The following is a 57,671-nucleotide window of genomic DNA, read 5'->3' as shown; positions in this document are numbered from 1 at the left end:
TATGAAGGAACGTATTCAGTTAATGAAGGGGTCGTTTCAAATTATAACAGAGCTGAGAAAGGGTACAAAAATAGAAATTCAATTGCCGATTTGAAGGGGAGAATAAGATTGAAGATTAAATTGCTACTAGTTGAGGATCATCATATCGTTCGGAGAGGACTTGTATTCTTTTTGAAAACGAGAGAAGAATTTGAAATTATTGGGGAAGCGGATAATGGCGAAGAGGCATTACATTTCGTGCAAAAAGAAAGACCGGATGTCGTACTAATGGATGTATCGATGCCGAAAATGGATGGAATTGAGGCAACAAAACGTCTAAAGCAATACGATGAGACGATAAAGGTACTTATATTAAGTAGTTTTTCAGAGCAAGATTATGTTATACCAGCACTTGAAGCTGGAGCAGATGGTTATCAATTAAAAGAAGTACAACCTGAGCAACTTGTCGCTTCTATTATTGCAGTACATCAAGGAAATGCGAATTTTCACCCGAAAGTAACACCTGCATTAATGGGGCGTACCGCAGTAAAGAAGGAAATAGAAAATCCTTTTTCAATGTTAACGAAAAGAGAGCAAGAGGTACTTCGCGAAATTGCGAAAGGAAGAAGCAACAAGGAGATTGCAGCAGAACTTCATATTACAGAACAAACTGTGAAAACACACGTTTCAAACGTTTTAGCTAAATTGGAAGTGGATGATCGTACGCAAGCCGCATTATACGCAGTGAAACATGGGGAGGATTATTCATAAGCATGAATAATTCTGTTATATCGTATGACAGAATACATAGGAGCAATTAAAATTTATAGTAATCCCTAATATAGGTTTTTCTTCTTTCAATAATTAGGTACAATAAAGTTAAACTAATCGGTTTTTACAGGATAAAGCTACGATAGAAGAGGAGGATATGCTATGCCTGGTACAAGGAGTGGGATTGGAAAGATTCAGGCTTCGTTAAATGGTTTATCACCGAAATTGCGAAGTATTGCCGAACATATTTTGAAACATCCACAAGATGTTGTACATAAATCTATTACAGAATTAGCTGAAGTTACGAGTAGTTCCGAAGCGACGATATTCCGCTTATGTAAACACCTTGGTTTGCAAGGTTTTCAAGATTTAAAGATTACATTAGCTCGTGAAATTGTACATACACCGATGCAAAATATTCATGAAGAGGTATCAGCAGAAGATAGTATGGTAACTGTTGCTAAAAAAGTTTTTCATTCGCATATTACAGGACTGCAAGATACTTTACATTTGCTAAATGAAACAGCACTTGAGCAGGCTGTACGAGCTTTGCAAGAAGCAAGTCGAATTGAGTTTTATGGAAATGGTGGCTCTGGTATTATTGCGATGGATGCGTATCATAAGTTTATGAGAACGGGTATTTCTTGTATCGCTCATACTGATTCGCATTTTCAAATTATGGGAGCAGGTTTACTCTCGGAAAATTCAGTTGTTATTGGCATTTCTCATTCTGGTAGCAATAAAGGATTACTTGAAGCGTTAGAAGTAGCGAAAGCAAGAGGGGCCAAAATTATTGCGATTACGAGCTATAAGAAATCAGCATTAAGTCAACTTGCTGATATTACGTTATATACATCAACACGTGAGACTGAGTTCCGCACAGAAGCAAGTTCATCACGATTAGCACAGTTAAGCTTATTAGATACTTTGTATGTAGGGTTGTCGTTGCAGCGACAAGAGGAAACGCTAAAAAATTTACAAAGTATACGTGAAACGATTTCGATGAAGCGAATATAAAAAAAGCTCTTCAAATGAAGTGCTTTCAGACTGTAGACAAACTATTTTTGGAGAGTTCAAATGCTAAAAAAAATAGTTTGTCTCTTGTTTTATTGATAATTTATCCAATTATATTTATATATAGTGATTATTATATTGAAATTTACTATAGGCGAGGAAGGTGTCTTATGAAAATATCTGTTTATGTTGCAAGTGCATTTAGCAAGGATCATAAAGGCGGAAATAAAGCGGGAGTGGTATTTATTGAGAATACATTGACCACTACTCAAAAAATGGAAATAGCCAAACAACTGGGCTATGCGGAAACCGCATTTATATCAGAATCTGAAATTGCTGATTATAAATTTGAGTATTTTACACCAAAAGAAGAAGTTGATTTATGTGGTCATGCCACAATCGGATCTTTCACGATACTGATGCATTTAAATGAAAATTTCAAGAATCGCTATACGATTGAAACGAACAGCGGTGTTCTTACTATTACTATAAAAGAAGACATCATATTCATGGAACAAAACAAACCGATATTCTATGATGTTGTATCTCCAAACGAGTTCATCGACTGTTTTGACATTAAAGATATAGACAATAATTACCCAATTCAAATTGTCTCCACGGGCTTAAAAGATATTTTAATTCCTATAAAAAGCGAAACACAATTACATGCGCTACAACCTAATTTTGAAAAAATTAAAGAAATCAGCAAGTATTATAATGTTGTCGGGATGCATCTATATACTTTTAATGACAATCGAATTATATGCAGAAATTTTGCTCCACTATACGACATTAATGAAGAAGCAGCGACTGGAACTTCAAACGGTGCATTAGCTTGCTACCTTTATGAACAGCACTACTTGCAAAAAGAAGTCTATGTATTTGAACAAGGTTATTCATTACACTTGCCTTCTGAAATATTAGTTAAATTAGCAACCAATAGCAAAAATAAAATAGAAAAAGTTTATGTTGGCGGTAAAGGCTATTACTGTGAAACTAAGTGTTTAAATATAGAAAATATTGAGTGAAGAGCTTTTTTATCGATGAGAAGTTTGTTACTTTATTTTCTTTTAGAAATGTATGACTTACTTATAGTCAGTGATAAACTCTCATTTTTAAAAATTTAAAATAAAGACCGATTTGTGTAATAATTCAAATATTGTTCATAATTTCACAAGCTGTTTATGAAGTGTCATGTTATGATGAAGATGTAATGATGATTGAACACTTAAATTTGGTACAATAACTAGCCAAAGTAGTGAGGAAAGTAGTTGTGAGATAAACTCATTAAAACGCTAAAACACTAAAGGGGAGATCACATATGAAAGCAGTAGTGGTTAATAAAAACAGCAAAGCAAACATCGAAGTGATTGAAAAAGAATTACGTCCGTTACGCTCAGGCGAAGCGTTAGTAGATGTAGAGTATTGTGGAGTTTGCCACACTGATTTACACGTTGCGAATCATGATTTTGGTAACACTGATGGCCGTATTCTTGGTCATGAGGGTGTAGGTATTGTTACGAAAATAGCTGATGATGTTAATTCGCTAAAGATAGGTGACCGTGTAAGTATTGCATGGATGTTCCAATCTTGTGGACGTTGTGAATATTGCGTAACTGGTAGAGAAACATTTTGCCGTGAAGTTAAAAACGCAGGTTATTCAGTAGATGGTGGTATGGCTGAACAATGTATCGTTACTGCTGATTATGCGGTAAAAGTACCAGAAGGATTAGATCCTGCTCAAGCATCATCAATTACATGTGCTGGTGTAACTACATATAAAGCTATTAAAGTATCAGATATTAAACCTGGTCAACCTATTGTAATCTATGGCTGCGGTGGATTAGGTAACTTAGCTATCCAATATGCTAAAAATGTATTTGGTGCAAAGGTAATCGCAGTAGACATTAATGACGACAAATTAGCCTTAGCGAAAGAAGTTGGTGCTGATATGACTATCAATCCAATTTCTCAAGGTCCTGCTGATAAAATTGTTCAAGAGGAGCTTGGTGGCGCTTATGCTGCGGTAGTAACAGCAGTCTCTAAAGTAGCCTTTAACTCAGCAGTTGATGCAGTACGTGCTTGCGGTAAAGTAGTTGCAGTAGGGCTACCAGTAGAAACAATGGACTTAAACATCCCGCGACTTGTACTGGATGGAATTGAAGTAGTTGGTTCTCTAGTGGGTACTCGTAAAGATTTGGAAGAGGCGTTTATGTTTGGGGCAGAAGGAAAAGTAGTGCCGGTTGTTCAAACTTGTTCGCTAGATAAAGTACAAAATGTATTCGAAGAAATGGAACAAGGTAGAATTCAAGGGCGTATGGTAATTGATTTTAAAAAACATAATTGTGATTGCAAATAATTCACTTTAAATATAAAAAGCATGAGTCTAGCAAAGGACATGTAAAAAAGTTAGACAGCATAAGAAGATGATCCCTGTATTTAATAGGGATCATCTTCTTTATTTTCTACTAATATCGATGCCAATTAATACTTGATTAATGAGAAATGATTAAAGGTTTACTTTATTTGCAAACGAAAAGGAATCTTTATGTTTAACAAATTTTTTATGATCTGGAACGTTTTGAATTGCTACAATTTGCGAATCTCTTGCTTTCAGTGCATCTTGAATCCCGATGGTCATAAGCTTAATAAATAGAATCGTAATAAAGAATGAAGCGAGAGTATAAAAAATAATCCACCATGAAAGATTCATTTCATTACGATTTAATCCAATAAGACCTGCCCAATCATTAGATAGAGAAACAGGTTTGAGCACTCCGTCATAGAGTTCACGCATTTGTATGCCGCCAATTACAATGTTAAGCAACGCTAAATGGATAACGAGTATGAGTGTTTGGACGATATGTTCCATAAATAATACAAATAAGCGGTCAAGTAATAAGACTCGTAAGTGTTTTTTAATAATATGAAAACGACTAGCCCCCAGTAATTGTGAACTTAAGATGTAATCTTGTTTCATAAATTCATCAACCTCTGAGGATATGTATAAAGAAAGTGTAGGCAGAGCGACGAAAATAAGTACGAGTACTTGATAAAACGTAAATGAAATATTTGGATCTACCCCATCAGCATTTGATGTGATTATAATATTAACGGGCGTGATGAGTATGAATGCGATAAATAGAGTTGGAATATAATAAAAAACTTCTGAGCATGACTGGAAAAATCTCTTGAGTTTTGGAGCATATAAACTTAAGAGGATTCCTATACATGTTCCGCATAAAATTCGAAAGAAGCTAATTGCTACGGCTAATAAAATAGTGAATTTTGCTCCTTCTACAATTTGTAAGAAAACAGACTCTCCAAAACGATCAGATCCAAAAGGTGGAATTAACGATGGCGGAAAGGGGGCCTTTCCAAGTAATTCGTTATTGTCATTGTAAAGTAACTGAGGAGGTTTTGGGATGTTATCTTTAAAGAACCAACTATAAATAAAACTAGCTGAAATAAGTATGAATAGATAAGTAAAGCCGATTAAAAAGCGTTTTGATTTCCAAATAGATTTCATAATGATACTCCTTTCAATTGCTTTTTCCATCTATTCATCATGAATGAGACTATTTGGAAAATGGCATAAAACGGTAAAATAATCATAACAAGTATGATAAATGCAGCGGGAGGTGAAACAAACGCCTTATTAAATAGAAATTGAATAATGCCTTCCATATTAAAAACAAATTCTAAAATGAATAAATTAGAAAGTAAGAAAACAAAAATCGTTTTTAAATGGTGAAAGAAGTGGATAGATATATTTTTGAATAAATGAATGCAGAGTATATAACTTGATGAAAGGCCTTTTCCATATGCAACCTCTACGTAATGTTTTCCTTCTTCTTCTTTTATGTATAACACCATCATCCGAAACATTTGTAATGTAGGTAAGACAGCTAATGATAAAATAGGGAGTAAATAAGCTCGATTTTCATTAAAAGAAATAATAGTGACAGGAGATTCCCCGAATTTTTGAAGTACCCATATGAAGAATATTTGCAAACAAATCATCAGCATCATATCAGGGACAGCTTCTAATATGAAAACAATTCGGTTTATCCATTTTTTTATATAATCTTTCGCTAAAAAATAAAAAAATGCCATGCTAGATGATAGAAAGAGAGCAAGAAAAAAGGCTAAAAATAATATAGTAAATGAATATAGGTAAGGTTCTAAAACAGTTGGAAATAATGGTGTTTTTTTGAAATGGCCAAACTTCGGGTCTGATCCTATAATCACTAATGATTCAGGGGAGAAGACCTGTTTTAACATGGTAACGATCTGATTAAAAAAATAAATTGGTTGAAAGGTAAACCCTTGTTGAGTGATAAATAAATAAGGTAAATTTAATAATAGTAAGAGTGATAAAAGAATTGATGAAAGCTTAATTGTGAATTGAGATATTTTATTTAACATTAAATCCCTCCGACATCTTTTTACAACATTATACAATAAATTCTATATTATTGTTTTATTTTTCTGAAAAATAAAAATACTATTAAATTTTATAGTATGTAAGATATATTTACAAGATAAAAAAGTGATAGCAGGGGGGCCGCGCTCTATGTTTATCAAGATAAAAGGACTAGTGAATCTAAAACAATAAACAAGAGCAAAATGCACAGAATTCTCATTCTGCGGGTAGTTACTTTTCTTGGCTTGATGGTTATGTAACGTGATCCCTAAAAATGAATATTGCTTTTCAACGCTTTTTCATGCAAATGAGTAAAACGTATGGAGGACTATGTATGTGTTGTTAATGAGAGGAAAGAGTGTATTGCGTAAAGAATATAACGTAATTTTACCGCACGGAAAAGCTAAATTTAGTATATAAGTGAAATGGAATGAGGGGATTTACTTTTTGTTGTGAAAAAAATTTTCTTTTTATAACTTGATAAATGAAAAAATATTTTATATGCTAATTCATGTAAACGGTTTACTAAATCGTATTTTGCTAGAAATGAAGGGAAGATTCGCATGGAAACAAGGGGGAGAGTAATCGGGATTGATATCGGTACCACAAGTACAAAAACGGTTGTGTTCACAGAAAAAGGAAAAGTCATTGCATCACATGCAATCGATTACCCAATTATTCAACCGAATGTAGGATGGGCTGAGCAAGATCCTGATGTAATATGTGCCGCTGTATACAAAAGTGTAAGCGTTGCCATTGAAAAAGGTAATGTATTACCAGAAGATATTTCTTCAATCGGTATTAGTACAGCTATGCACGCATTAATTGCAGTAGATGAAAATGGTGCGCCATTAACGCGTTCTATCATTTGGGCAGATAATCGAAGTACGAAGCAATCAGAAAAATTATTACAACAAATGAATGGGCATGAAATTTATAGACGTACAGGTACACCGATTCATCCGATGTCACCACTTTCTAAATTGTTATGGATGAAAGAAGAGGAACCAGAGTTATATACAAGTGCCTATAAATTCATTTCCATTAAAGAGTATGTGATTTACCAATTATTTTCACGCTACGTAGTTGATTATTCGATTGCTTCTGCAACAGGGTTATTTAATTTAGAAACATTAAACTGGGATGAAGATGTTTTGACTATGTTACATATGTCACCAGAACAATTATCAACCCCTGTACCCACTACATATATTTTATCAGGTATGAAGCCAGAATTAGCACAGAAGATGGGGATAAGTGCAGAAACACCAATTGTCATCGGAGCAAGTGATGGGGTTCTTGCAAATGTAGGAGTTGGTGCGATATCACCGGGTGCGGCTGCAATTACGATTGGAACGAGTGGTGCGGTTCGAACAATCTCATCAAATATAAATACAGATGAGAAAGGGAGAACGTTTTGTTACGCATTAACAGATGAGCACTGGGTAATCGGTGGTCCAACGAATAACGGCGGAATATTACTGAGATGGTTACGTGATGAATTTGGTAGTCCAGAGCAAGAAGTAGCAAGAAAGCTCGGCATTGATCCTTATGATTTATTAATTAAATATGCAGAAAGCGTACCAGCTGGAGCGGATGGGCTATTGTTCTTACCTTTCTTATCTGGAGAACGCGCACCTTACTGGAATGCAAACGCTCGTGGTACATTCTTTGGAATCAATCTTCAACATAAACGAGAACATTTTATACGTGCAGTGATGGAAGGTGTTTGTATGAGTGTATATTCAGTAGCACTCGCAATCAGGGATTGTACAGGGCCACTTACTGAAATACGAGTTTCAGGAGGGTTTGCAAAATCTGCATTTTGGAGACAAATGTTGTCCGATATGATGGGAAAAGAATTGTTTGTACCTGAAAGTCATGAAGCATCTGCGCTTGGGGCAGCGGCAGTTGCTTTATATGCTGTAGGAAAAATTGATTCTCTTGAAGAGGTAAAGGATTGGATTGATATTGTCCATCACCATGTACCGAATAAAGAAAATACGGCTATATATTTAGAAATGTTTTATATGTATGAACGACTTTACAATCGCTTGAAAGAAGAATTTGATTGTATAGCTGCTTTCCAACGTAAACAATAGGGGGATTGGGAGAAATGGTAGTTGGGATCGTACTAGCGGCAGTTGTCATACTACTTTTACTTATTACGGTAGTAAAATGGCATCCATTTGTCGCATTAATTTTAACAGCAATTGGTGTAGGTTTAGCAATGGGAATGCCTTTAATTGGAACTTCACCAAAAGATCCAGGGATTATTGATTCTATTAAACTAGGGCTTGGTAATACGTTAGGCTTTTTAGCGATAGTTTTAGCACTAGGAACGATGCTTGGAAAAATGATGGCCGAATCTGGCGGTGCTGAACGTATCGCTAACACATTAATTAATCGTTTTGGGAAGAAACGAGTTCACTGGGCGATGATGTTCGTTGCATTTTTAGTAGGGATTCCGGTATTTTTCCAAGTTGGATTCGTCCTATTAATTCCGTTAGTATTTACAATTGCGTTAGAAACTGGGGTATCACTTATTACAATCGGTATTCCGCTAGTAGCAGGACTGTCAGTCGTACACGGACTTGTCCCACCGCATCCAGCGGCAATGGCGGCAGTGGGTATTTTTAAAGCAGATGTAGGGAAGACAATTTTATATGCGTTAATTGTCGGACTTCCAACTGCAATTATTTCAGGTCCACTTTACGGGAAATGGATTGGTGCTCGTATACATAAGGAAGTACCATTAGATATAGCGGAGCAATTTATTGAAAGAGATAAGAAGAAAGAACTTCCTAGCTTCGGAAATACATTGTTTACTATTTTACTTCCAGTATTTCTTATGCTTGGTGCATCCATTGCTGAAGTAGCGTTACATAAAACGAGTCAACTTGCACAAGTGTTACACTTTATTGGAGATCCAATAGTCGCTTTATTAATTGCAACGATTTATTCTTTCTTTAGCCTTGGTTATGCAAAAGGATTTTCTAAAGATAAAGTATTACAATTTACAAATGATTGCCTTGGGCCAATTGCAAACATACTGTTAGTAATTGGTGCTGGTGGTGCATTTAATAAGGTATTATTAGATTCTGGAATTGGTACTACAATTGCTGAAATGGCGAAAGAATCACATATTTCACCAATATTACTTGGATGGGGAATTGCTGCACTTATCCGAGTTGCGACAGGATCGGCAACTGTTTCTATGATGACAGCAGCTGGTATTGTTGCGCCGATTGCAGCAAGTACACCAGGTGTAAATGTTGAATTATTAGCACTTGCAACAGGTGCAGGGTCATTAATTTTATCACACGTGAATGATTCAGGATTTTGGATGATTAAAGAGTATTTCGGAATGACTGTGAAAGAAACGTTATTAACATGGACTGCAATGGAGACTATATTATCTGTAGTAGCACTTGGGCTAATTTCGATATTAAATATATTTGTATAGAATAGGAGATTGATTAATATGAAACTAGGATTAATTGGATTAGGAAAAATGGGATTCCCATTAGCTGAACACTTACATGAAGACAAGCATGAAGTAGTTGTATACGATGTAAATAAAGAGCTTGTAGAAAAGGCAGGAAAACTAGGAATTACTGCACGTCATACATTAAAAGAAATGATCGCTGAATTAGAAGCTCCTCGTACGATCTGGGTAATGGTGCCTGCAGGAGAAGTTGTAGAGTCAGTATTAAAAGATGTGTATCCGTTATTAGATGAAGGTGATATCGTTATTGAAGGTGGAAATTCATTCTATAAAGATACGTTACGCCGTGCTGAAGAAGCAAAAAGCTTCGGATTACATTATGTAGATATCGGTACATCTGGCGGTGTAGAAGGAGCTAGATACGGTGCTTGTTTAATGGTTGGTGGAGAAAAAGAAATTTACGACCAATTAGAACCTTTATTTAAAGATTTAGCAGTAGAAAATGGCTATTCTTATGCTGGCCGCGTTGGTAGTGGTCATTTCTTAAAAATGGTTCATAACGGTATTGAATACGGCATGATGCAAGCAATTGCTGAAGGATTTGAAGTACTAGATAAGAGTGACTTTGATTTCAATTATGAAGATGTTGCAAAAGTATGGGCGAACGGATCAGTAATCCGCGGTTGGTTAATGGACTTAACTGAAAAAGCATTTGCAGATGATCCTAAACTTGATGGCATTAAAGGTGTAATGAACTCTTCAGGAGAAGGGAAATGGACTGTTGAAACTGCGCTTGAGTTACAAGCAGCGGCACCAGTAATCGCGATGTCATTATTTATGCGCTATCGTTCTCAGGAAGATGATACATTCCATGGAAAAGTAGTTTCAGCACTACGTAATCAGTTCGGTGGACATGAAGTTGTAAAAAAATAAGGATGTTTTTGAAAAGAAACTTGTGCATAAGCGCAAGTTTCTTTTTTATAGTTTAAGAAATTACTAATTTAAAAATACCAATCAATCATCGTTTTTTTGTCACAAATGACAGCTTCAACATTCATTGATTGAACAATATATTCTATATTTTCTTCTTTAGCTAATAATAAGGTTGTAAAGGAATCGTATATACTCATAAACGCATACTCATTGTCTTCTCCAGTAATAATTAACTCATTATTGCTAATGTCCCAAATATCTAATGGAGTAGTATTATTTACCTGTAATAATCCGTTTGTATCAAGAAGTGGTTCAGAGAAATATAGATTTTTTGCACCTTTAGAACCGAGGAGTTTAAGTAATTTGTGTAATAAAAATATAGACGTATAATCTTCTGTTGGATAATAAAGATTTTTTTTAAAGTTTGAATGTAGCTTTTCAGCTAAATCCTCTCTTTTATATTCTTCTGAAAAGGCACTAATGGAAGTCAAAATGGCCATTGCTAGGTCTGCGTATGAATGTAATCCACTACAAGACATCATTTCCTTCCAAGAAACGGATTTCCCATTGTGAATGATTTCTTCAGCGCTAGGATAGATGTGCTCATATGGTCTTTTTCTCACAGACTTTTCCCATCCTAAAGGCATTTGGACAAATGGATGTAGCAATATAGCTGCAGATTTAAAATTACTTGGTAGTTGTTCTAAAATTGGTGATTTGTCATCTAGCCAAATGTAATCCAACAAAATATAACCTCCTCTTAGACTTTGAAATGTACGGATTCCCGTATTATGTTTTTTTGTATTGATTGTATCAAATATAAAGCGAAGTATGAAATATGTCCCAACATAAAAGTAAGAATAAATAAAATGAAGTTTTCATAAATAGTAAAAGGGTGCTTATGTCATCAGTATAGCTAAAAAATGTTGTTACATATGAGAAGAGCGTGTTAATAAAATATGAGGTGGTTAAATGGGAAATGAGCAAGTGAAGTCTGTAAAGGAAGAAAAAAAGTTATGTCTTTGTATGATTGTCAAAAATGAGTCTAGAATTATGGAAAGATGTTTAAATGCAACAAAATCAATTGTAGATTATGTTTCTATTTGTGATACTGGATCGACGGATAATACGCCTGAAATTATTGAAAATTGGTGTAAGGAAAATGAGATACCTGGGACGGTTCATCATGAGCCGTTTAAAAACTTTGGTTATAACAGAAGTTTAGCTGTTTCATTAGCGCAAAAAACATATCCAGAAGCAGATTATTTATTAATATTAGATGCGGATATGATTTTAGAGGTTGATCCGAATTTCGATAAAACGAGCTTAACGGAAGATCATTATCTTACATTGCAATATGATGTTCATATTAAATATTGGCTTACACGTCTTTTGAAAGCTTCTTTACCATGGAAATCTGTCGGTGTTACTCATGAGTATTGGGATATAGATCGCTCAAAAGTTGGAGCGAATTACAATACGAAGGTAGATCGGTTAGAGACTCTTGTCGTGAATGATCCCGGAGATGGCGGGAGTAAAGCTGATAAATTTGAAAGAGATGAGAGGTTGTTGTTACAAGGAATAAACGACCCAGAAACAACGCCAGATTTGCATATAAGATATTTATTTTATTTAGCTCAGACTTATTTTCATTTAAGTCAATTTGAAGATTCGATTAAATGGTATAAAAAACGAGTGGAAGCAGGGGGTTGGGTTGAAGAGGTATTCTATTCGTTATTGCGAATAGGATTTTGTTATGAGCAGTTAGCAAATCGTTCAGCAAATAAACAAAATGAAGTGACAGATGCTGATGAAATAGAAAATGTTAAAGGGCAAGAAGAGAAATATTTAGCATTAGCTGTTTTTTATTTTCAAAAAGCGTGGGAATATAGACCAACTCGGGCTGAACCATTATACCAACTTGCAAGGTTGTATCGATTACGATCTCAAAACAATATTGCTTTGATGTATGCTCGGCAAGGAAAGGAAATTCCTTTTCCAAAGGATGATCTTTTATTTGTAGATTATCATGTGTATGATTACTTATTTGACTATGAAATTTCTATTAGTGCTTTCTATATACCGCATAAAAAACATTTAGGGGCCGTGTCGCAAAAGTATTTGGAATCGATTAAAGAAAAGATTCCATTTCATATAGCAAATGTAGTAGAGAATAATGCGAAATTTTATTAAATACATTTTCGGTTAAAGGAGTAGTGGAGTAATCATGAAATTAATGCGATGGGCGATTGAACTAGGAGAATCGGTGCATGGAAATACGTATGAAGAATTGATGCCACTACTAGACTATTATTATGATCGTGATCATTTAAAAGCGTATTGTATCGCAAATCTTCTTTTAAACATGGATGTATTAGATGAACATCGTGAAAGAATCGAATTAAGAAGATGCATCGCTGCTTATTATGCTGGATTATATAAAGTAGCAAGAAAACATGCAAATGAGTTAGTACTTAAACATCCGGATGTAGATTTATATAAAAATAATTTAAAATTAATGGAAGCTTATTTGAATAAAGAATATGATTATTGTCTTTTTATATGCCCAAAGACATATGGTAGTTTCATAGATGTTGCGCGAGCTTTAAAGTGGCGGTTGGAGCAGGAGGGAAATACAGTAATTATATCAGAAACAATACTGGAAAATGTAAAGAATACAGTTGTTTTTGGAGCACATACATACGCATATAACCCGAACCTTCTTCCGAAAGATGCAATTGTTTATAATTTAGAACAGCTATACGAAGGAAGTCCATATGCGCACCCCCTTTATTTAATATTATTAAAAGATAGAGTGATTTGGGATTATAGTAAACAAAATATAGAATGGCTTAAACAAAAAGGGGTAGGAAAAGAAATAAAACATGTAGAAATGAACTACGCTCCAACTTTGGAAATAAAAAAAGATGCGTTTGAAGATGAGATTATTGAAGATATTGATATTCTGTTTATAGGTGCCCTTAATCCGAGGCGACAAGCTATTTTTGATCATCTAAAAGCGATTGCCCCGAATTTAAATATAGTTTTTAAAAATAATGCGTGGGGAATTGTTAGAAATGAATTGATTGCTAGAGCTAAAATTATATTAAATATTCATTTTTATTTATCAGGAATTCTTGAAACACCTCGCGTGTCTTATGCAGTCGCAAATAAGAAATTTATTATTTCCGAAAATAGTAATCCAGAAGATGAGGTAGAGTGGCCAGGAATTGTGTTTACTTCGTACGAAAAAATAATTGAAAACGTAATGAAATATATAGAATTACCAGAAGAACGGAAAAGATTAGCGGAAAAAGCATATAATCATTTTGAAGCAAATGAAAGTTTAGGTACATTGAGCATGAGAGATGAAACGAAGTAATTGTGCGAAACTCATACGAAAGTATGAGTTCTTTTTTGTTTATCATACTATTTTATGAAACAAGTTAACTCTTTATATTGTGTTTTGTATAGAAATTTCTGATAATATATAAGTAGAACTTGAAAACAAAGGGGAGAAAGAATCATGAAACTAGTCGTTATTAACGGTACACCAAGAAAATTTGGTAGAACTCGCGTGGTGGCAAAATATATTGCGGATCAATTTGAAGGGGAATTATATGATTTAGCAATTGAGGAGTTACCTTTATACAATGGAGAAGAGTCACAACGTGATTTAGAGGCAGTAAAAAAATTGAAAACGTTAGTGAAAGCTGCGGATGGGGTTGTATTATGTACACCAGAATATCATAATGCGATGAGCGGTGCGCTGAAAAACTCTTTAGATTACTTAAGTAGTAGTGAATTTATTCATAAACCAGTTGCGTTGTTAGCGGTTGCTGGTGGCGGTAAAGGTGGAATAAATGCATTAAACAGCATGCGAACGGTCGCTAGAGGTGTTTATGCAAATGCCATTCCAAAACAAGTTGTGCTTGATGGATTACATGTGCAAGATGGTGAACTTGGGGAAGATGCCAAACCATTAATTCATGATGTAGTTAAAGAATTAAAAGCATATATGAGCGTATATAAAGAGGTGAAAAAGCAACTAGGAGTGGAGTGATATGTCCTCACTTTATCATGATTCTCGCTTGTATTACATTCTAGGGGCCAATAGTCTATCTGCTATTGGTTCCGGAATTGTTATGATAACGATTCCGTGGCTGTTAATTAAAGAGAGTGGAGGAGAGACAACATTTGGTTATGTTTCTATCATTGCAACCCTCATTATGTTTTTATTAACACCATTCATTGGGCAAAGTATTAATCGTTTTTCAAGAAAATCTTTATTGCTATGTAACGAAGGAATCGGAATTGCCGTAATTGGAATAATGGTTATATGGGGATTTGCGGGGCAACCTTATCATTCTATTCACTATATTCTTATTTATATAGCCGGATCATTCTACTATTTATTATTTTATCCTACAATATTTGCGTTCAACCAAGAGATATTTCAAGCGGAACATTATAAAAGTTTAAGTGGAACGATGGAAATACAAGGACAGTTAACACAAGTTATTTCTGGAGCGGCCGCGAGCTTCTTAATTGAAATTGTATCTTTGAAGTGGATTTTGTTAGTAGACATGTTAACTTTTGCTGGAGCATTTTTTCTTTTCTTATGTATACCGTACGTAAAGAAAAAAGAAGTGAAAAGAAAAATAACATTTAAGAAGCAATTGTTTGAAGGAATTCACTTTATGAAAAAACGTCCTAAGCTCTTTTGGTTCTTACTGGCCACTTATATGCCGTTTATAGGTGTTATGATGGCAAATTATTTAATACCAGTTTATATTTCGGATATACTTAAAGCCAATGCCTCTGTATACGCAATAGAGGGGATGATGTACGGTGTTGGAGCGGTTGTTGCAGGAATCTGTATTCCACTCATAATGAAATATGTAAAAACAGAAGTTTCAATCGTTATAACGATGTTCATTTATGTAATTTCAATTACCGCAATGAGTATTGAACCTTCCGTAATTTTCTTATATGGACTTGCAATTTTTCATGCAGTTGGAAATGCGGGTACAAGAGTGGCGAGAAATGTATTGATGATGGAGGAAATTCCAAACGAAGTAATGGGAAGAGTGGATAGCTTATTTCGATTAATTGGTACAGGAATACGAATTGTATTATTAATGCTGTTTACAGTTGGTGTATCTAAAGTCGGAGTCATGCTGCAGTTTTACGTATTAAGCTGCATATTGATCTTCTCATTAGGAATCGCTATTTATTATGTACTATCACAACGTAAAGTAGCGGCGCATGTTTCTAATAAATCAATCGTTTGAAAAAACACTTCTGCCTCCCTTTCTTTTTCTATATAATAACAAGAAAGGGAGTGAATACTTATTTATGAACAAATGGATCTTTCTTATGATTTTATTATTACCGCCACTATACATCATTTATATGACGTTTCGAATGAACAAAGTTGCTCGTGAAAAGTTGAGCTATCACTCTCCGTACGTTCTTATACTGGGTGCAAAGTTATTTGGAGATAGACCGTCTTTATCTCTTCAAAATCGTTTGGATGTAGCGTTGGAGTATTTATTTTCCCATCCTGAAGCGAAAGTAATTGTTTCAGGTGGTCAAGGAGAAGATGAAGATATACCGGAAGCTCATAGCATGAGAAATTATTTAATGGTACACGGTATAGATGAGAGTCGTATTTTAATAGAAGATCAATCTACAAATACGTATGAAAACTTAAAATTTAGTATGGATTTATATAATGTGAAACATGCGGTAGTTGTAAGTAATACATATCATTTATATCGAACGAAAATAATTGCAAAGCGTTTAGGTATGAAGATGGAGGCGCTAGCTGCTGAAACACCAATTCGTTCTAAGAGAAAAATGTATGTTCGCGAATATGCTGCTATTATGAAAACAATATTGTTCGACCGTTAGAGCTCAAATGCGAGCTCTTTTTTAATTTAAAAGCGTATCATTTGAAATGAATGCCATATTCCATCAAAATAAAGGAAACAACAGTAAAGGAGTTGTGTTTGTGATTCAATTTAATCATGTGTCAAAATCGTATGAAGATGGCACGAAAGCAGTGGATTCATTGCATTTAGAAATTAAAAAGGGAGAATTTTTCGTTCTCATCGGTCCGAGTGGTTGCGGGAAAACAACGACAATGAAGATGATTAATCGTTTAATCGAAACGACTGAAGGATCGATTTTAATCGATGGAAAAGATATTCAACAATATAATATAAACGAATTACGTTGGGATATAGGATATGTGTTGCAACAGATTGCATTGTTTCCTCATATGACAATCGCTGAAAATATTGCAGTTGTTCCTGAAATGAGGCAATGGAGCAAAAAGGAAATAAAAGCACGCGTCGATGACTTGTTACATATGGTTGGATTAGATCCGGATATATATCGAGATCGTATGCCTGATGAATTGTCAGGAGGACAAAAACAACGTGTCGGTGTCGTGCGAGCATTAGCCGCAAACCCGAAAATCGTTCTTATGGATGAACCATTTAGTGCGTTAGATCCATTAAGTAGGGAACAGCTTCAGAAGGATATTGTACAGTTGCAAAAAAAGATTCAAAAAACAATCGTGTTCGTAACACATGATATGCAAGAAGCATTATCACTTGGAGATCGCATTTGTATTATGAAAGATGGAAAAGTTGTTCAACTAGATACACCAGAAGGAATTATACATAATCCGAAAAATGAATTTGTAGAGGAGTTCATTGGAAATCGTGGACGAACTTGGTATGAGGAGAAAAGTGTAGCAGATGTATTGCCGCTTGATCAAAGTGTGCAATTAGAAGGGCAGGCACTATCATTACATTCTTCTTTACAAGAAGCGTTAGTTCGTGTGCGTGATGAGGAGATCGTTCCAGTTGAAGAAAACGGTCAATATATTGGAGCGTTAACAAGTCGTCATATCGTCAATTACATTGTTGAACAAATGAAGGAGAGAGGCTAAACAGTGACTAATTTTATACAAACGTTCCAAGAACGAAAAATAGAATTACTAACTGCATTAAGTGAGCACTTACAAATATCGCTTATTTCATTATTTTTTGCAGTAATTATAGCGGTGCCACTTGGCATTTTATTAACAAGAAAAGAACGAATGGCTGAATTTATAATAGGAACTTCTGCAGTAATGCAGACAGTGCCGTCACTTGCATTACTCGGACTATTAATTCCGTTAGTAGGAATCGGAAAACTTCCAGCGATTATTGCATTAGTTGTGTATGCACTATTACCTATTTTACGAAATACATATACAGGAATAAGGGAATTAGATGAATCACTAATAGAAGCCGCGAGAGCTATGGGGATGAATAGTTGGAGAAGGCTGTGGAAGGTAGAGCTTCCGCTTGCATTGCCTATCATTATGGCCGGTATTCGTACAGCGATGGTATTAATTGTTGGAACGGCTACATTAGCAGCTCTCATTGGTGCTGGTGGGCTCGGTAAGCTTATATTATTAGGCATAGATCGAAATGATCATGCACTTATCATTTTAGGGGCCGTACCAGCCGCGTTACTCGCTTTATTCTTTGATATAGTACTTCGCATACTTGAACGACCGAAACGCTCTTCTAAGCATGTTATATTGACGATATGTATAGTTGTAGTAATGATTGCTTCTCCATTTCTTTGGAGTACAGAAAAGAAAGATATTGTTATTGCGGGCAAACTTGGATCAGAACCTGAAATTTTAATTCAAATGTATAAGCAGCTTATTGAACAAGATACCGATTTAAACGTACAATTAAAACCAGGTCTTGGAAAAACAGCATTTGTATTTGAAGCGTTGAAATCCGGGGAAGTAGATATATACCCAGAATTTTCAGGAACAGCTTTATCTACTTTCGTGAAAGAAGAACCAAAGAGCACAAATCGTGATGAAGTATATGATCAGGCTCGCATTGGAATGGAAAAGAAATATAATATGGTTATGTTGAAGCCAATGGAGTATAACAATACATATGCACTAGCCATGCCGAAAAAAATAGCAGATCAAAAGAATATAAATACAATTTCTGATTTAGGGAATGTTGCGCAGGAAGCCAAAGTAGGGTTTACATTGGAATTTGCTGATCGTGAAGATGGTTATAAAGGAATGCAAAAATTATATAACTATAAGTTCTCGAATGTTAAAACGATGGAGCCGAAGCTGCGTTATAGCGCAATTCAATCTGGAGATGTTAACGTAATTGATGCATATTCAACAGATAGTGAATTGGAGCAATACGGACTGAAAGTGCTAAAAGATGATAAAGGGTTATTCCCACCTTATCAAGGAGCACCATTATTAAGAAAAGAAACGTTACAGAAATATCCTGAACTTGAAAAGGTATTAAATAAATTATCTGGAAAGATTACAGATGGAGAAATGCGAAAAATGAATTTTGAAGTTAACGTAAATGGTAAAAGTAGTGAAGAAGTCGCAAAACAATTTTTAGAAAAAGAGAATTTACTTCGTTAAATTTACAAGAAATATACAAATTTATATGTTTGAAATGACCGTTCATTACAAAATGAGCGGTTTTTTTTGTGCATACTTATACATTTTTTCAAAAAAGTATTCCATTTTTGTTCATTTTCTTTTAGAATAAGTAATGTTTTCCTGAAAAAATATAAGAGAAACGTCTATTAGAGAAAAAGGTGACTTTAATAGTTGAACGAACATAACACCTAGAATGACAGATGGGGTGGTACAAATAGAAAAGAAGTTAGGATTTTTTCCATTAATCGCATTAGTAGTTGGAACAATGGTTGGTGGCGGTGTTTTTAGTTTACCGCATGATTTAGCAGTAGGAGCAAACAGTGGTGCAATAATAATTGGCTGGTGTATTACAGCGATGGGAATGATTCCACTTGCGCTCGTATATCAAACGTTAGCAAGACAAAAACCGGAACTTGAAGGTGGAATTTATAGTTATGCACGTGCTGGTTTCGGTGAATATATTGGATTTAATAGTGCTTGGGGATATTGGCTAGCAGGAATCTTAGGTAATGTCGCAACAATTATGTTACTGTTTAGTACATTAGGTTATTTCTTTCCAATTTTCAAAGGAGGAAATAATGTTGCATCTATCGTTGGGGCATCACTTTTATTATGGACACTTCATTTTCTAATTTTATTTGGAATCCGTGAAGCTTCTATTATGAATGTTATCGCAACAATAGGGAAGTTAGTTCCAATCGTTTTATTTATTGTTGTAATGGTAACAGCCTTTCGCTGGGACACATTTACACATGATTTTTGGGGAGAAGGAACCTTCTCACTTTCCGCTATACTTGGTCAAGTGAAAAATACAATGCTTGTAACACTTTGGGTTTTCATTGGAGTTGAAGGAGCGGTTGTATTATCCGGAAGAGCGAAGAATAGCCGAGATGTTGGTAAGGCAACAGTAATGGGACTTATTTTAGTAATGTCCATATATATTTTAATTTCTGTTCTGTCAATGGGAGCGATGACAAGAAGCGAACTTTCTGTGCTAGAAACTCCGTCAATGGGACATGTATTAGAGCATGTTGTTGGTCCATGGGGTGCAGTTGCGATTAACATTGGGTTAGTTGCTTCACTTGTCGGTACATTAATTGGCTGGTTTTTACTTGTTTCTGAAATTTCTCATGTAGCCGGAAAAGATGGCGTATTTCCGAAAGTCTTTACGAAAACAAATAAAAAGCAAACACCGCACATGGCATTATGGATTTCAAATGGTGTTGCCCAAATTATATTTATCATCGTTCTGTTTTCAGAATCAACATATCAAATTATGTATTTCATTGCATCAACATCAATTTTATTACCATATTTATTATCAGCGTTATTCCAATTTAAATTAGTCATTACAAACGAGCTAAAAGACGCTAAATTAAAAAATGGAGCGTTAGCTTTAATTGCTTCTATTTACTCTGTATGGCTTCTTTATGCAGCTGGTTTAAAGAATTTACTACTCGTTTCAATTGTGTATGGAATTGGAATTATTGTTTACACGTTTGCAAGAAAAGAACAAGGGAACCGTTGCTTTGCAGGTGCAGAGAAATATGTGATGTGGGCAATTATTATTGCGGCTATCACATCACTGTATATGTTATTAACTGGAAATATAAAAATGTAAAAAGTCCTTTTCATTTAAAGGGCTTTTTTCTTTGTTTAGAGAATATTTACTACATAAGATATTCAGGAGGGATGAGAATGGAAGAAAAAGAACAGCTGTCTAGAATAATTGATTTAGCTAGTGAGTTAAGGAAAGTATTAGTGCAAGAATCTTTTTTTAATCATCATCCTGAGCTGAGAGGAGTCATTGAGAATTTAGCAAGTTCTGTTGAAAATTTGGCGGAATTGCAAAAAAGTAAAGATGAAAATGCTGAAGATCGATTACGTTACGTACTTGCTAAAATGAAAATTGCTCATAATGCAATTTTACAAGAGAAAAAAGCATTTCCTTCTCATTAATATACGTTTTAATTTTGAACCTGGCGGATAACGTCAGGTTTTTTATTTCTAGTTTTTCGTTTCTTTCATACACTAAGAATAGTATGAAAAAAGAAGGTGACTAAGGTGAAATTACATAAAGCTCTTCAGCCAAGTTTTATAAAACGAATGTACTATATGAGATTTTTAGGGAAATTTACAAAAGCTGAAAAAGAGAAGAGTGGAGAGAATTTCTTTGTACAATGCTTATCGCCAATACCATTCACTTTACAGGAACAATTTGCAAATGAACCCTATGTATTTGAAGGATTATGTAGTAATAAAAAGAATGAAAAAATCTTTTTGGAATTAAAGAAGAGGAAATTAGAAAAGCAATTAGTGATGTTTCGTCTTTATTATGAAAGAGGAAATGTATACGTGGAGTTAATATGTACAGAAGAACCGAAAGAAATAGCAAGCAGCTATAAAATGATTCCGGCACCTAAAGTTACAAATAATAAAAAAAGAGAATCTTTAGAACGAAAACTTAGCAACGGTTATTTATCATTTCTTATGCCAAAATTTCCGAAAGACTTTGAGCCTCCCGAATTATTGTGGCACGATGGAAGACTGTATGGAAACATATCCTTAAAGTCATCAATTAGCTCAATCGCATATTTTGAACAGAAACGTGAATGTAAATATATAAACTGCAGTGACTGGACGAAGTATGTAGAAATAGCGGTAGAAGATCAATTATATTTTGTAAGTGATCATGTGTATGAGCAATTAAAAAAACGAATGCATGAAGAAGGTAAGCTAGTTGAAGTAGAGGATATAAAAGTGCAAAAAGATGAATGGGAATGGGATGAGCGTGAATCGTCCTTTTTACAGTATGTACAAAGTATGGTGCATAATAAAGGGCTATATTTGGATGCAACGGATATATATAATTTCCATATAAGTGTAAAAACAAATATGTTAACGATTCTTGGTGGTATACCGGGCGTTGGGAAATCACGTTTTGTGCAAACTTATGCAGAAGCATTAGGATTACAGTATGGGGAAGAATTGGTTTGGATTCCAATTTCACCATCGTATCAAGAACCACATGATTTACTTGGTTACCTTCATCCAAATGGTACTTTTATTGAAAGTGAAACGAAGTTAGTTAGGACGTTAATGAAGGCGAAAGAAAATCCCAATCAACTGTATATAATCGTTTTTGATGAAATGAACATGTCACATATTGAGCATTGGTTTACTCCATTTTTATCTGTTCTTCAACTTGAAACAAAAAATCGTATTTTAAACTTGTATGAGGGTGTTCAGGACATTGAGAATTCAATTCCATCAACAATTGAAATTGGAGAAAATATTATATTTGTAGGTACTGTGAATTTTGATGAAACAACGAAAGAGCTCTCCGATCGATTATTAGACCGAACGAACTTAATAACGTTACAAAAAATTCCGTTTTGTGAGATGGGCATGGAACTGGGGAAAGTCGTATTACACCCACCTTTGAAAGTAACAGCGGGAGAATTTCGGATAAATTGGATGAGAAATAAAGCGATGATTGAAGTGTTTTCTGAAGAAGAATTAGAGCTATTAGATAAGTTGCATGTCGTATTGTCATCACATGATGCGTCTAAGGGAATTTCTTTCCGATGTGCAAACGCAATTGCGACTTATTTGCAAAATATACCGTTCCAAAATAACCATACCTATATGATCAGTAGAGAAGAAGGGTTTGATTTACAAATAAAGCAGCGTGTATTGACGAAAATCAGAGGGACCGAAATGATGGTTGGTTCTTTACTTTCTGAAGAAGCAAAAAGGGGAGCGACCTTAGTACCTCTTTTGCAATCTGCACTTGCAAACAGAGTATCTACATTTGAACACTCTTTAGCATATATACGAGAAAAACGTAGGGAACTGGAGTTGTATGGATATGCAAAATGAAGGGCGTTACGAAACAAAAATCGTTGATACGAATGAAACGCTCCCTTTTGTATTAAAGTTAATCATTGGAAATGAGGGGAAAGGAGATTATATTTTATTAAATCGTCTTTGTACATCTACTACAGCATTAGTTCAATGCATTTATAAAGTACAAGAATTAAAACCGATTAGATTGCAGTACAATTATGAAATCCCAATGAATATTACTTTTATATGGAATAAAGTATATGAGGGACAGAAAAATATAAAAGAGGCTCAATATGAAATAAATGAAAAAAAACAAAGAGTATTAATATATGAACATGGGAAAACAGAATTCTTTTATCCATGGCGCTGTGGTTTATACCATTTTGAAGTGCGTATAGAAGATACAACGTATTATGGTGCTTTTCAAATCGTACCGAAAAATTTTTTTGATGATCAATTTGAAATGATTCAAGACTATGTGAAGTCAATTTTAAATGAGTTGATTTTGGATAGAGGTTATTATAAAAAGACTTTCTCTGCACTTAGCGATATTGAGGATTCTTCTTATTTAGTTTTGCTTAGAAAGTTACCCCAAAAAATGAAGATGATAAAGCAAATCTTTAAGAAAATAGAATCAAGCTCAAAATTTATAAATGCATATAAATGGGAAGGAAAAGAGAGAAAGCCAACAAGAAAAGGAACCATAGTGGCAGAAAGAAAACCTTATGCAAAACATTATAATCGTAAGTTTATGGAACAAAAAAATAGTAAGGAAAATGCATTTCTTAAATATAAATCGATGCAATTTTATCATTATTTAATTGAAGCTAAAAGTTTTTTACGTCAAACAATTGAAATATTAGAAAGAGAAAAAAAGAAAAAATCAGAAGAGTTTCAAGCCGTAAAAACGATTATACAAACAATTGAGCGTAATGGATCAGTAACCGATAGAGAGAAGCAAAAATATAAAAATATACATTTACTAAAAGAAGCCGATTTACGAAAGAGCTCAATGAAAATACAAGAATATAAAATATTGGCGCACATTGTTCATGAAAATGTACAATACTTTCAAATGTTAATGCACTCCTCGTTTTGGAGGGAAGTTACTGAAACAAGTAACATGAACTTACATGATTTACCGATACCACATCAACAATTACTACATCATTTAGAAGTACTCCCGCAATATACGGATCAATCTCCATCGTTATTATTTGTTTATAAGCCAACGTTTTTAGTGTATGAATATTACGCTTTTTTTATCGTTATTTCAATTTTAGAGCAAATTGGTTTTGAGGCTAGAAATTCCATTCGTGAACAAATACAAGAACATTTTTATGTAGATGGATTACAAGATGGAACGACAGTAGTTTTACAACGAGATGATTTAAAGGTACATGTCGCATTTAATGACTTAATTGAAACACATCCTCTTATTGCATTAAGTAAAGGGAGTAATTTTTACAATGGTGAGGATACGAAGAAGCCAGATATTCGCTTAGACTGTTATGTAAAAGAAGATGGGAAATACGTATATAAATCTTCTATTATTATTGAAGTGAAGTATAGTCCAATGTACAATATTTTTCAGCACGTCGGAAATACGAAAGCAACTGAGCAAATGTATAAGTATTGGTCTATAAAGTATGTAGAAGAACAGGATGGAAAGCGAGTCTATTATCGAAGGTCAATTTATGAAGTCATTTGTGTATATCCAGGAAGCCATATGCATAGTAAAAAAATTGAGTCTGGATGCGGTGTTTTCTTGCAGTTATATCCATATAAGACGAAACAAGGGGAAGAGAAATTAGCTGGAAAACATGGGATGGTACAAATTTTTGAAAAGTGGTTAAAAAGCATTGAGAAGTAAAAGAAATCCTTTTTCATAAAGGATTTTTTTAGATTAAGAAGAATTATATGCTGTATGGAAAGAAACATATTGTAAGTTAGATTTGAAAAGTGATACAAATGTGTTATTAAAAGGAATGTGAGCGCGGGATAAAAGTCGATTAAATTGGAATCTAATTCATTTTGCAGAATATAATAAGTAATAAATATTTTTAGTTGCATACGAAGATTTGTTCTTATATGATAGATAGTGAAAGCGTTATCAAAAACAGAGCGACGATGGGAAAGGCGGTTAAATATGTTCCAGCGTGTTCAAACAAAGGAAGAACATTTTGGGTTCGAGCAACTATGGGGAGATTTTTGTGAAGAAAGAAACTTAATGTTCGTAGAACGTAATTTAAATCCATCACGATTTTTATTAATAGAAGATGAACATCCTATTGGTACAGTAGAATGTATTAAGTATACGGTACCTGAACAATCAAATTCTGAGTTTTTCTATCCGTTTTCTAAAAATGATTTAGTAAAAGATTTGAAGAATGTGTATGAAATAGGCAAGTTAAGTATTTCGAAAACGTCTCGTGGGAGAGGACATTTCAAAAGGCTAACAGCTATTTTATTTATACATGCGTTAGAAACAAAAGCTGAATGGTACATTGCAGCAGTAACAAAAAGAATGTATATGTATTTACTTACACTCGGTTTTCCAATTGAACCGATAGATAATCCATTTCAGTTTCATGATACTTTACAAGGTGTACCAGTAAGAATTCATGCTCGAAAAGGGGTTACGCATTTGTATTCTTTAAAAGAATTTCGCGATGTGATTCAAGGGAATGCTCATGCACAGGCATTAATTGCAGAATACAGTAAAAATATTATGTTAACGAAATAAAACGAAGTGAATATGTATAATAAAGAGAATAATATTTTTATAAGATATAACTCTTCATTAAAAAAGACCCTTATTATTTTAATAAGGGTCTAAAAATTATAATCCAAATATACTAAAAATCATTTTGCGGCGCTTTGGTTTCTTTTCTCGTTCGTATGTTGGTTTTGAATCAGGAGTAATATAAATGGGTTCTTCTTTCGTTAGGGCAGCTTCTAATTTTTGAATTCGTTCTAACATTTCCTCCATTTCACGACGGTGTTGTAAAAGTTGGTACGTGACGACATCATTTGCCTTATCTTGCATTTGTTCTTCCATTCGATCGAGTCTTCTCGTCATAGTGTTTAATTGATCAGCTAATTGTTCAAAATCATTCGATGATATGTTTTGAACAATTGTATTGACTTGAGTTTTTAATTCTTCAACCTCATTTGAGGAAGTCTTTTGAGTAGGTTGAGGATTTTGAGACTGCTCTATTTGAAATAGATGGTGTTCTAACATTTGATCGACATCATCTTGTGTGAAAATAAAGTGGCCATATTTGTTTTTTTCTATCGTAAGATTTAATTGTTGCGCGATCCGGACAACAGCCTTTGGGCTAACACCTAATTTTTTTGCGATAAATGGTGTTTTATATTCCAAAATAATCCCTCCTATATATATCCTGTTGAATGATTTCGAGCTATGAAGTAAGTTCCCTTCTAGTGCGACAAAAGAAGTGTGGAATCGGCAAAGAAAGTGTTTTTTCACGAAATTGAGTTGAGAAGAATAGTTCGTTTAAATAAAAATGTTTTATCGTAACATTTAGAATAATTTGACGAGTGTAAATGAATTAGATTATCATAATGATAAATATCTTTTTTATGTATGCATATAATATATAAAAAGGTGGTTGCTAATGTAGAATTTTGTTAGAGTATTAGAATGCTTACTTCACTTGAATAAAATTAAGTAGGAGGTGGCTTCCTTGCTTACAATGTAAGTAAGGAAAAGTATTTGGACATATATAGTATAAGTATAGTGATTGTTTTAATTGCCTTAACGGCATTTTTCGTTGCAGCAGAATTTGCAATTGTTAAAGTGAGAAGTTCACGAATTGACTATTTAATTGCAGAAGGAAATAATCGTGCAACATCGGTCAAAACAGTCATTACAAACTTAGACGAATATTTATCTGCTTGTCAGTTAGGAATTACTGTTACAGCTTTAGGAATTGGGTGGTTTGGTAAACCTGCGTTAAAGCAAATGTTTGATACGCTTTTTGCAAATTGGAATATCTCTACTCAACTAGCAGACATTTTTGCTGTAACTTTAGTATTTTTGTTAATTACTTTTTTACATGTTGTAATAGGGGAATTGGCCCCAAAAACATTTGCAATTCAAAAATCTGAACAAGTGAGTTTGCTTGTTTCTAAGCCGTTAATTTTCTTTTATCGTATTGCATTCCCATTCATTTGGCTATTAAATGGTTCAGCTCGAATCATTACGAAGCTGCTAGGGCTGAAACCGCCGAAGGGGCATGATGAGGTTCATTCAGAAGAAGAATTACGGTTGTTAGTTTCAGAAAGTTATAAAAATGGTGAGATTAATCAATCTGAATATAAATATGTAAATAAAATTTTTGAATTTGATGATCGGATTGCAAAAGAAATAATGGTACCTCGAACTGAAATGAATATTATAAGTAAAGAAATGCCCGCTGAAGAAGCTTTGCAAAAAATGTCTCGCGAAAAATATACAAGGTATCCAGTTGTTGATGGAGACAAAGACCACGTAATAGGTTTTGTGAATTTTAAAGATATTTTTACTGAGTTTGTACAACATAAAGCTGTTAATAAGAAGACAGTAGAGCAATATATGAGACCAATTATTTTAGTTATCGATTCTATTCCAATTCATGATTTGTTTTTAAAAATGCAAAAAGAAAGAACACATATTGCTATATTGATAGATGAATATGGTGGGACATCTGGACTTGTTACTGTTGAAGATATTTTGGAAGAAATTGTTGGAGATATTCAGGATGAGTTTGATACGGATGAGCAGCCAGAAATTCAAAAGGTTAGTGAAACGAAGACGATACTAGAGGGAAAAGTACTTGTTAGTGAAGTGAATACGTTATTTGGTTTAGGGATTGATGATGATGGTGTTGATACAATCGGTGGTTGGATTTTAACGAAGAATATAGAGATTGCTGAAGAGGATTCCATTGAAATTGAAAATTATAAGTTTTGTGTGAAACAATTAGATGGACATTATATAAAAAGATTAGAAGTTACAAAGATAGTAGAATCGATTGTTATTTTAGAAGATGAAAAACAAATTCCGTTACAAGAGCAAATTAGCTCGTAAACTCTGCTATATAGCAGAGTTTTTTTGAGCATAATGTTTTTTTGAGGGATAAGGGCTATGATACAATGACATAAGTTGAACCTTTCACTAGGTGAAGTATTGTTGTATACATATATTTGGAAGGAGAAGAAGTATGAAAAAGCATTTATATATAAACGGAAATTGGAAATCTGTAAACACGTATAAACCATTATACGCACCATATTCTGAAGAAACATTAGCGGAAATTGCACAAGGAACGGAAGAAGATGTAAAAGAGGCTGTTACTGCTGCAAAAAATGCAATGATAAAAATGAATAAATTATCTGCATATGATCGTGCGACTATTTTAGAGAAAGTTGCACAAAAAATGGATGAAAGAAGAGAAGAATTTGCAGAGATTATTGCAAAAGAAGCTGCAAAACCAATACGTGCTGCAAGGGGAGAAGTAGATCGTACTGTTCAAACGTACAAATTTGCAGCTGAAGAAGCGAAGCGTATATATGGTGAGACATTGCCATTAGACGCCGCACCTGGTGCGGATGGGCGTATTGCATATACAATCCGAAAGCCGATTGGGGTTATAGGGGCTATTACACCATTTAATTTCCCGTTAAATTTAGTAGCGCATAAAGTTGGACCAGCAATTGCTGCTGGAAATACAGTTGTATTAAAGCCAGCTGATCAAACGCCATTATCATCTTATGCATTAGTTGAGTTATTTGAAGAGGCAGGATTGCCAAATGGAGCTTTAAATATCATTTCTGGCCCTGGCGCCACGGTTGGTGAGGCAATCGTCAAAAATGATTACGTTGCTTCTATTACTTTTACCGGAAGTCCAAAAGTTGGAATCGGAATAAAACAAAAGGCTGGGCTAAAACGAGTTACGTTAGAACTAGGTTCAAATGCTGCTGTTATTATTGATGAAGATGTAGAGTTAACAGATGAAATAATTGAACGTGTAAAATGGGGAGCATTTGTTAATAATGGGCAAGTTTGTATTTCCGTACAACGTGTTTTTGTACATGAAACGAAAATGCATGAATTTCTCTCGAAGCTAAAGAAAGCGATGGAATCAGTTGTTGTTGGTGATCCACTGCTTGAGGAAACGGATGTATCAGCTTTAATTTCAAAAAAAGATGTAGAGCGAATTGATATGTGGGTTCAAGAAGCAATCAAGGAAGGAGCAACTGTTTTATGCGGTGGTAAGAAGCGGGATGCAAGAATTTTTGAACCGACTGTATTAACAAATGTTCCAGATCATGTATCTGTGCAGTGCCAAGAAGTATTCGGTCCACTCATGACAGTAAATACATTTAAAGAATTTGATGAAGCGATTGAGCAAGTAAATAATTCGCGTTACGGCTTACAGGCAGGAGTATTTACAAATAATTTATTTAAAGCAATGCGTGCAATTGATGAGCTAGAGGTTGGTGGTGTCATGATTAATGATATTCCAACGTTCAGAGTAGATCATATGCCTTATGGTGGTGTGAAAGAAAGTGGCACGGGGCGCGAAGGAATTAAATATGCAATAGAAGAAATGACAGAAATGAAATTAGTATGTATTAAAAAATAAAATAGAAAACTTAAAATTTGCGCTAAAAAACGAGTAGAGAATGTTTACGATTCCATACTCGTTTTTTTACGCTTTTAGTAACTATTTAATTAAGTGTAACTTTTACTTCATTTCTTGTTTGAAAATAGTATCTTCTACATAAATTTGTTCTTTATCTACAGCAGTAGCATGAGTTAATACTAAACCGATTGGTGTTTCTGTATCTTTATTTTGAACAATTGTAAAAGGAACATTTTTTTCGTTTGCTAATTTAATGTATTTTGATAAATGTGGGTAAGCAATGCTACCATTTAGGAGGAGTTGTAATGATTGAGAAGAGCGCATGCTACCTGCCACTTCAGAGTATACATTACTTTGCATTACTTGACCGATCGTTAAAGCGATTTCTACACGCTCACGTAATGTAGTTAAATACATATTACGTTCTTCTGGTTTGTTTTGCTTTTGGCCGTAAATGCCTTCTTGGAGATAATCTTCCACATTTTTATTTACCATATTTTTCACACCTTTCATTTTCTATTGTACGCAAGAATTAAAAATGATGCAAAAAAAAGTCGTTTTGACTACGGAAATAATGAAAATATGTGAAGGAAAAAGGGAATTTGCATACAATTAGTTAAATAAGAAAGAAAAAATAATTTTATCAACAGAAATTAACAAAATGTGACAAAAATCTATTAACGAATCGTATTTTTTGTGTTAATATTCAAAATATAAAGGGTATTCGTCGTATGGAAATGGAGGGAATGGAGGTTTTTCCAATCGATAAGGATATTAAAGAAATATTTTGTTCACACTTGAAAAACAATAGGCACCAATTCGTAGAGAACTGGAAAAACAAAATGATAATTTCCGAAAAAGATCCATTTAAACTAGAAGTAGTTCAAAATGGAGAGGATTTACTAGAGTTAATTATCGAACTTACTATGGAAGATAAAGATATAAATTATCTTCAACCGTTATGCGAGAAAATTGCTATTGAACGTGCTGGAGCAGATGCGAATATTGGAGATTTTGTTTATAACGCAAACGTGGGAAGAAATGAACTTTTCGAAGCGATGTGTGAATTAGATGTTAGCGCTCGTGAATTGAAACCAATTATGGCAAAAATACATACTTGTTTTGACAAATTAATTTATTATACTGTTTTAAAATACTCGGAAATTATATCGAAGAATTTAGAGGAAAAACAGCAATATATTAACGAAACACATAAAGAAAGACTGACGATTTTAGGACAAATGTCAGCTAGTTTTGTACATGAATTTCGTAATCCGCTTACTTCCATTATGGGGTTTGTCAAATTATTAAAGGCAGATCATCCGAGTTTATCGTATTTAGATATTATTTCGCATGAATTAGATCAATTAAATTTTCGTATTTCGCAATTTTTACTCGTATCGAAAAAAGAAATGTGGAATGAATCGGAACGGTTTTGGCTTAATGACTTGTTTCAAGACATTATACAATTCTTATATCCGAGTTTGGTCAATGCGAATGTTTTGATTGAAAAGAATTTACCGTATCCAATTCCGCTTGTTGGTTATCGAAGTGAAGTGAGACAAGTATTTTTAAACATATTAATGAATTCAATTGATGCTCTTGAATCAATGAAAGAAGAACGAAAAATTATCATTGATGTATTTGAAGAAGATCAAGCTATTCGAATTGTGATAAAAAATAATGGACCAATGATTCCAGCTGAAAATGTAGAAACGATTTTTGAACCATTTGTAACTACTAAAAAGTTAGGAACTGGTATTGGATTATTTGTATGTAAACAAATTGTGGAAAAACATAATGGATCCATTATGTGTCGATCAGATAACGATTGGACAGAATTTCAAATTGCATTTCAAAAATAAACAGTCTACACCAAATGAATGGTGTAGACTGTTTTAATTTGTAAGTATAACGGCTTCTAATTTAGGATCTTTAGTTGAATAACCTACTATTGAAATTGTATAAATAACATTTGGTTCAACATTGAATTTCGGTATAGTCAATAAAACGTTTTTATTATCTGCGAGTGAAATTTCAATATCTGCTGTACCAGGGCTAACTTGTAAAAAATCTGTTATTTGTTTAAAGAGTACATTTTCAAATAAATGATCTCCATCTTTTAAATCTACATTTACAACAGGGGTATCTGGAGAGAAATGTGCAAAGCGTATTTTAGCTTGACCAGCTGGTAAATGTGTATTATCAAGTATAGGTTGTAATTGTAGGTGATTATCACTATTTATTGCAGCAAGAGTATAAGTATGATTTCCCATTATTGGTACCAATGCTGAAAAGATTGGAGTTTCATTTCCGACAGGGACAATATCTATACGGTATTTACCTTGCACTAATGATAAATAAGGGCTGAATTGCTTAAATGAAATACTTTTAATAACCTTTTGTCCGTTTACTAAAATATCAACCGCTGATATATTTGGATCGGCATGAAAAATTCTTATATGTGACGGTAAAGCAGCTTCTTGTGAATCCCTTTTCTCATGCGCCTGTACAAGTTTTGAAAGTGCATCGCAATATTTCATATATAATTCTATATATTTTTTAGGATTACGAAACTGATAGTAACGTGCGAGCTGTTCGTATTGCGTAACTTCTTGTCCATATTTTTCAATTTCAGATTGAGACATGAACATTCCTCCTTTGTCATCATTAAAACTATATGCGAAGCAAGAAAGCGGTTATGCGAAAAAAATAATTTTATAAAGGGAATATTAAAAATTGACAACTAATATGTCGTCATAAAGAGCTGCTGGTGCTTACGAGTATTTGGCAGAGTAAAGCAGTACATATGACTGCACGAAAGTAAAATAAATGCCAAATTGAAACTGCATTTCAATTAACATATTGAGTACATGTCCAGCAATCGCTAGAAAACTAGAGTTTTTTTTAATTATAGGCAAATACACATACAAAGTGATAATTGTCCTACATAAATTATAAAGGAAAGGTAGTTTGAATCTGAGGAAAGGGGTGCCACTTCGGGATAGGGATATCCCGATAGTAATTGTGAATGAAGTTATGAAAAGGTTTTGTCTTATAGGCTGTAGGATGAATTTGTAAACATGATTTTTCTATTTATTTTAGCAATTGACAGTATTAACCCATAAGAGAGCGTCATGACGAACTGATTAGTGTGGTTAATCGGTTCTTTTTTTATAGTTTAAAAATGAAAAGTTTACATATTAAATATGAATCTGAATTGGTTAGTAAGGTGGGGTGTCGAAATTTGTTTTAAAATATGCAATTTAAAGTAGGATATTAGGAAGGAGTTTAACGGGAGTTCCGTCGAAGTGTACAGAATGTCGGCATTTAAGGGCAGCTGGCATTATGCTATAAAAACATTTGGTGATGTAGTCATTTCATATAAAAGGGAGGGTTATTTGGGCGTATAGAAAAGGATTGGTCTTCGCTTTGAGTTCTGAATTTTCTGTTTTATAAATATTTTTAAGCACTCATTTGTATATTTTATAATAGTTTTTTGATAAATTCACTGCTTTTGCAGAGGATTCTTTTTTATGAAAGAAACGTCAATTTTCTTCATATATATATACAAATTGGAGAAATGGGGGAGCGCTATGCGCGATTACTTAATTAAACCACTTGTTGGTCAGCCGTATCCAATGATTTCACATGGAAAAGGTGTTTATTTGTATGATCAAAATGGTAATAAATATTTTGATGGTTCGTCAGGAGCAATTACGGCAGGTATTGGGCATGGCGTAAAGGAGATTGCAGACGTTATTAAAAAGCAAGCTGAGGAGATTGCTTTTGTTTATAGATCACAGTTTACGAGTGAACCAGCTGAAAAATTAGCAAAGAAGTTAAGTGATTTAAGTATAGGAGATTTGAACTGGAGTTTCTTTGTAAATAGTGGTACGGAAGCAAATGAAACAGCTATGAAAATTGCAATTCAGCATTTTCAAGAGCGAGGTATTCAAGGGAAACATAAAATATTATCAAGATGGATGAGTTATCACGGTATTACGATGGGTGCGTTATCGATGTCTGGTCACCCACTACGTAGACAACGTTTCGTATCTATTTTGGAAGATTATCCGACTATACCAGCTCCATATTGTTTCAGATGCCCTGTTCAAAAGGTATATCCAACTTGTCAGCTGGCATGTGCGACTGAACTAGAAAGATCAATTGAAAGAATTGGTGCAGAGCATATTGCTGCTTTTATTGCTGAGCCGATTATCGGAGCAGCTGGAGGTGCGGTTGTTCCGCCGAAAGACTATTATAAAGTCATTAAAGATATTTGCGACCATTACGATATTTTATTTATTGCGGATGAAGTGATGACTGGGCTTGGTCGTACTGGAGCATGGTTTGCAATGGAGCATTGGGGTGTAGAACCGGATATCATGACACTTGGTAAAGGGTTAGGAGCGGGATATACACCGATGGCAGCGACAGTTGTAAGTGATCGTGTTATGGAACCAATATTACGTGGGTCACGTTCAGTAATGAGCGGTCATACGTTAAGTGCCAATCCATTGTCTGCAGCAACGGCTTTAGCTGTTATTGAATATATGGAGAAACATAATCTCCCTGAAAAAACAGCAGAAAAGGGAGAGTATTTAATAAAAGGCTTACAGAAAGTTCAGCAACAATCGACAATCATTGCTGATGTGCGCGGAAAAGGGTTGCTAATCGGAGTAGAATTGCAACCGTTTACAAAAGCGTCGGAGCTTATTTCAGTTGCAGCTAAAAATGGCCTACTTTTATACCAAGCAGTTTCAGGGCAAGCAGGAAAAGAAGATAGTGCACTGCTTGTAGCACCGCCAATGACAACTACATATTCCGAGTTAGATGAATTACTTTCAATTTTCTCTAAAAGTGTGGAAGAGATGATGCAAAAAGGAGGGCATAGTATCGCATGACAACTATTACAAATACATTCGGTAAATTAAAAGAAATTGAGGAAGTAATTTCTTTGTTCCATGATGATATGACATTAATGTTTGGGGGATTTGGAGGGATTGGATCCCCTCCATCTTTAATACAGGCAATTTTAGAAAAAGGCGTTACAAATTTAAATTTGATTGGAAATGACACTGGATTCCCTGATGTAGGTATCGGTCGTCTTGTTACAAATGAAAGAGTTAAATCACTAATTACTTCTCATATTGGCTCCAACCCAAATGCAGGAAGGCAACTAAACGAGGGAAGATTACAAATTGAGTTTTCTCCGCAGGGAACATTAGCAGAGCGCATTCGCGCTGGTGGCGTTGGTCTTGGTGGTGTTTTAGTTGATGTTGGTGTTGATACGATTGTGGAAGAGGGAAAACGAACAGTTGAAATGAATGGTAAGACCTACTTAGTTGAAACAGCATTAACTGCTGAAGTTTCAATTGTATATGCGAAAAAGGCAGATCCGTTTGGGAACCTTGTATTTGACAAAAGTGCACGAAATATGAATCCTCACGTAGCGATGGCTGGGGATATAACAATTGTAGAAGCAGAAGAAATAGTCCCGCTTGGAAGTTTAGATCCAGAGGAAATTGTCGTTCCAGGTGTTTTCGTAAATTATATTGTACCGTCGGAAGGAGTGAACTGGAAATGGGTATGGGCGTAGAAGTGAGGGATAAGATTGCTAGGCGAGCGGCGAAAGAAATACAAAATGGCATGATTGTAAATTTAGGTATTGGCATACCATCGCTTGTACCAAATCATTTGCCTAACGATATAAATGTTATGTTTCATGCGGAAAATGGAATCGTCGGTATGGGACCAACGCCAAGTAAAGGGAATGAAGACGAAAACTTGTGTAACGCGGCAGGTTTACCAACTTCTCTTATAACAGGAGCGAGTTATTTCGATAGTTGTACAGCGTTTGGTATGATTCGAAAAGGTTTGCTAGACATAACGATTCTTGGTTCATTACAAGTAAGTGAAAACGGTGATTTAGCAAACTGGATTGTACCTGGAAAACGTGTTCCAGGTATTGGTGGAGCAATGGATTTAGCACAAAAAGCGAAGCGGGTCGTTGTTGTGATGAATCATGTTGATAAGTACGGAAGTGCAAAAATTATTTCAGAGTGTACATTGCCATTAACTTCAAAGAAATGTGTAGATTTAATTATTACTGATATGGCGGTCATGGAGGTAACTCCGAGTGGACTTATATTACAAGAATTAATGAGCCCATACACAGTAGAAGATATAAAAAGACATACAGAAGCTGATTTTCAAATTAGTTCTAACTTACTAGTAATTGAATGAAGGGAGATGTAATATATGGAGCAATTAAAAAAGCAAGTTTGTGATTATATTGAGAGCCATGAAGAGGAAAGTGTGAAATTTTTAAAACGATTAATTCAAGAAAAGAGCGTATCTGGTGATGAAAGCGGTGCGCAGGCGATTGTGATTGAAAAATTACGTGAATTAGGTTTAGACCTCGATATATGGGAGCCTTCTTTTTCTAAAATGAAAGATCATCCTTATTTTGTATCACCCCGTACAAGTTTTTCAGATAGCCCAAATATTGTAGCAACTTTAAAAGGAAGTGGCGACGGGAAATCTATGATATTAAATGGGCATATTGATGTAGTTCCAGAAGGGGATGTGAATCAGTGGGAACATCATCCTTATAGCGGTGAGAAAATAGGAAATCGTATATATGGCCGTGGAACGACGGATATGAAAGGTGGAAATGTCGCACTCATGCTTGCAATGGAAGCGATTATTGAATCTAGCATTGAATTAAAAGGAGACATCTATTTTCAAAGTGTAATAGAAGAGGAAAGTGGCGGAGCAGGGACATTAGCAACTATATTACGAGGATATAAGGCAGATGGTGTCATTATTCCAGAGCCTACTAATATGAAGTTTTTCCCGAAACAACAAGGTTCCATGTGGTTTCGTTTACGTGTAAAAGGGAAAGCTGCACACGGTGGAACACGTTATGAAGGGGTTAGTGCAATTGAAAAAAGTATGTTTGTTATAGAACATGTAAGAAAGCTAGAGGAGAAAAGAAATAGTCGAATTACAGATCCGTTATTTAAAGGGATTCCGATTCCAATTCCAATTAACATTGGGAAAATTGAAGGAGGGAGTTGGCCAAGTTCTGTTCCAGATGAATTAATTTTAGAAGGAAGATGCGGTGTTGCGCCGAATGAGACTATAGAGGCGGCAAAAGAAGAGTTTGAGAATTGGATTGTTGAATTAAATGATGTGGACAATTGGTTTGTTGAAAATCCAGTAGAAGTAGAGTGGTTTGGAGCGAGATGGGTTCCTGGTGAATTAGAAGAGAATCATGAACTCATTACAACACTTCATCACAACTTTGTTGAAATCGAAGGGAACGAACCAATTATTGAAGCATCTCCGTGGGGGACTGATGGAGGTTTATTTACACAAATTGCAAACGTACCAACAATAGTATTTGGTCCAGGAGAGACGAAAGTAGCACACTATCCAAACGAATATATAGAAGTTGATAAAATGATAGCTGCCGCAAAAATTATTGCATGTACATTACTAGATTGGTGTGAGGTGAGAAAATGAAATACTATGAATCTTTTAGAGAACAGACGAATTGTTATACAGTAGAAGGCGTTTTAGATTATTTTAATAAGCGTATTCGGGTAGATCACTATACAGGAAATGTTGAAAGTATTATACAAACAATTGACGAACTAGCAGAGGAACATTCTTTCACTAAATGTATTATTAAAGGAAAGGGAGAGCATGTTTCAACATGGCTCTCTTTCGGTTTTTTGTTGGAAGCAACGATACCTCATTATTTTCAAGGACACGATGCATACTTTTTTGTGAAATATAATAATGATGAAAGACGAAATAGTATGCATTGGACTGAGGAAGATACTATATTAAGCGGTGTAAAAGGAAAAGAAATAAAAGAAAAAGTAGTTCCAGAGAAATTTTTGCTGAGAAAAGCGACTGAAGAAGATGCAGAAGAATTAGCAACTGTATTCGGAAAAGTATTTGAAGTGTATCCGACACCTTTAAATGAAGCGAGTTATGTATTACAGACGATGAAAGAAGATGATACAATTTACTACGTATATGAATATGAGGGAAAAATTATTAGTACAGCATCTGCAGAAATGAATATAAAAGAAGGGAATGCAGAATTAACGAATTGTGCTACTTTACCTGAATATCGTAAACATGGATTTATGAAAAGTTTACTAATTAAATTAGAGGAAGAGCTTCGAGAAAGATCTATTTTCTGCTCCTATACAATTGCTCGATCGCTTTCTTTCGGAATGAATGCTGCCTTTCATCAATTAGGTTATACGTATACAGGAAGACTGGCGAATAATTGCTACATTTTCGATAAGTTGGAAGATATGAATATATGGGTGAAAGATCTATCTAGCTATTCGAAAGCAGTAAAACTTCCGCCTCAAAATTCGGCTGTAAAGCAAAACAGTTAGGTGGAGCTGGGTGTTCGAAAAAGCTGTACTAATTAGAGTTTCGAGTTATCTAATGAAAATATAAAATTGGTCAAAATTATAGAACGGAATCGTCATGCTTACAATCGCACATAGGTGTGCCGAAAATTCGGCATGTAATTGCTGGATTTTCGGCAAGAGGGGGGATGACATTGCTAGCAGTTTCGACACAAGAAGTCATTGAAGCGATTTTGGGCAGTATTGATGAGGCTATACACGCTGTAGATGAGAATGGAATTACAATATTTTATAATTCTGTAGCTGCAAAACACGATGGATCGAAGATTGAAAAAGTGTTAGGGAAACATCTGTTAGAAGCGTTCCCGTCTTTATCAAGGGAAACGAGTACATTGATGAAAGTACTAGATACAAAAAAACCTATCGTACATCAAGCACAGCATTATCAAAATTTAAATGGTGAAGATGTTTGTACAGTAAATACGACGTTACCTATTTTTATAGATGGGAATATTGCTGGGGCTGTTGAAATTGCAAAGGATTACTCTACAATTCAAAAACTTACTGACACAATTGTTGACTTACAGTCGAAAATAAAGAGATCATCTAGAAAAAAAGTGATTAAAAAGCATGCTGCATTTGAGACGATAGTGACAAATGATACGCGGTTTAAACAGACGAAAGAGTTAGCACAAAAAGTAGCACCAACAGACGCAAATGTTTTAATATATGGTGAAACAGGAACAGGAAAAGAACTGTTCGTACAAGCAATTCATGAAGCTTCTAAAAGAAAAAACAAGCCATTTATTGCACAAAACTGTGCAGCTTTACCAGAGTCGCTATTAGAAAGTTTATTGTTTGGAACGACAAAAGGAAGCTATACAGGAGCGATTGAAAGAGCTGGGCTATTTGAACTTGTTGATGGTGGTACATTATTTTTAGATGAACTGAATTCAATGCCTCTTGATTTGCAGGCAAAAATGTTACGAGTGTTAGAAGATGGAGTCATTAGAAGAATTGGTGATAATAAGACGAGAAAAGTAGATGTTCGTGTTATTACCGCAATGAACCAGCCTCCAGAAATATGTTTACGAGAGAATAAAATTCGCACTGATTTATATTATCGCTTAAACGTATTTTCATTATATATCCCACCGCTTCGTGAAAGAACTGAGGATGTACTATTATTAGCATCTTATTTTTTGAAAGAATATAATAAAAGTTATAAAAAAGGTGTACTTCAAATTGATGAGGAAGCGAAAGATAGACTGCAAGCTTATCAGTGGCCTGGAAATGTCCGAGAGTTAAAACATACGATTGAACATGCTGTTATTATTGCAGAAGGGAATACATTAACAGCCAATTGTTTACCACGTACATTTCGGAAAGAGAATTTTTCGAAGAAGAAGGGTATAATGCCACTTAGAGAAGCACTTCATCAAACAGAAAAAGAATTAATAGATCAAGCGTTGATTGAAACGGAAGGGAATATATTACAAGCCGCAAAAATGTTAGGTATCCCTCGTCAAACGCTTCAATATAAACTGAGCAAGTACGACAAAACCGCCGAATAATCGGCGGTTTTTGTGTGTTTGCACGAATAAAAGAGCGTTTACATATATAAAAAGTAATGAATATGATGTTAAGTATTGATTTCATACAACGCTTAAAAATATTTTTTCGCTTATGTAATAGGGTTCTCCGCACATTTACTTATCAACAATGTAAAGTTGGCATAACTATTGCTTATATAAAGGATGAGCGTATAAAAAGGGGGAATAGCAATGTTACATGATGTATACAAACCAAATCGTCACTGGAAGGATATCGAATTATGGAAAGATGTTACTGAAGAGCAATGGAATGATTGGGTTTGGCAATTAACGAATACGATCAAAACGTTAGATGACTTAAGAAAAGTAATTAACTTAACACCTGAAGAAGAAGAGGGCGTTAAAATTTCAACGAAAACGATCCCGTTAAACATTACACCGTACTATGCTTGGCTAATGAATCCTGATGATCCACGCTGTCCGATTCGGATGCAATCAGTACCGATTTCGGAAGAGTTATATAAAACAAAATATGATTTAGAAGATCCGCTTCACGAAGATGAAGATTCACCAGTTCCAGGGCTAACACATCGTTATCCGGACCGTGTACTATTCTTAGTAACAAATCAATGTTCTATGTATTGTCGTTACTGTACACGCCGTCGTTTTAGTGGACAAATTGGAATGGGTGTACCGAAGAAACAATTAGATGATGCGATTGCTTATATTAGTGAAACACCACAAGTACGAGATGTATTAATCTCCGGTGGTGATGGACTTCTAATTAACGATAAAATTTTAGAATATGTATTAAAAAATTTACGAGAGATTCCGCATGTTGAGATTATTCGTATCGGAACGAGAGCACCAGTAGTATTCCCACAACGTATTACAGAAAATTTATGTAACATTATTAAAAAATACCATCCAGTATGGTTAAATACACATTTCAATACATCTATTGAAATTACTGAAGAATCGAAGAAGGCATGTGAAATGTTAGCGAATGCTGGTGTTCCAGTCGGAAACCAAGCAGTAATTTTAGCTGGTATTAACGACAGCGTTCCAATTATGAAAAAACTTATGCATGACTTAGTAAAAATCCGTGTACGTCCATATTACATTTATCAATGTGATTTATCTGAAGGTATCGGTCACTTCCGTGCACCAGTATCTAAAGGTCTTGAAATTATTGAAGGTTTACGTGGACACACATCTGGTTATGCTGTTCCGACATTCGTTGTTGATGCGCCAGGTGGAGGCGGTAAAATTGCACTTCAACCAAACTATTTAATCTCACAAAGTGCAGATAAAGTTGTACTTCGTAACTTTGAAGGTGTTATTACGACGTATCCAGAGCCAGAGAGCTATATTCCAGGAAGAGCGGAAGGATACTTTAAAGAGATTTATCCGAACTACGAAGAAAAACGTTCAGATGTTGGTATCGCAGGTCTTATGAGCGATAAGAAATTTAACCTCGTTCCAGACGACTTACAGCGTATGAACCGTCGTAAAGACTATGAAGATAATGATACTCATGCATCTTTAAAAGATAAACGTGATAAGCGCGATCAATTAAAAGATAAAAAATATCAAGCACAAATGGCTAAATTAGAAGAAAACGACAAAAAAACTGAGGGTGATGCAGTATGAATTGTATGTGGTGTGACAGTACAGAAGCGAAAGAAAGCTTGAATACTGTATATTGGGAATTACCAGATGGTACGAAAGCCATTGAAATCCAAAAGACACCATGTATTTCTTGTTCCTCGTGCGGGATGGACTATCAATCAGACCATACAGTAAAAGAAATTGAAGATCAATTATTTTTAATTTATACGAAAGATTTACCAAAACAACTAACATATGAAGAATTAATGGGAAGACCACGTCTATTAAAAAGAAATTATTTCGACTTTTAACCAGCTTTTATGCTGGTTTTTTTCTTTTTTGCCTTGTATAATGTACCCAAGTTAGAAAGGTAGGGAATATTTTTGAAAAAAACATTTTACCATTATATGATGAAGCATCGTGCAGCTTTATTTAGAAATGAAATTTCAGATTTAGCAGAGGCGATGTATGATGATTTAAGTTTTCCGAAGCAATCTGAAGACTATGATGAAATTAGTTCATACTTAGAGTTGAGCGGAATGCTAGAAAGTATGTCTATATTTGATGAAGCCTGGGATTTATACATACAAGATAGATAAAAACTATTTGAAAACATACAGAATACATTACTTTGTGTAAAGTGAAGTATTCTGTATGTTTTTTTATACGAAATTTGTTGATTTGAAGCTAGTCTAGTTACTAGCTTTTTGTTGAGTGTAACGTAAATTTTATAAGATTATAATTTTTATTGAAAAAATTTATGAATATAAGCTTCTGTGATAAGCGTTTTTATGTAGGTTGCATATACTGATATCAAAATCACGACGTCAAAAAAAGGAGAGATAGAGATGGCAAGAAAAAAACAACCTAAATACAACGTAGGGGACATAGTCGTGATTACGCTATATGGAACCGTTGGGAAAATCACAAATATGAAGGTTTTAGATGGAGTTTATGTATACGAAGTCAATAATCACGATGGGTTTTACGTAGAGCAAACATTGCAGCACGTTACAGAGCAAGATATGAAAAAGGGCGATACGGAGTGGATTGAATTAAATTATAATTTCACGTTTGGTGATCTTGTGCAAGTAACTGGATATGATAAAGATGTTTTCCGTATTGTTGGTTTTCGTACAGAAGTATGGAGATATAAGAATGACGCCTGGGAAGATACAATTTATGAATTGTCACGGATTACGGATGGTGAATGGTTAGAAGCGGATGAGTCAGATTTAACGTTACTTGCGAATGCTCAAACGGCAAATGCAATTTTGAAGAAACTGAAACAAGATAAAGCAGGTATGAATAAATTAGATTTAGGTAAGTTAAAGTCAATTAACAACTCGAAAAAAGTGAGTGTTAAGACGAATCGTCAAGAAATCATTGATGGATTACTTGATATTTATAACGATTATCAATTATTGTTCGATACATTTAAAGATGAAGAATATAAAATTGTAATGGATGTTGTTCATAATTATTTAGTTAAATTGACAGAGAAAAAATAGTTAACTAGAAAGAGAGAATAAATTGAACAACAACATATGCAGTATAAGGTATGCCTACAACTATTAAAAAAATAAAAAGCCACTTTATAAGAGAGTCTGCCCATTGATCTTCATGCATGAACTCTTCTTTTGTTTGTCCTACTTCATATTGATTTTCCATTATTATTTCCCCCTTTGAATAGCTTGTACTACAATCGTATGCATCTCGTCCAAAGCTTATGACCTATAAAAAATAAAATCTATTTTTCTAATCTCATATACATAATTTTGAGATTTTTTCATAAAACAGAAATAAAGGAGTGATGCTCATGAAGGAAATTGAAGTCGTGATTGATACGGAAGAGATTGCGGAGTTTTTTTATGAGCAACTAATTGAAAGAGGGTACGTCCCAAAACGAGAAGAAATTGAAGATCTCGCAGATATTACATTTGAGTATTTATTAGAGAAATGTATGATTGATGAAGTTTTTGATGAAGAGGATGAATGAAAGTAACGACGGGCATAACTCGTCGTTTTTTACTCTTTACAAACCTGTCACAAATATAGTCAATAATTATTGGTATAATGAAAAGGAAATTTTACTCAAGAGGTGAAGGGATGTTCAAAAAAATTATTGATTCTTTATTAGGAAAGAAAAAATATCGTTCGTATTCAAGTAGTGATTATCGTCGTAGAGGGCGCTCGTATTCAAGTAGCGATTATAAACGACGTTCATCTGGTTATGGACATCAACATTATAAAAGAAAACGTAAAAGCCGTAGCTTCTTTTCAAGTAGCTGATGAAATGGCGTCGTGTACTAGCTTTATTTGATAGACCACTGCGAAAAAATACAATTGTTGCAGAACGTTATAAAATTGAATCAGTAATTGGAATGGGCAGTTATGGGGTTACATATGTCGTTAATGATTTACAAATAAATAGATATAAAGTCTTAAAACAATTAAGACAAAGTAAACAAAGATATGAGTCTGGTAGAAAATCATTTGAACAAGAGAAAATGATTTTACAAACATTAAATCATCATGCAATTCCTAGTCTATATGATCATTTCATATGGGAGAAAAAGAGCTTCTTTGTGATGGAGTACATGCCTGGTAAAAATTTTGAAGATTATATTTTCATAGATGGGTATGTATATACAGAACGTGAAGTTTTTGAGATTTTATATGAAATATTAGAAATTGTATCGGTGTTTCATAGTGAAGGCATTATTCATCGAGATTTACGCATTCCAAACATACTAATGAAAGAAAATCAAATTAGTATTATTGATTTTGGATTGGCTAAATGGAAAGGTGAGGATGATGAGCGAGCTACAACTTACGAAGGTGAACAAGCTTTGATGCGAGAAGTTCACTTTCGTAGCGACTTTTATGCGCTCGGTCATTTCTCGTTATTTTTATTATATGCAGGATATGAATCTAATGAAAAACAGGAAAAACCATGGTACGAAGAATTAACTTTGGAACATTATAATCGCGAAATTCTTATGAGAATGTTACAAATAAAAACGCCGTACTATGAGAATGTACAAGATTTAAAACAAGATGTAGCTTCTGCTTTAGAAAGGATGGAGACTCCATGTTTCAAAAGTTTTTAGCAAGCGTTGGTATTGGAAGTGCAAAGGTAGATACTGTTCTTGAAAAAGATGAGTATATTGTTGGGGAAGAAATAGTTGGAAAGGTTCATATAACTGGAGGTTCAGTTAGCCAACAAATTGAAAGCATTTACTTAACATTATCGACGTCGTATGTACGAGAAGTGGATGATAAAAAAGTAACAGCAACATATGATTTAGAGCGAGTACGCTTAACAGAACCTTTTTCTGTAGAACCGAATGAAAAAGTTGAAATTCCATTTTCTTTTCCAATGCCAATTGAAGCACCACTTACACTTGGTATGAAAACGGTTTGGATTCATACAGGTCTTGATATTAAACGTAGTATAGACCCAAGTGACCGCGACTACGTTCAAGTGTTACCCAATGCATTATTAAGTAGTGTTTTAGATAGTGTAAATGAATTAGGGTTTAAAGCACGTCATATAGAATGTGAAGAATTACCGCACCGATTACGTAAGCAAGTTCCATTCGCACAAGAATTTGAGTTTATTCCGGTTTCTGGAGAGCATTATGGGAAATTAGATGAATTAGAATTATTAATCTTGCCGCGTGCATACGACCGACTAGAAATTATTATGGAAGTAGATAGAAAATCCCGTGGTTTAGCTGGATTATTCGCTGAGGCGCTTGATCTTGATGAGAAGGTGATTCGTTTTACCGTAACAAGAGAAGATATTCCTGAGATGAAGCAAAAAATTAATAATTATATTTTTTAATAAACTATGCATAAAAAAGAAATGGAGAGGAAAACTAAAACAACCGCTCCATTTTTTTGCATAGTGAGGTTATGTATGTGAAACGATATCGACATTTATACTTGCTAAGTTTTACGTTACTCATTTGTTTTGTCGTATTATCACTTTCGTATCATACCGCTTGTATTGAGAATTTTGACAATATAGTCGCACATTTTATTCAAAGCTTTCGAAACGATTATTTGACGACCTATTTTACTTGGGTGTCTTTTATCGGTTCAAAAAGAATATATTTTCCATTACTCATTATTCTTGTAATGTATTTTCTCGTTAGAAAAAAGTTGCTTAGTGCGTTACTTCTAACAATTAATTACTACGGATCTCGTTATTTAAACAGTATGCTTAAACTATGGTACGAACGAGCAAGACCTGATGTCACGCAGCTTGTTACTGCAACTGGATATAGTTTTCCGAGCGGTCATACGATGAATGCTACTGCTTTTTTAGGATTTATTGCATACGTCACAATTACTGAAGATCGTATTTCATTGCATAAAAAATTATTAATTATTCTTATAGCAAGCTTTGTTGTATTATCTATTTCAGTTAGCCGAATATATCTTGGCGTGCACTATCCATCTGACGTATTAGCAGGATGGGCAGCTGGCGGTAGCTGGCTCGTTTTATGTGTTATATTTCATAAAACGTTCATAAAAAAAGAACCTATGTCATAATAGGTTCTTTTTTCATTGGCTCAACATGAATGTGTGCATGGTAAATTCCGAACTTTTTGCGAAGCATAGCCTCGATATTGTCAGTAATACAGTGACTTTCTCCAACATCCATACGAGCATCTACCTCAATTGTAATATCAACGTACGTTTGATTCCCGTACATACGTGCTCGAATATCTACAATGTTTTCCACACCGCCAATATGTTCAATAGCATCAGCGTATTCCTCCATTTTATCAGGATCAATTCCATCTGTTAGCATATGAGAAGATTCTACGAAAATCTCCCATGCAGTTTTACAAATAATAAGACCAACAATTAAAGCGGCAATAGGGTCTAAAATAGGCATTTGGAACTGAGAACCGACAATACCTACTACAGTACCAATACTTACGAGTGCATCTGATAAATTATCCTTTGCAGCGGCTTCTAATGATTTACTTTTTGTTCGTGCTGCAATTTTTTTCGTATACAAATACACGCAGTACATAACGACAGCAGAAAATAGAGCAACCCATGCAGCGAGTACATTAGGTGCTGCTTGTTTCGGATTTAAGAAAGATTGAATGGCACTAATAACAACTTCTAATCCGACTGTTGCCATAATGAAGGACGCAACCAGTGATGCGATTTGTTCGGCCCGCGAATGCCCATACGGATGATCTGGGTCACGAGGTTTACGAGATATTTTTAGACCAATTAATATCGCTAAAGAAGCACCGATATCCGTTAAGTTATTTAAACCGTCAGCACGTAATGCACTAGAGAGGGTAATATAACTGATGATGATTTTCATAGAGGATAAAAATATGTAGGCCATAATGCTGACAATAGCACCTTTATCAGCTTCTTTATGAGAAAGAGTATCCATTTTAATCACTCACCTTTCTTTAAAGGAATTCTTTCTATAAATAGAGTATCAAACGAAAGTCGTGTGGGTCTATACAAACATTGTTGACGTTTTATAGCTTTTTAAGAAGGGGATAACAAAGTTTCGTGAAGGAAAAATATGTTGAAAAGTACAAAGTCAGGGTGTAAACCGAATTGGAGTTTATTTACTAAAGAGATAGGAGGGGAGATGGATGAAGAAACGAATACTTTTCTTACTACGTATTATTCTTATCATGACAAGGCGTAATTCATTAAACGATGAAAAACTTCAAAAGATAATTGTGAAAATAGATGAAAACCCTCTGAAAAATATTTTCCAGAGGGTTTTCATTTTAGTATGCTTCTAAAAACTCAGTAACTTGCTCTTCTGTTTTTGCATTAGCACTATGTAAGTGGCCTAGCTTCTCACCGTTTTGGTATACAAGTAAACTTGGAATACCCATTACTTGATACTCTTCAGCGATACTTGGAAACTCATCTTTATTGATAGAATACCATTCAAATTTATTGAACTCTTCCATTACATCTCCGATAAAGTTGTCCATACGTACGCAATCTGGGCACCATGTAGTAAAGAACTTAACAACTACAGGCTCCTCGCTTGCGATGATGTCTTTGAATTCCTTGTCAGATTTGATTTCTCTCATGTTTTTGACTCCTCTCAATGTTACACGGATAAGCTAGTATTTTTATGCAAAATCCGTAATTGCAAACATTAGTGTTTTTGAAATAGATTGTTTGCAAAATCTTTGACTGCTTTTTCTTTTAGGCCTGGTACGACATGTGAGTAGGTGTCCAATGTGATGTCTACTCTTTTATGTCCTAGTCGTTTACTAACAATCTTCGGATGAATTCCTTGATTTAACATTAATGTTGCATGGGTATGCCTTAAATCATGGAAACGAATATCAGGAACCTCACTTTTCTTTATAAGCTTTTTTCAGAGCTGTGTCAAACTTCTGAAATTGCAGGGGTTATCGTTATAAGTTGAGCATACCAAATCGTAATCATTATAGTCCTTACAATATCTCTCTTTTTCTGTGAGATTTCTATTCGTTTTGTTTGATGTGACAGTAGAAAAGTATAACTGTCACTCTTATTGGAAAATTACTTAATACGATGATAGGAGAAATGTAGTTCCGAGCTACAAGAAGGGGAGTATACAATATAAATAAAAAAGGACTAGCAGTCGTATATGCTGTCCTTTAATAGAAGAAAAAAGTATTCTTTTTTAGAACTACGCATAAAAAGAAAATCTGTTTGTAATTAGTTTTATCCTAAATATACGTATCTATACAAAAAGGGATAAGTAAAAGATACTTATCCTCAGAAGAGAAATCCCAAGCACTAAAATGGCTCGTATTGGTCTGCAGGTTCAACAGTAATATATGTAAAATGAAAAATATCATACAAAAGCAGACAACGATTTTGGTTGTCCGCCAGTGAGTCGAATGAATTAGCAAATATTGAACGATTACATTCTCATTACGAGAAGAGTGAAGTTGCTAGGCGAGCTGAAAAAAGCTGTATAAGGTTAGAAATTATATAAATGTAAAGGAATTTAATTAATAAAAAATTATTAGGGATTTGCCTTAATCATTTATAACAGTCAAGAATATTTATAAAATATGATTGTAGAAACAGGTCCGATTTTTGTAATGATGGAGGGAATTAATGTGGACATAACTCAAAGTATGGCCAGAATAGTGGTTAATGGGAAAGATCTTCTATTTAATTCAGTTAGAACTTCAGTATGGAATCAAGGACCTGTAAATGATTTAATTGTTTCCACAAATCAGAGAGCCGAGGAACTTTATCAATTTATGTGGTCACAAGTGCCAGTTATGCTCGCAATGTATTTCCTTCAGGGAGCAGACTTGATGAGGCTTTCTAGAATTGTTGGAATCAATCAAAGTGTAACGGGAGAATATATATATCATTTCTTTTGGGGATAAATTGAATTCAAAGCAGCTTAATAGCTGCTTTTTTATTTTGTAGAGACATGATTGGGAGGCGAAAAAATATGTATGGATAGGAAAATTAGTTTAGATTGTAATATAGATAATTTATAATCACTTCTGAGTTTAAAGTGTTTTTCAAGGAAATGGGGATGTTCTTATGGGACATATATCAATTGTTGGTTATTAATGAGGGGTTTAATGAAGTTTAAAAAATGTAATGGAAATGTATTTATTTTTTTGAATCATAAAATGAGCAATTTATGTGAAGAGAATTATGACTAGTGAGTGGTTTAATACATTTAAAGATAGGACATTAAAAAAGTGTGGTTAGTAATATGTATTATACAAAACAATGAAGAGGAGCAAACAATATATATTGGTGTTATTTTTATAAGACAATATAATAAAAGAGGAACAAGGTAAGGGACAGTGTGACTTTTTAACAGATAGCTGTGTAATTGAATAGGATAAAAGTAATTATTTAATGTTAGGATAGGTTATAAATGGAGAACCAATTAAAAGAAATATTTGGTGCATTGATAGCAGCTATAGGTACAATAACTTCCGCTATTGGAAGTACACCGTTCTATTTTATAAGTAGTAATGTACGGGAGGATCTGAATATATATGGAAACACATTACAAGCAGTTGGTAACGCTTTAGAAGCTGATGGTCAAGGAGAAATATCTCTTGAAAAAATTGGGAACGAAATTCAATCAACTGGTAATGTAACTGTAATATCAGGATTGGTTATTGATTTTAAAGATGAAACTAAAATTAAATTAGTGATTGCTGGAAATTGGATACAGGCTTTAGGAGGACTTACAGCATTAGCAGATGAATTTGAAGATGCTTCAGATAAAGATGAAACTTTTAATATTGTAGGAAATTTATTGCAAGCTATAGGGAATTCCTTGCAGGCAATTGGAGGAGTTTACGAGTTAAAAAGTATTAGAGGAGAGCGGCATGATAGTAAAGAAGACCTAGTAAGTGATACAGTGGGAAATTTAGACAATCAAGTAAATAGTGACCCGGATAAAAAGAAAGAAGGTCAGTCAATAGATATCATAGGAAGTTGGATCCAAGCTGTAGGTTCTGTATTTTCATTAATTGGACAAATACGTGAAGAAAGTGAGGAGTTAGAAGGGGATGATAAATAGACTAGTTTTAAAAGAACCTCATATAGTGCGCATATTTAATGGTAAGAAACTTTTTTATTGAATTCTAAGTTTAAAATTATATGATGCAGTAGGTAAAATGGGTTTAAGGAGTATTATTAGTTTAATAAAAAAGAGCTGTTAGTAAAAACTAAAAGATTTCATAAAAACTGGTAATAGAAACTGCTTTTTAGAAAAATAACTTATACTTATTAATAATGGAATAGTAAATTTAAATTGAGAGAATGAAAGAGAGCTCCTATGGAAAGAGGCTCTTTAATTAATAAATTATTGTAATGGAACCAACGCTAAAATCAAATTAATTCCGCTATTTGCGGGCAGTAAGATCCCTACCTCAAAATTAAGCGCAAGCAAAGAAGTTAGGTGGGGATCAGGTTGCCCGTAAAAGCCCGATTGATGAGGGCTGATTAAAGTTTCACTTTATTAATACACTTTAGTGTTATCACTATATTTTTGAAAAGACATATGAATAACCTTGCTTTTTGAAAAATGATTTCTATATAAAAACCATATGCTATTTTGTAAGAAAAGCAAATAGCTTATAATCTATTAAATGCTCATTAAGAGTGCTTTTTGTATATGTTTGCAACCTCAGATGTGACTGCTTTTTTATTGAAAATAATGACCGTTTAAATAGAAGGTTAATAGTGCGGAAGACATTAGAAGAATTAGAAAAATGTTATTAAATGAAGGAGTAGAATATGTAGCTGTTCAGATTAGAATGGATAGATTTTCTAGTGATGAAGTAATTGTTAACGACAAATATAACATATATTCTAAACTAGCATATTACAAGAAAACGTACAATGAAGATTTAGAACATAGATGGGATCCAGGAGTTCGTATTGTAGGTTTTGCATGTGGTTATTCGTTCTCAGGAATTATACGTGAATTAGGATTATTAGTTTAGTGGTGATGAAACTTATGGCGAATATTTCAATAGATACCATTATCCAACTGGTGTCTTTTTTAATGTTAAGGAATAAATAAAAAAGAGAGCTTAAGCCCTCTTTTTTATAACTATCTAAATATTATGCACAAATTGGAATTCCTAATGCTATTAAAGTCAATGCTACTTGAAGAGAAAGCTCTAATCTAGCAATTTCGATTCCAGCAACTGAAACCACTAAAAGAGGTTGTCCATTAACGAACAAAACACAACTTTCCATGCTTAGACCTCCTTTCTAGTAATCTAATATAGTATATGAACTAAACTTTAAAATGTAATAGTTAAATGTATGGATTAAATATAATTAATAAATTAATCTATTATATTTAATAAATTAAAATTGAACTAACAGCTGCTTTTTTGTCACTTTATAAGAAAGATCAGAATATATTAGAAGTATAAAAAGTATAGGAGTGATAGATATGTTCTTTGCAAAGTTGCGTGGTAGAAACGAAGTTCCACCAGTAGAAACAGATGCTCGAGGAGAGGGTTTCTTTAAATTAAGTTGGGACGAGCTTAGCCTAAACTTCAAGTTAGATTTATTCAATATAGAAGATGTAGTAGCTGCCCATCTGCATCTTGGATTAAAAGGCACGAACGGTCCTGTTGTAGCCTTTTTATTTGGACCGATAACAAATCCAGTTTCAATAGAGTGTGCAACTCTTACGGGAATGATTACTCAAGAAGATTTGGTTGGACCGCTAGCGGGTCAAACATTAGGCACTCTTGTAAATGAGATTATATCTGGAAACATATATATTAATGTTCATACAGTACAACATCCTAATGGTGAAATTCGTGGACAACTAAATTATTGCTAATGAATAATGGTAGTAGGAACATTTAGCGAGAAACAAAAAGCATCCGTTGAGGGTGCTTTTATTTGGAGAATGATATTTATATTAAAAATGTTTAAACTTAATAAAAGCTAGTGAATTAGCTTTCAGCACTCACTGAAATATAGAATCATAACATACTTTGTAATAAATTATACGGAAGTGAGTTGAAAATCATGTTTTATTCATATTTTAATTCTGAAACTGGTATGCGACCAGCGTATGGTACATCTATAACGTATAGTGGAGCACAAAGTACAGTCCAAGCTATTCAACAAGCATTGCAAATGCAACAACAATTGCAAATGCAGCAGCAAGGTGTACAACCGTATTATTCATCCGTAGAGTATTTTTACCCAGTACATCATGTTACACCGTACGGAAGTTCTTTTCTTACTATTCCATATGGAACTGTATACAACTTATAACTAGTAAGGAATTAAGTGGTGTATATAAATAAGGGTGCAGGTTAATAGCGCCCTTATGAATAATAAAAATAGCTAGTCCAAACCTTATAAATCAATCTTACATAATATGTAGTAATAAGTTTGAAAGGGGAATTAGTATGTCTTGTTATTACTACTGTAAGTATTGTAAGGAGTATAAAAAGAAGCATCATGATTGTTGTAAGAACACTAGTAAGTGCCATGATAACAAGGACAATCTTGTTAGAGCATCCGCATTTAGAGCTAGAAATACAGTAAATCAAAATGTTCCTGCTAATACTTTTGTGAAAGTGTTATTTCAAAATGAACAATTTGATTTAGCGAATGAGTATAATCCAGCAACATCTATTTTTATGCCGAAGACTAAAGGAGTATATTCTATTATTGGAACGATTGGTTTCTTTCCAAACGATCCAACTTTAAATTATAGAGCGCGTGTAGAAATTCGTGTGAATGGAAACGCAGCGATAGCTATAGATAATGACTTTTTTGGTCCAATAAGTTTTGGAAATGTAGTAAGTGTTTCGACGATTGTTCAATTGAATGCAGGGGATGAAGTTGAGATTTATGCACAAAGTAGTATAGATGGAGTTTTAAGTCCTTTAGAAGATGGTGCACATTTTGAAGCAGCAAGATTTCCTTCTCCAATTAAATAAAGTCATTAAACAATGAGTTTACAGAAGCTTAAAGGTAAACCCTCACCGAAATGGTGAGGGTTTTTTACTCTATTAAAAATAGTAACAGGTCGTCCAAGCTATTCTAATCTATATAGCATACTATGTAAAAATAAGTGTAAAGGGGGACTAACTATGTCTTATTATTACTGTAAGTATTGTAAAGATTACAAAAAGGAAAGTCATGATTGTTATAGGAAAAGTAGTAAATGTGATAGGAAGTATGTAAAGGTGAAGTGTTGTGATGATAAGAAAGAGGAGCTTGTAAGGGCATCGGCATTTAGAGCTGTGAATACAGTTAATCAACCTGTTCTAGCAAATACTCCTGTTAAAGTATTATTTCAAAATGAACAATTTGATCTAGCGAATGAATATAATCCAGTAACGTCGATTTTTACTCCGAAAACTAGAGGGGTATATAGTGTATTAGGAAATATAACATTTTCTCCAAATGATTTTAATGTAAATTACAGAGCTAGAGTAGAAATTCGTGTAAATGGCAATCCAGCAATAGCGATAGATAATGATTTCTTTGGAACAGGAGTATTTTTTAATAATGATGTTTCCGTAATTACTATTCTTCAATTAGAAGCAGGAGATTTAGTTGAAATTTTTGCAGAAAGTAGTATTGCTGGCGTAATTGTACAAAATGTTAATGGTGTAAATACGGTTCACTTTGAAGCGGCAAGATTTCCTTCTCCAATTAAATAAAACAGATCATTAAATGTTTTGTAGTAGGTTTAGTTAATCCCCTTACCAAATGGTGGGGGATTATTATTGTTTTTCTAAAATATATAAGTAAATAGGTAAAGTGCAGTTTAATTTGTAAGGGTTTCAATCTTCTTCAGATAATAAACAGAATAATAAGTAACATGCTTGTACAAACTCATTGTTAGTAAGTTTACTAGTTTTCTTATAGAACAAGAAAGATGGAATATATAAAAGATCGTATCATTACGTTTTTTCTTTACTATATAGAAATTACATATTGAACATAGATTTGTGTAGCGAATGCTAATACACTGAAAAGAATAACATAAAGACGATTACACTATATAAAAACAAAATCAATCCTAAGATGAGTAGTATCGGATGCAGCTTGAACATATTTGACCTCCTTGAGTATATAAAGAATTTTAATATATTGTAGGTCAATTTAGAAGGAGGACGGTTACATAAAAAAAGAGCATACATAAAAAGTACGCTCCAAAGAAAGATAGGTTTTATGAGTGGATAATCTCCATACGATAATATATGTTCTTTTAATAAAAACGTGTAAAAAATCAATGAATTATCAATGGAATATCATAAAATGAGTAATTTTAGTTTAGGAATGCATTTATTTTCTTTCTCAGTTATTTTAGGTAACAAATTTGTGAAAATCGTACATTATGCGGACTAACAACGGGATAGCGATCGTACTTCAGTTACATATTTCTTAAAGTCTGGATATTGCGTGATAGTTTGACATTTAGGGGTGCATAGTTGATTAATTATAGACACATTTGTAATTACTTCGTTACAAGGACCGAAAAATGTAACTTTTAGTTTTGAATTTGGTGGGATTTTGAATACGATAGGTTTTTTTTCCATGAAATCAGCTCCTAATATTGAGTATTATAAGTTAAAGGATATAGAGTCGTATTAGTATAATATGAAACTTCAGTGGATTTGCTTATAATAAAGAATTTCATAGTAGTAAAATTGCTTAAAGATGTAAAGGGGAAATTGAGAATGCGAAATAAAATGTTTAATTAATATAATCAATAAATACGCAAATGGTTAATATAACTAATGTATTTTTTGATTTTCTATATATTATGTTAGTAAGAATTGTATAAGGAGGTAGTATAAAATAGTGGAAGAAAATGTACAAGCTCAGCTTTCGCCACCGTGGATCACATATTTTAATGAATTAAAAAATTCAATAGGTGCTGATCCAACTGTTACAGTTGGGCCGCTTATTCCTGTTGGTGGTAATTATATTATTTTAGTGCATGCGTTAAGTAATGAAAAAGCGAGAGCATTAGCAACGCTTTTAAAATCTTTTGTACAATTTGGGAATGTAAGTGTGACAGTTATTGTAACGAATAATGAGAATGAAATTGTAAATCCATTTCCTTGTCCACTAGATGCATTTGAAATAGCTCATTTATTTCAAGTAGCACTAGAAAATAATCCTTATTTTGAACAAGTTGTGGTACAGCCTCAGTTCCCTGGCGGACCGAATGTTGTCTTTCCGGTTTTCGCTGCGGAAGTCATTCAGTTTTTCAATGACGATATTTCTAACTTATGTCAAACGTTTACAGGTGTTGCTGCCAATGTATTTCGTGATGTAATGAATGATGAGGTTTGTGATAGCCCAATATTATTTTGAACAAGTTGTGTTATGAACAGTGAAAATACACAATTACAAAATAAAGATTTAACACCAAAATTGTTTTATTAGACTATAAAAAGACATTTTCATGAATAGAAAATGTCTTTTTTATGCACCAATAGTGTGCAGATTGGACAATTGTAGGTTAGCAGGAATAATCTTCAATTAATTAAAAATTTTCTAAATCTCAAATTTCATGGAAAGATAGTGATTTTGACTTAAGAATATATAGAAAATGAGGAATGATTTATATTAGCTGAAAGGGAATTGATATTGGAAGTTTTAATTTAATAATGTAGGGGGATTTTTTCTAATATCCGTAAAAATGATTGATACCTTGATTGATAGGACGAGATTACATAACAAATGAATAGTAGGGTATATTTCAAATATGAGAATGTTTTATATGGTATATATGTTAAAGTTAATAGAAATATTTCTGAAAGAGAATATATTTTTTAAAACAGTAACGATTCTTTTTATTTATATTATAGATAGCTAGTTTTAGAGAGATAAGGCTTACAATAAAACAAGCTATGAATAAGACATTAAAAAGGAGCTGGAATGTATGGGTTATATTGTAGATATTTCAAAATGGAATGGAACTATCAATTGGGATATTGCAGCATCTCAGCTAGATTTAGTGATTGCTAGAGTTCAAGATGGCTCTAATACGGTGGATTTTATGTATCAAAATTATGTTAGTGAAATGAAAAAGTATAGTATCCCATTTGGTAATTATGCTTTTTGCCGTTTTATATCTATTACTGATGCAAAGAAAGAGGCACAAGATTTTTGGAATCGTGGTGATCAATCAGCTAAGTTTTGGGTGGCGGACGTAGAAGTTCAAACGATGGCAGATATGCAAGGCGGGACACAGGCATTTATTGATGAATTACGCCGTTTAGGTGCGGAAAAAGTAGGAGTATATGTAGGGCATCACATGTATTTATCATTTGGAGCACGTAATATTGAAGCTGATTTCGTATGGATCCCTCGTTATGGAGGGAATAAGCCAGCATATCCATGTGATATTTGGCAATATACGGATTCAGGGAATGTTCCTGGGATTGGGAAATGTGATCTGAATCGATTAGTAGGAAATAAGTCACTTTCTTGGTTTATAGATTCGAACAAAGCAAATCAATCTAACATAGTGTATAAACAGCAACTGAATGGCATTGGTATTGCAGTTTCGAAATATCCTGATGGATACGGAATAAATTTATATGAAAACCCCATGGATCCTCAATTTACAGGTGCACTCACTCAGAAAATTCCATATTTAATCTTAACAGGTTATTGGGGAGGCGGTGAGCAAGATATGATTTGTTTAGGGAACGATAAGCAGTGGACATATTTAAAACATTTTAAGGTGAAATGGTTTTATGCAACTTCGAAATATCCTGTCGGCTACAGAGTAAATTATTATGAGGAGCCTGAATGTATGAATTATAAAGGAAATATAGATGGATCGACATCTTTTCGAGTGTGGGGTAGAGTGGGAAATGCGGTAGATATCGGGCAGAATAGTTGGATACCTGAAAAACATGTAAGTATTAAGTAACTATAGCAGCTGTGTTGTTTTTGAGGTGTATGTAAAGAGTCTTCTTACTATAATAGTAAGAAGACTCTTGATTTTTAAAAATGGAAATGCATGATACATAGTCAACTCATATGAAATGAATTACATGCAGAAAACACACTGTTTTCACAATGCCTGTGTATAGTTAATTTGCATAATGATAAAAGTGAGGTATTTGAATTGAAAAAGAAAAAAATATTTATTGGAACAATTATTTCATGCGTGATGCTAGCATTATCTGCATGTGGTTCTTCAGACAACGTAGTAACATCAAAAGTAGGAAATGTTACAGAGAAAGAATTAAGTAAAGAATTAAGACAACAATATGGAGAAAGTACTTTATATCAAATGATGTTAAGTAAGGCATTGTTAGATAAATATAAAGTTTCGGATGAGGAAGCAAAAAAGAAAGTAGAAGAAGCAAAAGATAAAATGGGTGAGAACTTTAAATCAACTTTAGAACAACTTGGATTGAAAAATGAAGATGAATTAAAAGAAAAAATGAAGCCAGAAATTGCATTTGAGAAAGCGATTAAAGCAACAGTCACAGAAAAAGATGTGAAAGATAACTATAAACCAGAAATGAAAGTAAGTCACATTTTAGTGAAAGATGAAAAGACAGCTAAAGAAGTAAAGGAGAAAGTAAATGATGGTGAAGATTTTGCTGCCTTAGCAAAACAGTATTCAGAAGATACTGGTTCAAAGGAACAGGGCGGGGAAATATCTGGTTTTGCTCCTGGACAAACAGTGAAAGAATTTGAAGAAGCTGCGTATAAATTAGATGCAGGCCAAGTAAGTGATCCAGTTAAAACAACTTACGGTTACCATATTATTAAAGTGACGGATAAAAAAGAATTGAAGCCATTTGATGAAGTAAAGGAAAAAATTCGTAAAGATTTAGAACAACAAAGACTACAAGATACGACAGGTAAATGGAAACAACAAGTAGTCAATGATTTATTGAAAGATGCTGATATTAAAGTGAATAATAAAGAATTTAAAGATACATTTAAATTTCTAGAAAAGAAATAATGATTGTAATCATAATTAGAAAAGGGAACTCATA

58 protein-coding genes and 3 pseudogenes (1 of these 61 running past the window's edge) are annotated in these 57,671 nt (G+C 33.9%); 49 read left to right on the top strand and 12 right to left on the bottom strand.

Annotated features, from left to right (window positions below; genetic code table 11):
- The 5 genes from casK to adhP all read left to right on the top strand — a co-directional run.
- A protein-coding gene (casK, locus tag ACO6VI_RS13795) for a two-component system sensor histidine kinase CasK (RefSeq protein ID WP_170925745.1) crosses the window boundary here: on the top strand, nucleotides 1–94 show its end. Its footprint begins 1,004 nt before the window's first position; the window shows 94 of its 1,098 coding nt (coding positions 1,005–1,098); its start codon lies beyond the left edge, outside the window; its stop codon occupies nucleotides 92–94.
- A 14-nt stretch (nucleotides 95–108) separates the two neighbouring features.
- The gene (gene casR, locus ACO6VI_RS13790; RefSeq protein ID WP_063547157.1) at nucleotides 109–750 is read left to right on the top strand and encodes a two-component system response regulator CasR; all 642 of its coding nucleotides are present in this window, start codon (nucleotides 109–111) and stop codon (nucleotides 748–750) included.
- Nucleotides 751–912: 162 nt separating this feature from the next.
- Nucleotides 913–1,767: a MurR/RpiR family transcriptional regulator gene (locus ACO6VI_RS13785; RefSeq protein WP_001119652.1), complete on the top strand. Its 855-nt coding sequence runs from the start codon at nucleotides 913–915 to the stop codon at nucleotides 1,765–1,767.
- Between the two features lie 167 nt (nucleotides 1,768–1,934).
- The gene (locus ACO6VI_RS13780) at nucleotides 1,935–2,792 is read left to right on the top strand and encodes a PhzF family phenazine biosynthesis protein (protein WP_063547158.1); all 858 of its coding nucleotides are present in this window, start codon (nucleotides 1,935–1,937) and stop codon (nucleotides 2,790–2,792) included.
- A 293-nt stretch (nucleotides 2,793–3,085) separates the two neighbouring features.
- Complete coding sequence (adhP, locus tag ACO6VI_RS13775) at nucleotides 3,086–4,123, top strand: alcohol dehydrogenase AdhP (RefSeq protein WP_000649129.1); 1,038 nt, start codon at nucleotides 3,086–3,088, stop codon at nucleotides 4,121–4,123.
- Nucleotides 4,124–4,273: 150 nt separating this feature from the next.
- Here the strand turns inward: adhP and ACO6VI_RS13770 are convergent, their stop codons facing one another.
- Together ACO6VI_RS13770 and ACO6VI_RS13765 are read right to left on the bottom strand one after the other, a co-directional pair.
- Nucleotides 4,274–5,293 carry an ABC transporter permease gene (locus ACO6VI_RS13770; protein WP_000836572.1) on the bottom strand — a complete coding sequence of 340 codons (1,020 nt, stop codon included), beginning with the start codon at nucleotides 5,291–5,293 and terminating at the stop codon, nucleotides 4,274–4,276.
- Nucleotides 5,290–6,192 carry an ABC transporter permease subunit gene (locus ACO6VI_RS13765; RefSeq protein WP_063547159.1) on the bottom strand — a complete coding sequence of 301 codons (903 nt, stop codon included), beginning with the start codon at nucleotides 6,190–6,192 and terminating at the stop codon, nucleotides 5,290–5,292. Before ACO6VI_RS13765 ends, ACO6VI_RS13770 begins: the two co-directional genes overlap by 4 nt.
- A gap of 561 nt (nucleotides 6,193–6,753) precedes the next feature.
- Between ACO6VI_RS13765 and gntK the strand changes: the two genes are divergently transcribed.
- Genes gntK through gnd form a run of 3 tightly spaced genes read left to right on the top strand, consistent with a single transcriptional unit; the run spans nucleotide 6,754 to nucleotide 10,571 of the window.
- The gene (gene gntK, locus ACO6VI_RS13760; RefSeq protein ID WP_000449997.1) at nucleotides 6,754–8,292 is read left to right on the top strand and encodes a gluconokinase; all 1,539 of its coding nucleotides are present in this window, start codon (nucleotides 6,754–6,756) and stop codon (nucleotides 8,290–8,292) included.
- Nucleotides 8,293–8,306: 14 nt separating this feature from the next.
- Nucleotides 8,307–9,656: a GntP family permease gene (locus ACO6VI_RS13755; RefSeq protein WP_000260205.1), complete on the top strand. Its 1,350-nt coding sequence runs from the start codon at nucleotides 8,307–8,309 to the stop codon at nucleotides 9,654–9,656.
- 18 nt (nucleotides 9,657–9,674) lie between these two features.
- Nucleotides 9,675–10,571: a phosphogluconate dehydrogenase (NAD(+)-dependent, decarboxylating) gene (gnd, locus tag ACO6VI_RS13750; protein WP_000765981.1), complete on the top strand. Its 897-nt coding sequence runs from the start codon at nucleotides 9,675–9,677 to the stop codon at nucleotides 10,569–10,571.
- A 68-nt stretch (nucleotides 10,572–10,639) separates the two neighbouring features.
- Here gnd and ACO6VI_RS13745 read toward each other — a convergent pair whose 3' ends face one another.
- Nucleotides 10,640–11,404, bottom strand: a complete 765-nt coding sequence (locus tag ACO6VI_RS13745; protein WP_043924654.1) for a DUF2711 family protein — start codon at nucleotides 11,402–11,404, stop codon at nucleotides 10,640–10,642.
- Nucleotides 11,405–11,543: 139 nt separating this feature from the next.
- On the opposite strand from ACO6VI_RS13745, the gene ACO6VI_RS13740 reads away from it, so the two are divergent.
- The 12 genes from ACO6VI_RS13740 to ACO6VI_RS13685 all read left to right on the top strand — a co-directional run bounded on the left by ACO6VI_RS13740 (nucleotide 11,544) and on the right by ACO6VI_RS13685 (nucleotide 25,666).
- Nucleotides 11,544–12,764: a tetratricopeptide repeat-containing glycosyltransferase gene (locus ACO6VI_RS13740; protein WP_023521843.1), complete on the top strand. Its 1,221-nt coding sequence runs from the start codon at nucleotides 11,544–11,546 to the stop codon at nucleotides 12,762–12,764.
- A 34-nt stretch (nucleotides 12,765–12,798) separates the two neighbouring features.
- A complete protein-coding gene (locus tag ACO6VI_RS13735; protein ID WP_088020935.1) occupies nucleotides 12,799–13,953 on the top strand; it encodes a DNA-binding protein in 1,155 nt (384 codons plus the stop codon).
- 144 nt (nucleotides 13,954–14,097) lie between these two features.
- Nucleotides 14,098–14,634 carry an NADPH-dependent FMN reductase gene (locus ACO6VI_RS13730; RefSeq protein WP_000780355.1) on the top strand — a complete coding sequence of 179 codons (537 nt, stop codon included), beginning with the start codon at nucleotides 14,098–14,100 and terminating at the stop codon, nucleotides 14,632–14,634.
- A 1-nt stretch (nucleotide 14,635) separates the two neighbouring features.
- Nucleotides 14,636–15,865, top strand: a complete 1,230-nt coding sequence (locus tag ACO6VI_RS13725; RefSeq protein ID WP_422423495.1) for an MFS transporter — start codon at nucleotides 14,636–14,638, stop codon at nucleotides 15,863–15,865.
- Between the two features lie 64 nt (nucleotides 15,866–15,929).
- Nucleotides 15,930–16,487 carry a YdcF family protein gene (locus ACO6VI_RS13720; RefSeq protein ID WP_001045718.1) on the top strand — a complete coding sequence of 186 codons (558 nt, stop codon included), beginning with the start codon at nucleotides 15,930–15,932 and terminating at the stop codon, nucleotides 16,485–16,487.
- 100 nt (nucleotides 16,488–16,587) lie between these two features.
- Nucleotides 16,588–17,535: an ABC transporter ATP-binding protein gene (locus tag ACO6VI_RS13715; RefSeq protein ID WP_000614073.1), complete on the top strand. Its 948-nt coding sequence runs from the start codon at nucleotides 16,588–16,590 to the stop codon at nucleotides 17,533–17,535.
- A 3-nt stretch (nucleotides 17,536–17,538) separates the two neighbouring features.
- On the top strand, nucleotides 17,539–19,050 hold the full coding sequence (locus ACO6VI_RS13710) for an ABC transporter permease/substrate-binding protein (protein ID WP_063547161.1): 1,512 nt from the start codon (nucleotides 17,539–17,541) through the stop codon (nucleotides 19,048–19,050).
- A 214-nt stretch (nucleotides 19,051–19,264) separates the two neighbouring features.
- The gene (locus ACO6VI_RS13705; RefSeq protein ID WP_000129441.1) at nucleotides 19,265–20,692 is read left to right on the top strand and encodes a basic amino acid/polyamine antiporter; all 1,428 of its coding nucleotides are present in this window, start codon (nucleotides 19,265–19,267) and stop codon (nucleotides 20,690–20,692) included.
- Nucleotides 20,693–20,769: 77 nt separating this feature from the next.
- Entirely contained in the window at nucleotides 20,770–21,030 is a 261-nt protein-coding gene (locus tag ACO6VI_RS13700; protein ID WP_000391447.1) for a hypothetical protein, read from the top strand.
- 105 nt (nucleotides 21,031–21,135) lie between these two features.
- Entirely contained in the window at nucleotides 21,136–22,953 is a 1,818-nt protein-coding gene (locus tag ACO6VI_RS13695; RefSeq protein ID WP_000766193.1) for an AAA family ATPase, read from the top strand.
- Nucleotides 22,943–24,793: a hypothetical protein gene (locus ACO6VI_RS13690; RefSeq protein ID WP_001178725.1), complete on the top strand. Its 1,851-nt coding sequence runs from the start codon at nucleotides 22,943–22,945 to the stop codon at nucleotides 24,791–24,793. Before ACO6VI_RS13695 ends, ACO6VI_RS13690 begins: the two co-directional genes overlap by 11 nt.
- A 276-nt stretch (nucleotides 24,794–25,069) precedes the next feature.
- Nucleotides 25,070–25,666: a hypothetical protein gene (locus tag ACO6VI_RS13685; RefSeq protein WP_000487795.1), complete on the top strand. Its 597-nt coding sequence runs from the start codon at nucleotides 25,070–25,072 to the stop codon at nucleotides 25,664–25,666.
- Nucleotides 25,667–25,762: 96 nt separating this feature from the next.
- On the opposite strand, the gene racA is transcribed toward ACO6VI_RS13685, so the two are convergent.
- A complete protein-coding gene (gene racA, locus ACO6VI_RS13680) occupies nucleotides 25,763–26,305 on the bottom strand; it encodes a chromosome-anchoring protein RacA (RefSeq protein WP_000456014.1) in 543 nt (180 codons plus the stop codon).
- Between the two features lie 354 nt (nucleotides 26,306–26,659).
- On the opposite strand from racA, the gene ACO6VI_RS13675 reads away from it, so the two are divergent.
- Both ACO6VI_RS13675 and ACO6VI_RS13670 read left to right on the top strand, forming a co-directional pair.
- Nucleotides 26,660–28,015 (top strand): hemolysin family protein, encoded by a 1,356-nt coding sequence (locus ACO6VI_RS13675; RefSeq protein ID WP_422423493.1) that lies wholly within the window; start codon nucleotides 26,660–26,662, stop codon nucleotides 28,013–28,015.
- Nucleotides 28,016–28,148: 133 nt separating this feature from the next.
- The gene (locus ACO6VI_RS13670; RefSeq protein WP_000716480.1) at nucleotides 28,149–29,573 is read left to right on the top strand and encodes an aldehyde dehydrogenase family protein; all 1,425 of its coding nucleotides are present in this window, start codon (nucleotides 28,149–28,151) and stop codon (nucleotides 29,571–29,573) included.
- Nucleotides 29,574–29,675: 102 nt separating this feature from the next.
- On the opposite strand, the gene ACO6VI_RS13665 is transcribed toward ACO6VI_RS13670, so the two are convergent.
- Nucleotides 29,676–30,068, bottom strand: coding sequence for a YueI family protein (locus ACO6VI_RS13665; RefSeq protein WP_000247562.1), 393 nt, complete (start codon nucleotides 30,066–30,068; stop codon nucleotides 29,676–29,678).
- A 236-nt stretch (nucleotides 30,069–30,304) separates the two neighbouring features.
- Between ACO6VI_RS13665 and ACO6VI_RS13660 the strand changes: the two genes are divergently transcribed.
- A complete protein-coding gene (locus tag ACO6VI_RS13660; RefSeq protein WP_000425086.1) occupies nucleotides 30,305–31,438 on the top strand; it encodes a BA2291 family sporulation histidine kinase in 1,134 nt (377 codons plus the stop codon).
- A 33-nt stretch (nucleotides 31,439–31,471) separates the two neighbouring features.
- Here ACO6VI_RS13660 and ACO6VI_RS13655 read toward each other — a convergent pair whose 3' ends face one another.
- On the bottom strand, nucleotides 31,472–32,221 hold the full coding sequence (locus tag ACO6VI_RS13655) for a DUF4397 domain-containing protein (protein ID WP_000083276.1): 750 nt from the start codon (nucleotides 32,219–32,221) through the stop codon (nucleotides 31,472–31,474).
- A gap of 948 nt (nucleotides 32,222–33,169) precedes the next feature.
- Between ACO6VI_RS13655 and ACO6VI_RS13650 the strand changes: the two genes are divergently transcribed.
- The 10 genes from ACO6VI_RS13650 (at nucleotide 33,170) to ACO6VI_RS13605 (ending at nucleotide 42,653) form a co-directional block, all read left to right on the top strand.
- The gene (locus ACO6VI_RS13650) at nucleotides 33,170–34,480 is read left to right on the top strand and encodes an aspartate aminotransferase family protein (RefSeq protein ID WP_023521850.1); all 1,311 of its coding nucleotides are present in this window, start codon (nucleotides 33,170–33,172) and stop codon (nucleotides 34,478–34,480) included.
- Nucleotides 34,477–35,175, top strand: coding sequence for an acetate CoA-transferase subunit alpha (gene atoD, locus ACO6VI_RS13645; protein ID WP_000208107.1), 699 nt, complete (start codon nucleotides 34,477–34,479; stop codon nucleotides 35,173–35,175). Before ACO6VI_RS13650 ends, atoD begins: the two co-directional genes overlap by 4 nt.
- On the top strand, nucleotides 35,160–35,822 hold the full coding sequence (locus tag ACO6VI_RS13640) for a CoA transferase subunit B (protein ID WP_000525294.1): 663 nt from the start codon (nucleotides 35,160–35,162) through the stop codon (nucleotides 35,820–35,822). The genes atoD and ACO6VI_RS13640 overlap by 16 nt, the downstream gene beginning before the upstream one ends.
- Nucleotides 35,823–35,837: 15 nt before the next feature.
- Nucleotides 35,838–37,106 carry a peptidase gene (locus tag ACO6VI_RS13635; RefSeq protein WP_000436692.1) on the top strand — a complete coding sequence of 423 codons (1,269 nt, stop codon included), beginning with the start codon at nucleotides 35,838–35,840 and terminating at the stop codon, nucleotides 37,104–37,106.
- The gene (gene ablB / locus ACO6VI_RS13630) at nucleotides 37,103–38,002 is read left to right on the top strand and encodes a putative beta-lysine N-acetyltransferase (RefSeq protein ID WP_000878589.1); all 900 of its coding nucleotides are present in this window, start codon (nucleotides 37,103–37,105) and stop codon (nucleotides 38,000–38,002) included. Before ACO6VI_RS13635 ends, ablB begins: the two co-directional genes overlap by 4 nt.
- A gap of 164 nt (nucleotides 38,003–38,166) precedes the next feature.
- Nucleotides 38,167–39,552: an arginine utilization transcriptional regulator RocR gene (rocR, locus tag ACO6VI_RS13625; protein WP_023521852.1), complete on the top strand. Its 1,386-nt coding sequence runs from the start codon at nucleotides 38,167–38,169 to the stop codon at nucleotides 39,550–39,552.
- 210 nt (nucleotides 39,553–39,762) lie between these two features.
- Nucleotides 39,763–41,184, top strand: coding sequence for a lysine 2,3-aminomutase (ablA, locus tag ACO6VI_RS13620; protein WP_000902145.1), 1,422 nt, complete (start codon nucleotides 39,763–39,765; stop codon nucleotides 41,182–41,184).
- Nucleotides 41,181–41,453 (top strand): YokU family protein, encoded by a 273-nt coding sequence (locus tag ACO6VI_RS13615; protein ID WP_000995766.1) that lies wholly within the window; start codon nucleotides 41,181–41,183, stop codon nucleotides 41,451–41,453. Before ablA ends, ACO6VI_RS13615 begins: the two co-directional genes overlap by 4 nt.
- A gap of 72 nt (nucleotides 41,454–41,525) precedes the next feature.
- Nucleotides 41,526–41,741: a YozE family protein gene (locus ACO6VI_RS13610; protein WP_000750717.1), complete on the top strand. Its 216-nt coding sequence runs from the start codon at nucleotides 41,526–41,528 to the stop codon at nucleotides 41,739–41,741.
- 249 nt (nucleotides 41,742–41,990) lie between these two features.
- On the top strand, nucleotides 41,991–42,653 hold the full coding sequence (locus ACO6VI_RS13605; RefSeq protein ID WP_000101498.1) for a hypothetical protein: 663 nt from the start codon (nucleotides 41,991–41,993) through the stop codon (nucleotides 42,651–42,653).
- Nucleotides 42,654–42,657: 4 nt separating this feature from the next.
- Here the strand turns inward: ACO6VI_RS13605 and ACO6VI_RS13600 are convergent, their stop codons facing one another.
- On the bottom strand, nucleotides 42,658–42,813 hold the full coding sequence (locus tag ACO6VI_RS13600; RefSeq protein WP_000431486.1) for a DUF3930 family protein: 156 nt from the start codon (nucleotides 42,811–42,813) through the stop codon (nucleotides 42,658–42,660).
- A gap of 148 nt (nucleotides 42,814–42,961) precedes the next feature.
- On the opposite strand from ACO6VI_RS13600, the gene ACO6VI_RS13595 reads away from it, so the two are divergent.
- From ACO6VI_RS13595 to ACO6VI_RS13575, 5 genes are all read left to right on the top strand, one after another.
- Nucleotides 42,962–43,141 (top strand): YozD family protein, encoded by a 180-nt coding sequence (locus tag ACO6VI_RS13595; protein WP_000658451.1) that lies wholly within the window; start codon nucleotides 42,962–42,964, stop codon nucleotides 43,139–43,141.
- Between the two features lie 110 nt (nucleotides 43,142–43,251).
- A complete protein-coding gene (locus ACO6VI_RS13590; protein WP_000473371.1) occupies nucleotides 43,252–43,434 on the top strand; it encodes a hypothetical protein in 183 nt (60 codons plus the stop codon).
- The gene (locus ACO6VI_RS13585; RefSeq protein ID WP_098355997.1) at nucleotides 43,434–44,255 is read left to right on the top strand and encodes a serine/threonine protein kinase; all 822 of its coding nucleotides are present in this window, start codon (nucleotides 43,434–43,436) and stop codon (nucleotides 44,253–44,255) included. Before ACO6VI_RS13590 ends, ACO6VI_RS13585 begins: the two co-directional genes overlap by 1 nt.
- A complete protein-coding gene (locus ACO6VI_RS13580; RefSeq protein WP_000486625.1) occupies nucleotides 44,237–44,992 on the top strand; it encodes a sporulation protein in 756 nt (251 codons plus the stop codon). Before ACO6VI_RS13585 ends, ACO6VI_RS13580 begins: the two co-directional genes overlap by 19 nt.
- Before the next feature lie 77 nt (nucleotides 44,993–45,069).
- Nucleotides 45,070–45,705: a phosphatase PAP2 family protein gene (locus ACO6VI_RS13575; RefSeq protein ID WP_000833369.1), complete on the top strand. Its 636-nt coding sequence runs from the start codon at nucleotides 45,070–45,072 to the stop codon at nucleotides 45,703–45,705.
- Here ACO6VI_RS13575 and ACO6VI_RS13570 read toward each other — a convergent pair.
- Entirely contained in the window at nucleotides 45,695–46,576 is an 882-nt protein-coding gene (locus ACO6VI_RS13570) for a cation diffusion facilitator family transporter (RefSeq protein WP_000380385.1), read from the bottom strand. The two genes, ACO6VI_RS13575 and ACO6VI_RS13570, sit on opposite strands and share 11 nt — an antisense overlap.
- Nucleotides 46,577–46,787: 211 nt before the next feature.
- On the opposite strand from ACO6VI_RS13570, the gene ACO6VI_RS13565 reads away from it, so the two are divergent.
- Nucleotides 46,788–46,943, top strand: a complete 156-nt coding sequence (locus ACO6VI_RS13565; protein ID WP_237655406.1) for a hypothetical protein — start codon at nucleotides 46,788–46,790, stop codon at nucleotides 46,941–46,943.
- Here ACO6VI_RS13565 and ACO6VI_RS13560 read toward each other — a convergent pair.
- Entirely contained in the window at nucleotides 46,929–47,243 is a 315-nt protein-coding gene (locus ACO6VI_RS13560; RefSeq protein WP_001206934.1) for a thioredoxin family protein, read from the bottom strand. The genes ACO6VI_RS13565 and ACO6VI_RS13560 overlap by 15 nt on opposite strands.
- A 68-nt stretch (nucleotides 47,244–47,311) precedes the next feature.
- A pseudogene (locus tag ACO6VI_RS13555) lies at nucleotides 47,312–47,635 on the bottom strand (tyrosine-type recombinase/integrase); the annotation flags it as partial.
- Nucleotides 47,636–48,254: 619 nt separating this feature from the next.
- On the opposite strand from ACO6VI_RS13555, the gene ACO6VI_RS13550 reads away from it, so the two are divergent.
- From ACO6VI_RS13550 to ACO6VI_RS13540, 3 genes and pseudogenes are all read left to right on the top strand, one after another.
- On the top strand, nucleotides 48,255–48,551 hold the full coding sequence (locus tag ACO6VI_RS13550) for a hypothetical protein (protein WP_063549296.1): 297 nt from the start codon (nucleotides 48,255–48,257) through the stop codon (nucleotides 48,549–48,551).
- Nucleotides 48,552–49,060: 509 nt separating this feature from the next.
- Nucleotides 49,061–49,717 (top strand): DUF6944 family repetitive protein, encoded by a 657-nt coding sequence (locus tag ACO6VI_RS13545; protein ID WP_063547164.1) that lies wholly within the window; start codon nucleotides 49,061–49,063, stop codon nucleotides 49,715–49,717.
- Between the two features lie 665 nt (nucleotides 49,718–50,382).
- A pseudogene (locus ACO6VI_RS13540) lies at nucleotides 50,383–50,645 on the top strand (hypothetical protein).
- A 121-nt stretch (nucleotides 50,646–50,766) separates the two neighbouring features.
- Here the strand turns inward: ACO6VI_RS13540 and ACO6VI_RS13535 are convergent.
- Nucleotides 50,767–50,904: a DUF3956 family protein gene (locus ACO6VI_RS13535; RefSeq protein ID WP_000443219.1), complete on the bottom strand. Its 138-nt coding sequence runs from the start codon at nucleotides 50,902–50,904 to the stop codon at nucleotides 50,767–50,769.
- Nucleotides 50,905–51,106: 202 nt separating this feature from the next.
- Between ACO6VI_RS13535 and ACO6VI_RS13530 the strand changes: the two genes are divergently transcribed.
- The 4 genes from ACO6VI_RS13530 to ACO6VI_RS13515 all read left to right on the top strand — a co-directional run bounded on the left by ACO6VI_RS13530 (nucleotide 51,107) and on the right by ACO6VI_RS13515 (nucleotide 53,351).
- Complete coding sequence (locus ACO6VI_RS13530) at nucleotides 51,107–51,505, top strand: CHRD domain-containing protein (RefSeq protein ID WP_098355998.1); 399 nt, start codon at nucleotides 51,107–51,109, stop codon at nucleotides 51,503–51,505.
- 191 nt (nucleotides 51,506–51,696) lie between these two features.
- Nucleotides 51,697–51,948, top strand: a complete 252-nt coding sequence (locus ACO6VI_RS13525; protein WP_000500095.1) for a DUF3947 family protein — start codon at nucleotides 51,697–51,699, stop codon at nucleotides 51,946–51,948.
- A 137-nt stretch (nucleotides 51,949–52,085) separates the two neighbouring features.
- Nucleotides 52,086–52,622: a C1q-like domain-containing protein gene (locus ACO6VI_RS13520; RefSeq protein ID WP_001278088.1), complete on the top strand. Its 537-nt coding sequence runs from the start codon at nucleotides 52,086–52,088 to the stop codon at nucleotides 52,620–52,622.
- Nucleotides 52,623–52,775: 153 nt separating this feature from the next.
- Nucleotides 52,776–53,351 (top strand): hypothetical protein, encoded by a 576-nt coding sequence (locus ACO6VI_RS13515; RefSeq protein WP_063547167.1) that lies wholly within the window; start codon nucleotides 52,776–52,778, stop codon nucleotides 53,349–53,351.
- A 687-nt stretch (nucleotides 53,352–54,038) separates the two neighbouring features.
- On the opposite strand, the gene ACO6VI_RS13510 is transcribed toward ACO6VI_RS13515, so the two are convergent.
- Nucleotides 54,039–54,233, bottom strand: a complete 195-nt coding sequence (locus tag ACO6VI_RS13510) for a hypothetical protein (RefSeq protein WP_000412557.1) — start codon at nucleotides 54,231–54,233, stop codon at nucleotides 54,039–54,041.
- A 265-nt stretch (nucleotides 54,234–54,498) separates the two neighbouring features.
- Here ACO6VI_RS13510 and ACO6VI_RS13505 point away from each other — a divergent pair.
- From ACO6VI_RS13505 to ACO6VI_RS13495, 3 genes and pseudogenes are all read left to right on the top strand, one after another.
- Nucleotides 54,499–55,089, top strand: a pseudogene (locus tag ACO6VI_RS13505) (hypothetical protein).
- 499 nt (nucleotides 55,090–55,588) lie between these two features.
- Complete coding sequence (locus tag ACO6VI_RS13500) at nucleotides 55,589–56,587, top strand: glycoside hydrolase family 25 protein (protein WP_422423486.1); 999 nt, start codon at nucleotides 55,589–55,591, stop codon at nucleotides 56,585–56,587.
- Nucleotides 56,588–56,785: 198 nt separating this feature from the next.
- Nucleotides 56,786–57,637, top strand: coding sequence for a peptidylprolyl isomerase PrsA (locus ACO6VI_RS13495; RefSeq protein WP_063547169.1), 852 nt, complete (start codon nucleotides 56,786–56,788; stop codon nucleotides 57,635–57,637).
- Nucleotides 57,638–57,671 lie beyond the last annotated feature (34 nt).

Source organism: Bacillus sp. PSXD-155 (assembly GCF_049310765.1).
Classification (GTDB): domain Bacteria; phylum Bacillota; class Bacilli; order Bacillales; family Bacillaceae_G; genus Bacillus_A; species Bacillus_A cereus.
Note: the sequence above shows the minus strand (reverse complement) of the source record. Positions and strands in the feature narration are given on the sequence as shown.

Bases quoted from the DNA above. Each gene is read 5' to 3' on its own strand.
- ACO6VI_RS13785 (WP_001119652.1), top strand. From the start codon at position 913: ATGCCTGGTACAAGGAGTGGGATTGGAAAGATTCAGGCTTCGTTAAAT.
- ACO6VI_RS13780 (WP_063547158.1), top strand. From the start codon at position 1,935: ATGAAAATATCTGTTTATGTTGCAAGTGCATTTAGCAAGGATCATAAA.
- adhP (WP_000649129.1), top strand. From the start codon at position 3,086: ATGAAAGCAGTAGTGGTTAATAAAAACAGCAAAGCAAACATCGAAGTG.
- ACO6VI_RS13770 (WP_000836572.1), bottom strand. From the start codon at position 5,293: ATGAAATCTATTTGGAAATCAAAACGCTTTTTAATCGGCTTTACTTAT.
- ACO6VI_RS13765 (WP_063547159.1), bottom strand. From the start codon at position 6,192: ATGTTAAATAAAATATCTCAATTCACAATTAAGCTTTCATCAATTCTT.
- gntK (WP_000449997.1), top strand. From the start codon at position 6,754: ATGGAAACAAGGGGGAGAGTAATCGGGATTGATATCGGTACCACAAGT.
- ACO6VI_RS13755 (WP_000260205.1), top strand. From the start codon at position 8,307: ATGGTAGTTGGGATCGTACTAGCGGCAGTTGTCATACTACTTTTACTT.
- gnd (WP_000765981.1), top strand. From the start codon at position 9,675: ATGAAACTAGGATTAATTGGATTAGGAAAAATGGGATTCCCATTAGCT.
- ACO6VI_RS13740 (WP_023521843.1), top strand. From the start codon at position 11,544: ATGGGAAATGAGCAAGTGAAGTCTGTAAAGGAAGAAAAAAAGTTATGT.
- ACO6VI_RS13735 (WP_088020935.1), top strand. From the start codon at position 12,799: ATGAAATTAATGCGATGGGCGATTGAACTAGGAGAATCGGTGCATGGA.
- ACO6VI_RS13730 (WP_000780355.1), top strand. From the start codon at position 14,098: ATGAAACTAGTCGTTATTAACGGTACACCAAGAAAATTTGGTAGAACT.
- ACO6VI_RS13725 (WP_422423495.1), top strand. From the start codon at position 14,636: ATGTCCTCACTTTATCATGATTCTCGCTTGTATTACATTCTAGGGGCC.
- ACO6VI_RS13720 (WP_001045718.1), top strand. From the start codon at position 15,930: ATGAACAAATGGATCTTTCTTATGATTTTATTATTACCGCCACTATAC.
- ACO6VI_RS13705 (WP_000129441.1), top strand. From the start codon at position 19,265: ATGACAGATGGGGTGGTACAAATAGAAAAGAAGTTAGGATTTTTTCCA.
- ACO6VI_RS13700 (WP_000391447.1), top strand. From the start codon at position 20,770: ATGGAAGAAAAAGAACAGCTGTCTAGAATAATTGATTTAGCTAGTGAG.
- ACO6VI_RS13690 (WP_001178725.1), top strand. From the start codon at position 22,943: ATGCAAAATGAAGGGCGTTACGAAACAAAAATCGTTGATACGAATGAA.
- ACO6VI_RS13685 (WP_000487795.1), top strand. From the start codon at position 25,070: ATGTTCCAGCGTGTTCAAACAAAGGAAGAACATTTTGGGTTCGAGCAA.
- ACO6VI_RS13670 (WP_000716480.1), top strand. From the start codon at position 28,149: ATGAAAAAGCATTTATATATAAACGGAAATTGGAAATCTGTAAACACG.
- ACO6VI_RS13665 (WP_000247562.1), bottom strand. From the start codon at position 30,068: ATGGTAAATAAAAATGTGGAAGATTATCTCCAAGAAGGCATTTACGGC.
- ACO6VI_RS13660 (WP_000425086.1), top strand. From the start codon at position 30,305: ATGGAAATGGAGGGAATGGAGGTTTTTCCAATCGATAAGGATATTAAA.
- ACO6VI_RS13655 (WP_000083276.1), bottom strand. From the start codon at position 32,221: ATGTCTCAATCTGAAATTGAAAAATATGGACAAGAAGTTACGCAATAC.
- ACO6VI_RS13650 (WP_023521850.1), top strand. From the start codon at position 33,170: ATGCGCGATTACTTAATTAAACCACTTGTTGGTCAGCCGTATCCAATG.
- atoD (WP_000208107.1), top strand. From the start codon at position 34,477: ATGACAACTATTACAAATACATTCGGTAAATTAAAAGAAATTGAGGAA.
- ACO6VI_RS13640 (WP_000525294.1), top strand. From the start codon at position 35,160: ATGGGTATGGGCGTAGAAGTGAGGGATAAGATTGCTAGGCGAGCGGCG.
- ACO6VI_RS13635 (WP_000436692.1), top strand. From the start codon at position 35,838: ATGGAGCAATTAAAAAAGCAAGTTTGTGATTATATTGAGAGCCATGAA.
- ablB (WP_000878589.1), top strand. From the start codon at position 37,103: ATGAAATACTATGAATCTTTTAGAGAACAGACGAATTGTTATACAGTA.
- rocR (WP_023521852.1), top strand. From the start codon at position 38,167: ATGACATTGCTAGCAGTTTCGACACAAGAAGTCATTGAAGCGATTTTG.
- ablA (WP_000902145.1), top strand. From the start codon at position 39,763: ATGTTACATGATGTATACAAACCAAATCGTCACTGGAAGGATATCGAA.
- ACO6VI_RS13615 (WP_000995766.1), top strand. From the start codon at position 41,181: ATGAATTGTATGTGGTGTGACAGTACAGAAGCGAAAGAAAGCTTGAAT.
- ACO6VI_RS13605 (WP_000101498.1), top strand. From the start codon at position 41,991: ATGGCAAGAAAAAAACAACCTAAATACAACGTAGGGGACATAGTCGTG.
- ACO6VI_RS13600 (WP_000431486.1), bottom strand. From the start codon at position 42,813: ATGGAAAATCAATATGAAGTAGGACAAACAAAAGAAGAGTTCATGCAT.
- ACO6VI_RS13595 (WP_000658451.1), top strand. From the start codon at position 42,962: ATGAAGGAAATTGAAGTCGTGATTGATACGGAAGAGATTGCGGAGTTT.
- ACO6VI_RS13590 (WP_000473371.1), top strand. From the start codon at position 43,252: ATGTTCAAAAAAATTATTGATTCTTTATTAGGAAAGAAAAAATATCGT.
- ACO6VI_RS13585 (WP_098355997.1), top strand. From the start codon at position 43,434: ATGAAATGGCGTCGTGTACTAGCTTTATTTGATAGACCACTGCGAAAA.
- ACO6VI_RS13580 (WP_000486625.1), top strand. From the start codon at position 44,237: ATGTTTCAAAAGTTTTTAGCAAGCGTTGGTATTGGAAGTGCAAAGGTA.
- ACO6VI_RS13570 (WP_000380385.1), bottom strand. From the start codon at position 46,576: ATGGATACTCTTTCTCATAAAGAAGCTGATAAAGGTGCTATTGTCAGC.
- ACO6VI_RS13565 (WP_237655406.1), top strand. From the start codon at position 46,788: ATGAAGAAACGAATACTTTTCTTACTACGTATTATTCTTATCATGACA.
- ACO6VI_RS13560 (WP_001206934.1), bottom strand. From the start codon at position 47,243: ATGAGAGAAATCAAATCTGACAAGGAATTCAAAGACATCATCGCAAGC.
- ACO6VI_RS13550 (WP_063549296.1), top strand. From the start codon at position 48,255: ATGATGGAGGGAATTAATGTGGACATAACTCAAAGTATGGCCAGAATA.
- ACO6VI_RS13545 (WP_063547164.1), top strand. From the start codon at position 49,061: ATGGAGAACCAATTAAAAGAAATATTTGGTGCATTGATAGCAGCTATA.
- ACO6VI_RS13535 (WP_000443219.1), bottom strand. From the start codon at position 50,904: ATGGAAAGTTGTGTTTTGTTCGTTAATGGACAACCTCTTTTAGTGGTT.
- ACO6VI_RS13530 (WP_098355998.1), top strand. From the start codon at position 51,107: ATGTTCTTTGCAAAGTTGCGTGGTAGAAACGAAGTTCCACCAGTAGAA.
- ACO6VI_RS13525 (WP_000500095.1), top strand. From the start codon at position 51,697: ATGTTTTATTCATATTTTAATTCTGAAACTGGTATGCGACCAGCGTAT.
- ACO6VI_RS13520 (WP_001278088.1), top strand. From the start codon at position 52,086: ATGTCTTGTTATTACTACTGTAAGTATTGTAAGGAGTATAAAAAGAAG.
- ACO6VI_RS13515 (WP_063547167.1), top strand. From the start codon at position 52,776: ATGTCTTATTATTACTGTAAGTATTGTAAAGATTACAAAAAGGAAAGT.
- ACO6VI_RS13510 (WP_000412557.1), bottom strand. From the start codon at position 54,233: ATGGAAAAAAAACCTATCGTATTCAAAATCCCACCAAATTCAAAACTA.
- ACO6VI_RS13500 (WP_422423486.1), top strand. From the start codon at position 55,589: ATGGGTTATATTGTAGATATTTCAAAATGGAATGGAACTATCAATTGG.